At 64.9% G+C, this 56469-nt stretch carries 54 protein-coding genes and 1 pseudogene (2 of these 55 cut by a window edge); 27 read left to right on the top strand and 28 right to left on the bottom strand.

Going from position 1 to position 56469, the window contains the following annotated elements:
* Positions 1–174: the 5' portion of a MerR family transcriptional regulator gene (locus BN60_RS06050; RefSeq protein ID WP_020695110.1), read on the bottom strand. Its footprint begins 270 nt before the window's first position; only the first 174 of its 444 coding nucleotides appear in the window; it begins with the start codon at positions 172–174; its stop codon lies off the left edge, out of view.
* 68 nt (positions 175–242) lie between these two features.
* On the opposite strand from BN60_RS06050, the gene BN60_RS06045 reads away from it, so the two are divergent.
* The 6 genes from BN60_RS06045 to BN60_RS06020 are packed head-to-tail and all read left to right on the top strand — an operon-like array spanning position 243 to position 5967.
* Positions 243–767: a gamma carbonic anhydrase family protein gene (locus tag BN60_RS06045; protein WP_020695109.1), complete on the top strand. Its 525-nt coding sequence runs from the start codon at positions 243–245 to the stop codon at positions 765–767.
* A gap of 4 nt (positions 768–771) precedes the next feature.
* On the top strand, positions 772–1473 hold the full coding sequence (locus BN60_RS28625; protein ID WP_020695108.1) for a VOC family protein: 702 nt from the start codon (positions 772–774) through the stop codon (positions 1471–1473).
* Between the two features lie 8 nt (positions 1474–1481).
* Positions 1482–2234 (top strand): DUF2272 domain-containing protein, encoded by a 753-nt coding sequence (locus BN60_RS06035; protein WP_148283333.1) that lies wholly within the window; start codon positions 1482–1484, stop codon positions 2232–2234.
* An 8-nt stretch (positions 2235–2242) separates the two neighbouring features.
* Positions 2243–3847: a GMC family oxidoreductase gene (locus tag BN60_RS06030; protein WP_020695106.1), complete on the top strand. Its 1605-nt coding sequence runs from the start codon at positions 2243–2245 to the stop codon at positions 3845–3847.
* Between the two features lie 21 nt (positions 3848–3868).
* Entirely contained in the window at positions 3869–4783 is a 915-nt protein-coding gene (locus BN60_RS06025; RefSeq protein ID WP_020695105.1) for a hypothetical protein, read from the top strand.
* Positions 4780–5967: a glycosyltransferase gene (locus tag BN60_RS06020; protein ID WP_020695104.1), complete on the top strand. Its 1188-nt coding sequence runs from the start codon at positions 4780–4782 to the stop codon at positions 5965–5967. Before BN60_RS06025 ends, BN60_RS06020 begins: the two co-directional genes overlap by 4 nt.
* Here BN60_RS06020 and BN60_RS06015 read toward each other — a convergent pair.
* The 3 genes from BN60_RS06015 to BN60_RS06005 all read right to left on the bottom strand — a co-directional run bounded on the left by BN60_RS06015 (position 5930) and on the right by BN60_RS06005 (position 9822).
* Positions 5930–7234 carry an HlyD family type I secretion periplasmic adaptor subunit gene (locus tag BN60_RS06015; protein WP_020695103.1) on the bottom strand — a complete coding sequence of 435 codons (1305 nt, stop codon included), beginning with the start codon at positions 7232–7234 and terminating at the stop codon, positions 5930–5932. The genes BN60_RS06020 and BN60_RS06015 overlap by 38 nt on opposite strands.
* The gene (locus tag BN60_RS06010) at positions 7231–9021 is read right to left on the bottom strand and encodes a type I secretion system permease/ATPase (RefSeq protein WP_051150095.1); all 1791 of its coding nucleotides are present in this window, start codon (positions 9019–9021) and stop codon (positions 7231–7233) included. Before BN60_RS06010 ends, BN60_RS06015 begins: the two co-directional genes overlap by 4 nt.
* A 150-nt stretch (positions 9022–9171) precedes the next feature.
* Entirely contained in the window at positions 9172–9822 is a 651-nt protein-coding gene (locus BN60_RS06005; RefSeq protein WP_020695101.1) for a DUF2272 domain-containing protein, read from the bottom strand.
* A 222-nt stretch (positions 9823–10044) separates the two neighbouring features.
* Between BN60_RS06005 and BN60_RS06000 the strand changes: the two genes are divergently transcribed.
* From BN60_RS06000 to ggt, 4 genes are all read left to right on the top strand, one after another.
* On the top strand, positions 10045–10791 hold the full coding sequence (locus BN60_RS06000) for a GNAT family N-acetyltransferase (protein WP_043283670.1): 747 nt from the start codon (positions 10045–10047) through the stop codon (positions 10789–10791).
* A gap of 63 nt (positions 10792–10854) precedes the next feature.
* Complete coding sequence (locus BN60_RS05995; RefSeq protein ID WP_020695098.1) at positions 10855–12579, top strand: long-chain-fatty-acid--CoA ligase; 1725 nt, start codon at positions 10855–10857, stop codon at positions 12577–12579.
* Positions 12580–12636: 57 nt separating this feature from the next.
* Complete coding sequence (locus BN60_RS05990) at positions 12637–13224, top strand: hypothetical protein (protein WP_020695097.1); 588 nt, start codon at positions 12637–12639, stop codon at positions 13222–13224.
* A gap of 13 nt (positions 13225–13237) precedes the next feature.
* Positions 13238–14836 carry a gamma-glutamyltransferase gene (ggt, locus tag BN60_RS05985; RefSeq protein WP_020695096.1) on the top strand — a complete coding sequence of 533 codons (1599 nt, stop codon included), beginning with the start codon at positions 13238–13240 and terminating at the stop codon, positions 14834–14836.
* Here ggt and BN60_RS31785 read toward each other — a convergent pair.
* From BN60_RS31785 to BN60_RS05970, 3 genes are all read right to left on the bottom strand, one after another.
* Entirely contained in the window at positions 14833–15225 is a 393-nt protein-coding gene (locus BN60_RS31785) for a GFA family protein (protein ID WP_020695095.1), read from the bottom strand. The genes ggt and BN60_RS31785 overlap by 4 nt on opposite strands.
* Complete coding sequence (locus BN60_RS05975; RefSeq protein ID WP_043283668.1) at positions 15225–15818, bottom strand: GNAT family N-acetyltransferase; 594 nt, start codon at positions 15816–15818, stop codon at positions 15225–15227. Before BN60_RS05975 ends, BN60_RS31785 begins: the two co-directional genes overlap by 1 nt.
* 68 nt (positions 15819–15886) lie before the next feature.
* Complete coding sequence (locus BN60_RS05970) at positions 15887–16258, bottom strand: VOC family protein (protein WP_020695093.1); 372 nt, start codon at positions 16256–16258, stop codon at positions 15887–15889.
* A gap of 93 nt (positions 16259–16351) precedes the next feature.
* Here BN60_RS05970 and BN60_RS05965 point away from each other — a divergent pair, with 93 nt between their 5' ends.
* Complete coding sequence (locus BN60_RS05965; protein WP_051150093.1) at positions 16352–16903, top strand: CGNR zinc finger domain-containing protein; 552 nt, start codon at positions 16352–16354, stop codon at positions 16901–16903.
* Between the two features lie 75 nt (positions 16904–16978).
* Here BN60_RS05965 and BN60_RS05960 read toward each other — a convergent pair whose 3' ends face one another.
* Positions 16979–17275 carry an SCP2 sterol-binding domain-containing protein gene (locus tag BN60_RS05960; RefSeq protein ID WP_020695091.1) on the bottom strand — a complete coding sequence of 99 codons (297 nt, stop codon included), beginning with the start codon at positions 17273–17275 and terminating at the stop codon, positions 16979–16981.
* A gap of 161 nt (positions 17276–17436) precedes the next feature.
* Here BN60_RS05960 and BN60_RS05955 point away from each other — a divergent pair, with 161 nt between their 5' ends.
* From BN60_RS05955 to BN60_RS05945, 4 genes and pseudogenes are all read left to right on the top strand, one after another.
* Positions 17437–18300: an SDR family oxidoreductase gene (locus tag BN60_RS05955; protein ID WP_020695090.1), complete on the top strand. Its 864-nt coding sequence runs from the start codon at positions 17437–17439 to the stop codon at positions 18298–18300.
* A 5-nt stretch (positions 18301–18305) separates the two neighbouring features.
* Positions 18306–19916 (top strand): annotated as a pseudogene (locus BN60_RS05950) (acyl-CoA carboxylase subunit beta); the annotation flags it as partial.
* Between the two features lie 90 nt (positions 19917–20006).
* Positions 20007–21875: an acetyl-CoA carboxylase biotin carboxylase subunit gene (locus tag BN60_RS29470; RefSeq protein WP_281015342.1), complete on the top strand. Its 1869-nt coding sequence runs from the start codon at positions 20007–20009 to the stop codon at positions 21873–21875.
* A 76-nt stretch (positions 21876–21951) separates the two neighbouring features.
* Positions 21952–22920 (top strand): Bug family tripartite tricarboxylate transporter substrate binding protein, encoded by a 969-nt coding sequence (locus tag BN60_RS05945; protein WP_043284907.1) that lies wholly within the window; start codon positions 21952–21954, stop codon positions 22918–22920.
* Positions 22921–22922: 2 nt separating this feature from the next.
* Here BN60_RS05945 and BN60_RS05940 read toward each other — a convergent pair whose 3' ends face one another.
* Entirely contained in the window at positions 22923–24311 is a 1389-nt protein-coding gene (locus tag BN60_RS05940; RefSeq protein WP_281015327.1) for an amidase, read from the bottom strand.
* 153 nt (positions 24312–24464) lie between these two features.
* Between BN60_RS05940 and BN60_RS05935 the strand changes: the two genes are divergently transcribed.
* Both BN60_RS05935 and BN60_RS05930 read left to right on the top strand, forming a co-directional pair.
* Complete coding sequence (locus BN60_RS05935) at positions 24465–25319, top strand: SDR family oxidoreductase (RefSeq protein WP_043283665.1); 855 nt, start codon at positions 24465–24467, stop codon at positions 25317–25319.
* Positions 25320–25326: 7 nt separating this feature from the next.
* Positions 25327–26046: an alpha/beta fold hydrolase gene (locus tag BN60_RS05930; RefSeq protein WP_020695085.1), complete on the top strand. Its 720-nt coding sequence runs from the start codon at positions 25327–25329 to the stop codon at positions 26044–26046.
* Positions 26047–26053: 7 nt separating this feature from the next.
* Here the strand turns inward: BN60_RS05930 and BN60_RS05925 are convergent, their stop codons facing one another.
* The 4 genes from BN60_RS05925 to speD all read right to left on the bottom strand — a co-directional run bounded on the left by BN60_RS05925 (position 26054) and on the right by speD (position 29209).
* A complete protein-coding gene (locus BN60_RS05925; protein WP_020695084.1) occupies positions 26054–26911 on the bottom strand; it encodes a CmcJ/NvfI family oxidoreductase in 858 nt (285 codons plus the stop codon).
* A 114-nt stretch (positions 26912–27025) separates the two neighbouring features.
* On the bottom strand, positions 27026–27907 hold the full coding sequence (locus tag BN60_RS05920; protein ID WP_020695083.1) for a universal stress protein: 882 nt from the start codon (positions 27905–27907) through the stop codon (positions 27026–27028).
* 4 nt (positions 27908–27911) lie between these two features.
* A complete protein-coding gene (gene speE / locus BN60_RS05915) occupies positions 27912–28754 on the bottom strand; it encodes a polyamine aminopropyltransferase (protein WP_020695082.1) in 843 nt (280 codons plus the stop codon).
* Positions 28751–29209 carry an adenosylmethionine decarboxylase gene (speD, locus tag BN60_RS05910; RefSeq protein WP_020695081.1) on the bottom strand — a complete coding sequence of 153 codons (459 nt, stop codon included), beginning with the start codon at positions 29207–29209 and terminating at the stop codon, positions 28751–28753. Before speD ends, speE begins: the two co-directional genes overlap by 4 nt.
* Positions 29210–30493: 1284 nt before the next feature.
* Between speD and BN60_RS05905 the strand changes: the two genes are divergently transcribed.
* Together BN60_RS05905 and BN60_RS05900 are read left to right on the top strand one after the other, a co-directional pair.
* Positions 30494–31699 carry a CaiB/BaiF CoA transferase family protein gene (locus tag BN60_RS05905; RefSeq protein WP_020695079.1) on the top strand — a complete coding sequence of 402 codons (1206 nt, stop codon included), beginning with the start codon at positions 30494–30496 and terminating at the stop codon, positions 31697–31699.
* A gap of 10 nt (positions 31700–31709) precedes the next feature.
* Positions 31710–32564: an SDR family oxidoreductase gene (locus BN60_RS05900; RefSeq protein ID WP_020695078.1), complete on the top strand. Its 855-nt coding sequence runs from the start codon at positions 31710–31712 to the stop codon at positions 32562–32564.
* Positions 32565–32804: 240 nt separating this feature from the next.
* Here BN60_RS05900 and BN60_RS05895 read toward each other — a convergent pair whose 3' ends face one another.
* Together BN60_RS05895 and BN60_RS05890 are read right to left on the bottom strand one after the other, a co-directional pair.
* Positions 32805–34421 carry a vWA domain-containing protein gene (locus BN60_RS05895; RefSeq protein ID WP_020695077.1) on the bottom strand — a complete coding sequence of 539 codons (1617 nt, stop codon included), beginning with the start codon at positions 34419–34421 and terminating at the stop codon, positions 32805–32807.
* A 124-nt stretch (positions 34422–34545) separates the two neighbouring features.
* The gene (locus BN60_RS05890) at positions 34546–35664 is read right to left on the bottom strand and encodes an AI-2E family transporter (RefSeq protein ID WP_020695076.1); all 1119 of its coding nucleotides are present in this window, start codon (positions 35662–35664) and stop codon (positions 34546–34548) included.
* Positions 35665–35880: 216 nt separating this feature from the next.
* On the opposite strand from BN60_RS05890, the gene BN60_RS05885 reads away from it, so the two are divergent.
* On the top strand, positions 35881–37476 hold the full coding sequence (locus BN60_RS05885) for a GMC family oxidoreductase (RefSeq protein ID WP_020695075.1): 1596 nt from the start codon (positions 35881–35883) through the stop codon (positions 37474–37476).
* On the opposite strand, the gene BN60_RS05880 is transcribed toward BN60_RS05885, so the two are convergent.
* The 5 genes from BN60_RS05880 to BN60_RS05860 are packed head-to-tail and all read right to left on the bottom strand — an operon-like array spanning position 37473 to position 42562.
* Entirely contained in the window at positions 37473–37892 is a 420-nt protein-coding gene (locus BN60_RS05880; RefSeq protein ID WP_020695074.1) for an acyl-CoA thioesterase, read from the bottom strand. The genes BN60_RS05885 and BN60_RS05880 overlap by 4 nt on opposite strands.
* Positions 37893–37896: 4 nt before the next feature.
* Positions 37897–38298: a PaaI family thioesterase gene (locus BN60_RS05875; protein ID WP_020695073.1), complete on the bottom strand. Its 402-nt coding sequence runs from the start codon at positions 38296–38298 to the stop codon at positions 37897–37899.
* The gene (locus tag BN60_RS05870; RefSeq protein ID WP_020695072.1) at positions 38295–39800 is read right to left on the bottom strand and encodes an indolepyruvate oxidoreductase subunit beta family protein; all 1506 of its coding nucleotides are present in this window, start codon (positions 39798–39800) and stop codon (positions 38295–38297) included. The genes BN60_RS05875 and BN60_RS05870 overlap by 4 nt, the downstream gene beginning before the upstream one ends.
* Entirely contained in the window at positions 39793–41949 is a 2157-nt protein-coding gene (locus BN60_RS05865; RefSeq protein WP_020695071.1) for a thiamine pyrophosphate-dependent enzyme, read from the bottom strand. Before BN60_RS05865 ends, BN60_RS05870 begins: the two co-directional genes overlap by 8 nt.
* A 16-nt stretch (positions 41950–41965) precedes the next feature.
* A complete protein-coding gene (locus tag BN60_RS05860; protein WP_020695070.1) occupies positions 41966–42562 on the bottom strand; it encodes a DTW domain-containing protein in 597 nt (198 codons plus the stop codon).
* A 34-nt stretch (positions 42563–42596) separates the two neighbouring features.
* On the opposite strand from BN60_RS05860, the gene BN60_RS05855 reads away from it, so the two are divergent.
* Genes BN60_RS05855 through BN60_RS05845 form a run of 3 tightly spaced genes read left to right on the top strand, consistent with a single transcriptional unit; the run spans position 42597 to position 44685 of the window.
* Positions 42597–43388, top strand: a complete 792-nt coding sequence (locus tag BN60_RS05855) for a hypothetical protein (RefSeq protein ID WP_020695069.1) — start codon at positions 42597–42599, stop codon at positions 43386–43388.
* Between the two features lie 24 nt (positions 43389–43412).
* Positions 43413–43634: a biotin/lipoyl-binding carrier protein gene (locus tag BN60_RS05850; protein ID WP_020695068.1), complete on the top strand. Its 222-nt coding sequence runs from the start codon at positions 43413–43415 to the stop codon at positions 43632–43634.
* Positions 43627–44685, top strand: a complete 1059-nt coding sequence (locus BN60_RS05845) for a YeiH family protein (protein WP_020695067.1) — start codon at positions 43627–43629, stop codon at positions 44683–44685. The genes BN60_RS05850 and BN60_RS05845 overlap by 8 nt, the downstream gene beginning before the upstream one ends.
* Before the next feature lie 18 nt (positions 44686–44703).
* On the opposite strand, the gene BN60_RS05840 is transcribed toward BN60_RS05845, so the two are convergent.
* The 3 genes from BN60_RS05840 to BN60_RS05830 form a co-directional block, all read right to left on the bottom strand.
* Entirely contained in the window at positions 44704–45951 is a 1248-nt protein-coding gene (locus BN60_RS05840) for an Hsp70 family protein (RefSeq protein ID WP_020695066.1), read from the bottom strand.
* A 144-nt stretch (positions 45952–46095) separates the two neighbouring features.
* Entirely contained in the window at positions 46096–46707 is a 612-nt protein-coding gene (locus BN60_RS05835) for a glutathione S-transferase family protein (RefSeq protein ID WP_020695065.1), read from the bottom strand.
* Between the two features lie 5 nt (positions 46708–46712).
* The gene (locus tag BN60_RS05830; protein ID WP_020695064.1) at positions 46713–47702 is read right to left on the bottom strand and encodes a Bug family tripartite tricarboxylate transporter substrate binding protein; all 990 of its coding nucleotides are present in this window, start codon (positions 47700–47702) and stop codon (positions 46713–46715) included.
* 246 nt (positions 47703–47948) lie between these two features.
* Between BN60_RS05830 and BN60_RS05825 the strand changes: the two genes are divergently transcribed.
* On the top strand, positions 47949–48425 hold the full coding sequence (locus BN60_RS05825; protein WP_020695063.1) for a MaoC family dehydratase: 477 nt from the start codon (positions 47949–47951) through the stop codon (positions 48423–48425).
* Here the strand turns inward: BN60_RS05825 and BN60_RS05820 are convergent.
* From BN60_RS05820 to BN60_RS05810, 3 genes are read right to left on the bottom strand one after another with little or no spacing between them, the layout of a single operon-like run.
* Entirely contained in the window at positions 48422–49027 is a 606-nt protein-coding gene (locus BN60_RS05820; protein WP_020695062.1) for an NUDIX hydrolase, read from the bottom strand. The two genes, BN60_RS05825 and BN60_RS05820, sit on opposite strands and share 4 nt — an antisense overlap.
* A 20-nt stretch (positions 49028–49047) precedes the next feature.
* A complete protein-coding gene (locus BN60_RS05815) occupies positions 49048–49668 on the bottom strand; it encodes a class I SAM-dependent methyltransferase (RefSeq protein WP_148283332.1) in 621 nt (206 codons plus the stop codon).
* Between the two features lie 54 nt (positions 49669–49722).
* The gene (locus tag BN60_RS05810) at positions 49723–52518 is read right to left on the bottom strand and encodes a glycosyltransferase (protein ID WP_020695060.1); all 2796 of its coding nucleotides are present in this window, start codon (positions 52516–52518) and stop codon (positions 49723–49725) included.
* Between the two features lie 329 nt (positions 52519–52847).
* Between BN60_RS05810 and BN60_RS05805 the strand changes: the two genes are divergently transcribed.
* The 3 genes from BN60_RS05805 to BN60_RS05795 are packed head-to-tail and all read left to right on the top strand — an operon-like array spanning position 52848 to position 55126.
* Entirely contained in the window at positions 52848–53822 is a 975-nt protein-coding gene (locus BN60_RS05805) for an alpha/beta fold hydrolase (RefSeq protein ID WP_020695059.1), read from the top strand.
* A 1-nt stretch (position 53823) separates the two neighbouring features.
* Complete coding sequence (locus BN60_RS05800) at positions 53824–54561, top strand: sulfite exporter TauE/SafE family protein (protein WP_020695058.1); 738 nt, start codon at positions 53824–53826, stop codon at positions 54559–54561.
* A 10-nt stretch (positions 54562–54571) separates the two neighbouring features.
* Positions 54572–55126: a tyrosine phosphatase family protein gene (locus tag BN60_RS05795; RefSeq protein WP_020695057.1), complete on the top strand. Its 555-nt coding sequence runs from the start codon at positions 54572–54574 to the stop codon at positions 55124–55126.
* Positions 55127–55169: 43 nt separating this feature from the next.
* Here BN60_RS05795 and BN60_RS05790 read toward each other — a convergent pair whose 3' ends face one another.
* Together BN60_RS05790 and BN60_RS05785 are read right to left on the bottom strand one after the other, a co-directional pair.
* Entirely contained in the window at positions 55170–56018 is an 849-nt protein-coding gene (locus BN60_RS05790; protein ID WP_020695056.1) for a CmcJ/NvfI family oxidoreductase, read from the bottom strand.
* Positions 56019–56158: 140 nt separating this feature from the next.
* A protein-coding gene (locus tag BN60_RS05785) for an aromatic ring-hydroxylating oxygenase subunit alpha (RefSeq protein WP_020695055.1) crosses the window boundary here: on the bottom strand, positions 56159–56469 show its final stretch. It continues 505 nt past the right edge of the window; only the last 311 of its 816 coding nucleotides appear in the window; its start codon lies beyond the right edge, outside the window; the stop codon is at positions 56159–56161.

The raw sequence follows: 56469 nt of genomic DNA, 5'->3' as shown, positions 1-56469 counted from the left end.
GCTGTAAAGGCGCGTCATGCCCTGGCGGCGCGGCTTGATCAGGCCCTCGTCTTCGTAGAAGCGGATCGTGCGGGGCGTGATCGCAAACTCGCGCGACAGTTCGGCGATGCTATAGATGCGCTGTGTGTCACGCGGCACGGCGCTCTTGGCGGAAGATGAGGCGGCGACGGACATGGTGACGAAGTCTTAGTTAACGTTTACGTAAACGTCAATGCAGGTTAACGTAAACGGAAGGGAGAAACATGGCCATCTATCAGTTGAACGACCGCGTGCCGGTGATTCCGAAGTCCTGCTACATCTCCGAGGAAGCCACGATCATCGGCTCGGTGATCCTGGGCGAGAACGTGAACATCTGGTTCGGTGCCGTCCTGCGCGGCGATAACGAGCCGATCGTCATCGGCGACGACAGCAACATCCAGGAACTCTGCGTGCTGCACACCGACCCGGGCGCGCCCCTCACCATCGGCAAGAACGTAACGGTCGGCCATCAGGTGATGCTGCACGGCTGCACGATTGGCGACGGCTCGCTGATCGGCATCCAGTCGGTCGTGCTGAACCGCTCGGTGATCGGCAAGGATTGCCTGGTCGGCGCCGGCGCCGTCGTGACCGAGGGCAAGAGCTTCCCCGACCGCTCCGTAATCTTCGGTTCTCCGGCCAAGGTCGTTCGCGAACTGAACGAGGAGAATGCCACTCGCCTCAAGATGAGCGCCGAGAGCTACGTCGTGCGCGGCCAGAACTACAAGGCGAACCTGAAGCGCATCGGCTGAAGTCGTGATCACCGCGCTCGACCATCTCGCCATCGGCGGCTCCGTTGCGGCCTACGAGACCTTGCTGGGCCGTCGCACGATCGATGGACGGCTGCGCACCGGCAATGTCGGGCTCACTTTCTCGCAAGGCGTGGCCGGGCTTCAGTCGATGACCTTCGCGACAGCCGATCTCGGCAAGGCAGCGACCTTGCTCGAGCGGCGCGCCGTGGCGATCACGAGCGATGGCGATACGCTGGCCTTCACCGGACACGGTGTCCCGCTCAAGCTCGCGGCTGCATCGGCCGATGAGGCCTCGCCCTTCACCGACGATGAGGCGGCCTGTGTTTCCGGCCTCGATCACGTCGTGGTGCGCACGCCCAATCCTGAGCGGGCAATCGCCTTCTATGCGGGGCGGTTGGGGCTCGATCTGCGTCTCGATCGCAGCAATCCGCAATGGGGCGCACGCCTCCTCTTCTTCCGCTGCGGCGACCTCGTCGTCGAGATCGCGCACGATCTGAAGAAGGGTGTCTCCGACGGGCCGGATCATCTCTGGGGTCTGTCCTGGCGCGTGCCCGACATCGCCAAGGCCAATGCCCGCCTGAAGGCCGCCGGCATCGAGGTCTCCGAGCCGCGCGACGGCCGCCGGCCGGGCAGCCAGGTCTTCACCGTCAAAAATCGGACGGAAGGCGTGCCCACCATCGTGATCGGCGGCATCGGTCGTTGGTAGGCCCGACCGTGCGCGCGCTCGCCGCACTCGCCCTTCTGCTCGTCGCGGCCGCCTGTGCCGAAGCGCCGACGGCGCCCAAGCGCGTCGTATCGGCCGCCGACCTGCCGCCGCTCGGCCCCTGCCCGCCCTCGTCCTGGAAGCCGGAAGCGCCGCCACCGACGGCCAGTCGCAAGACGTCGATGATCCTGCTGGCAGTCGGCGAATGGGGCCGCTTCGGCAAGCAGGTCATCACCTACTCCAACGATGCGCCGCCACGCACCGAACAGCTCGGCATCAAGGAGCGCGACGCGCCGGAACGCATCGGCGATTACTGGAATGCCGTCGACAAGCCCGGCCGTACCGGCCTCGACGACATTCCCTGGTCGGCCGCCTTCATTTCGTGGGACATCGAGAGCGCGGGCGTCCCGCGCGATCTCTTTTGCCCGAACTCTACCCACACAATCTACGTCGAGAGGATCGTCGAACGGGCGAAGAAGCCGGGGGCCGCCTTCATTCCGCATGCGCCGACCGCCCGCGCGCCGCAAGTCGGCGATCTCATCTGCGCGTCGCGCAACGGCAGTGGCACGACCTTGCAGAACCTCAATCGCGGTGCCGGCCATTGCGACATCGTCGTCGAGGTCCGCCCCGGCCAGGTCTTCGCCATCGGCGGCAACGTGGGTGACTCCGTTACACGCAGCGTCTTTCCACTGGACGCGAGCGGGTTTTTGTCGCCCTTATCCGGACGACCATTCTTCGCCGTAATTGAAAATCGACTGCCGTAGGAAGGACCATGTCTTCGCTGTACGACTATATCATCGTGGGCGCCGGCTCCGCCGGCTGTGCGCTTGCCGCGCGGTTGGCCTGGGGCCGCCCCAAGCTCAGGATCCTGGTTCTCGAAGCCGGCGGTCCGGACAAGTCGTTCATGCTGAAGATGCCCGCCGGCTTCGCCAGCCTGGGCGAAAACTCCCCCTACAACTGGCACTACGCCACCACCCCCCAGAAGCACTGCAATAACCGGCAGATGTACTGGCCGCGCGGCAAGACCCTGGGCGGTTCCTCGTCGATCAATGCCATGCTCTATATTCGCGGCCATGCCTGGGACTACGACCAATGGCGCCAGCTCGGCAACCAGGGCTGGAGCTACGAAGATGTCCTGCCGTACTTCAAGATGGCGGAGAACAACGAGCGCGGGGCCGACGCCTTCCATGGCAGCGGCGGCCCGCTGAACGTCGCCGACCAGGTCGATCCCAGCCCGATCAACGAAGCCTTCCTGAAGGCGGCCGAACAGGCCGGCCACAAGCGCGTCGCCGACTTCAACGGCGCGGAGCAGGATGGCGTCGGCTTCTATCAGGTGACCCAGAAAAACAAGCAGCGCTGGAGTGCCGCCAGCGCCTATCTTCGTCCGGCGGTCGAGAACAGCGGCGCCCATCTCGAAGTGGTCACCGGCGCTCTCACCGAACGCATCATTTTCGACATGGGCCGCGCCATGGGCGTGCGCTACTCGCTGAACGGCCGCGACGAGGTCGCACGCGTGACGCGCGAAGTGATCCTGTGCGGTGGCGCGGTGAACTCGCCGCAGCTCCTGATGCTGTCGGGCGTCGGCCCGGCCGCACATCTGGAGTCGGTCGGCATCAAGCCGGTCCACGATCTGCCGGGTGTCGGCGGCAACCTGCAGGACCATCTCGATGCCGCGCTGCTGCAGTTCTGCAAGACGCGCGACACCTACGACACCGCCAACAAGCTGGTTTCGCTCTACCAGTATGTGATGAACAAGAAGGGCCCCGGCACGTCGCCGATCGCCGAGTCGGGTGGTTTTGCCCGCACGCGCTCAGGTCTGGCCGCACCCGACATCCAGTTCCATTTCCTGCCGGTGCTGGTGGTCGATCACGGCCGCACCAAGATGAAGAAGAACGGCTACAGCCTGCACATCTGCACTCTGCGGCCCGAGAGCAAGGGCACGATCCGGCTGCGCAGCAAGAACCCCAAGGAACATCCGCTGATCGACGCGAACTATCTCGCCGAGAAGCAGGATCTCGACACGCTGATCGCCGGCGTGAAGATGGGCCGGGAAATCTTCGCCCAGTCGGGCCTCGATCCCTACCGTGCCGACGAATTTCAACCGGGTGCCGCGGCCAAGACGGATGCCGAGATCGAACAATGGATCCGCGCCAAGTGCGAGACGATCTATCACCCGGTCGGCACCTGCAAGATGGGCCCCGCCACCGATCCAATGGCGGTCGTCAACGACAAGCTTCTGGTGCACGGCCTCGAAGGGCTGAGGGTGGTCGATGCCTCGATCATGCCGACCCTGATCGGCGGCAACACCAACGCACCGAGCATGATGATCGCCGAGCGCACGGCAGCGATCATGCACGAGCAGGGCCTGACCAACTAGGAGGCTGCCGGGGGCACCATCATGACCCGCGCCGCCGACGTGGCACGCCCCCGACGAAGGGCTGCCATCGTTGGCGCGGCGCGCGATTGCGCCAGGCATCTACCAAGGGTTCTCGATAATCTCGGGCGAATTGCCCAAATCTACGCGGAGACGTTCTTCGTCTTCGCTGTCAGCGACTCCAGCGACGATACCTTCAACCAGCTCGAAACGTGGGTCGCGAATGGCCGCAACGGCCGTGTCGTCGATCTCGGCACCCTCGAGTCCACCGTTCCTGTGCGGACGGCGCGTATTGCCTGCGCCCGCAACGCCTGCCTGGACGCAGTGCGCGAGTCGATCGCCGCGGAGTACGATCATCTGATCGTCGTCGATCTCGACGACGTTCTCGACGGCGACCTTGCGATCGATGCTGTGGAGCAAGCGGCCGATTGGCTCGACGCCGCACCTGAACGCGCGGGCGTCTTCGCCAATGCCGCGCCGCGCTACTACGACATCTGGGCCTTGCGCCACGAGAGCTGGTGTCCGGGCGACTGCTGGCACGCGATCTGGGGCCGGCCGGCTGATCGGAGCTTCGAGGCCGCGAAGTTCCGCGAATCGCTATTTCGCCAGATCGTCCTGCCCGCAGCGATGCCGCCTATCGCCGTACAATCGGCTTTCGGAGGCCTTGGTCTCTACAAGATGTTCTTTGCCCGTCAGGGCACCTATTACGGCGTCGATCCGCAGGATCGTCCGGTCTCCGAGCACGTCGCCTTCAACGAGGCGATCCGAAAGGCTGGCGGCCTGCTCCACATCTTTCCATCGCTGATCGTGCAGGCGCCACGGCAGCATCTGTACAGCCCCGACGAGTTTTCGCCGCGTTGGCGCCTGCGGATGCAACTGCGACATCTGGCCGAACGCATGCGCCCGCCCTGGCGCGCGCTGGTGCAGGACGAGCGGTGAAGGTCCTCGTCATCGACCCCGCCCTGCATTCGATGGGCGGGCACCACTACAACGCGACGCACGCGCTGCGAGCGAAACTGTCGGCGCTCGGCGTCGAACACGATTGCCTCGGATCAGCCAATGCCGATGCGCAGACGATTCGCGATCTCGGCTGCACGCCCTGCTTCACCCAGGCCGTCTACGGCCGCACCTACGAAGCGCCGGAAGAATTCGAGCAGCGCGTCCAGACGGTTCTGAAGGAGCTGTCGGATGCCCTGAAACAGCGACCGAAGGTCGACCTCATCATTCTGCCATGCTGCGATCAGGTCCTCGCCTTTGCCCTGGCCCGTTACTTTCGCTTCAGGCCGGCGCCCCATCTCCTGCTCTGGGTACTGTACGCTCCGCATCACAACAAACCGTTCGACGATCCAGCGACGCTGCCCCTGCGGCGCGAGACGCGCGAAGCCTTCGCGGCACTCCAGAGGATCGTCGGCCTGCAGCGCATCTCGGCCTTCTGCGAGACGCCGCAGATGGCGGACATCTATCGCGACCTGACAAGCTTCGAGGTCGGCGTTGCCTCGGGGCCCGGTGCGATCAGCGGAACGCGCGCGGAGCGGCAAGGCGCCGCCCCCGTCGTGAGCTGCATCGGCTTCGCCAACGAAGCCAAAGGCTATCGGCTGCTTCCCGAAGCCTTGCGCGAAGTGATCCGACGGAACCATGACGTGCGCTTCATGATCCACGGGGTCTTTCAGGGCTCCGATGCACGGGACCAGGCACCTGTGTTCGAGGCGCTTGCCGAACTGGGGCCGCGCGTAACCGTCAGCACGGAAGTCCTGTCACAATCAGACTATCTAACGTGGCTCGGCCAAGCCAATCTGGTTCTGCTGCCTTACGATCCGGAGGTCTATAAGACGCGAGGCTCGGGGGTATTCTTCGAGGCTCGCCGTCTAGGGATTCCGGTGATTGTCACAAGGGGATGCGGCTTCGCCCAACCTGCCTTCGAGGCAGGCTGGGGTGTCGAAATCCCGCAACATGGTTCATCCGACGTCGCCGCGGCCGTGCTGCAAGCCCTGCAGAATATAGACGAGCTGACGTCGCGTGCCCGCGCGGTGTCGACGCCCCACGACGATGTCGACGATATCCTGAAAGCAGCCGTTACGAGGCTCCTCAGCGGCCGCGGAAGGCGCGGGCGAGCTGGTCCGTGAGCGGCTTCACCAGGAACGAGGCGACGGTGCGCGGCGTCGTCTGGATGAAGACTTCGACCGGCATGCCGGCGAGAAGCTGCAGCCCGCCGAGGCGCGCAAGCTCGCCGTCGCTGACGCGGACGCGCACCGAATAGTAAGGCTCGGTCGCCTTGTCGTCCTGCGCGACGTCGGCGCCGATATGGATCACCTCACCGTTGAGTTCGGGCGTCGTGCGCTGGTTGAAAGCGGCGAAGCGCAGGACGGCATGCTGGCCGATATGGATCTGGTCGATATCGTGCGGCGCCACTTTGGCCTCGACGATCAGCGCTTCCGTCTGCGGCACGATCAGCATGACCGGCTCGCCGGCCTGGATGACGCCGCCGACCGTATGCACATTGCGCTGGAAGACCCTGCCGTCCTGAGGCGCCACGAGGTCGATGCGCTTGAGCTGATCCTCGGCAGACACGCGTCGCTCGGTGAGTTCCGATTTCTTGGCGCGGATCTCGGCCAGTTCCTTGCCGACTTCGGTGCTGAGGTCCTGATCGATCTGATGGATCTTGAGTTCGAGTTCGGCGATACGGCCACGCCCCTGCGCGACCGCGGCGATCAACGATGCCCGTTCGCCTTCGAGGCGCGCCGCGTCACGTTCGAGTGCCGTCACCCTGCTGATCTGCACGAGGTTCTGCTTCCACAGCACGCGCACGCTCTCGAGCTCCTGCATCAGGAGCTTCACTTCCTTGGTTTTGGCGGCCTCCTGAGCCTGCGTGCCTTCGATCTGGAGCTGGAGCTGCTGGATCTGTTCGCGCAACTGGGCCTTCTGCCCGTCGCGCGCGGCCTTGCGCATCTCGAACAGCCGCTGCTCGCCGGACATCAGGCGTGCCACTTCAGGATCGTCCTTGCGTTCGACGAGGTCGGCCGGGAACGTCACCGACTTGTCGCCGTCGCGCTCGGCCTCGTTGCGAGCCTGCCGCGCGACCAGCTCGTCGAGCGCCTTGTTGACCACGGCGAGGCTCGAACGAGCCTGCGTACCGTCGAGCCGGACCACGACATCGCCCTGCTGTACCCGGTCACCTTCCTTGACCAACAGCTCGCCCACGACACCGCCTGTCGGGTGCTGGACCTTCTTGACGTTGCTGTCGACCACCAGCTTGCCCGGCGCGATCACCGCCCCCGAGATCTGCGTCGCGGCGGCCCAGCCACCGATCCCGACCACAAGAAGGGCGACGGCGACCAAACCCAGGATCAAGGGTTTGCGTGTCGAATGCTGAACGCTCGTCGGCACGGTCATGACGGTGTCCTTCCAGGAACACGAAGCGGCTGCGGTGCAGCGCCCTGAGCCATCATCGGCGCCGGTGCCGGCGCAGGGGCAGTCCCTGGCCCTTGCGCGGACTTCATCGCCTCCCGCAGCACGGCGTCCTTCGGCCCGAACGCCTGCTGGCGACCGGCACGCAGCACCAGCAGATTGTCGATCCCCGCCAGAGCACTGGGGCGATGCGCGACCACGATCGCGATACCGCCGCGCGCGCGAACCCCCATGATGGCGCGGGTCAACGCTTCGTCGCCGTCATGGTCGAGGCTGGAATTGGGCTCGTCGAGCACGACCAGGAACGGATCGCCATAGAGCGCGCGCGCCAGCCCGATACGTTGGCGTTGACCGGCGGACAGAGCGGCACCGCCCTCGCCCATCTGCGTTTCGTAGCCATTGGGGAGGCCGAGGATCAACTCATGGACGCCGGCAGCCTGCGCCGCCGCAATGACCTTGTCCGACGGCGGTTCGGGGTCGAGCCGGGCGATGTTCTGCGCGACGGTGCCGGCGAACAATTCCATGTCCTGCGGCAGGTAGCCGATATGGTCGCCCAGCATGTCGGGCGACCATTGGTCGAGCGATGCGCCGTCGATCCGCACCTTGCCGCGCGCGATCATCCAGACGCCGACGATCGACCTCACCAAGGTCGACTTGCCCGATGCGCTCGGACCGATGATGCCGAGCCCCTGCCCGGCCTTGAGGTTGAAGGCGATATCCTGGAGCACCAGCGTATTGGAGCCCGGCGGCGCCACACTGATGCCTTCGACGGCCAGCGTATGGCGCGGCTTGGGCAGTTCCATCATCGCCGTCTCGGCCGGCATGCGGGCCAGCAGGTTGTTGAGGCGACGCCAGCTCTGGCGCGCCGCGACAAAGACCCGCCACTGCGCAATCACCACCTCGACCGGCGCGAGGGCGCGCGCCGACAGGATCGAACCTGCGATGATGATGCCGGCCGACGCCTGCTGGTGAATGACGAGATAGGCGCCCACCGCCAGCACGGCCGACTGCAGCATCATGCGCAGCGCGCGGGAGAGACCGCCCATCCCGCCGGTGATGTCGCCGGCCTGCTGCTGTACGGCGAGATAACGCCGGCCGCTTTCCGCCCACAGAGCAGAGAAACGCCCGACCATGCCCATGGCGTGCAACACCTCGGTATTGCGCCGGCTCGCCTCGGCAAGGCTGTTGCGTTGTGCGGAAAGCGCCGAAACCTCGATCGACGGCTTGCGAACCTTGATCTCGGTCAGCGCCGTGATGATGACCAGGATGACGGCGCCCACCGTCGCGGTGACGCCGATCAGGGGATGGAACAGGTAGCAAATGCCGAGATAGAGCGGCAGCCAGGGCAGGTCGAAGAGCGCCGCCGGTCCACCGCCCGACATGAAGCCGCGAATCTGGTCGAGGTCGCGGGCCGGCTCGAAGTTGCCCAACGTCGGCGCTCGCAGCGGCAGCTTGACGAGGAGGTGGTAGACCCTGGCGTCGAGCTGCTCTGAGAACCCACCGGCGATACGGATCAGCACCCGGTTGCGCAGGATGTCGAGCAGCGCCTGGAAGCCGTAGAGCACACCCGCCAGGACGCAGAGACCAACCAGGGTCGGCACGCTGCGGCTCGGCAGCACCCGGTCGTAGACCTGCAGCATGAAGAACGAGCCGGTCAGGTACAGGACATTCAGGATGGCCGTGAATACCGCGACACCGGCATACGACGACCGGCACGTCGCCAATACCTTCGCCAGTTCAGACCGTGGATCCCCAATAACAGGAGGCCGCATTATCCCCGCCACTTAACGCGCCTTTCTCCGAGCTGGCCCCATCGATGCGCGGGGCCGCCCAGCTTATTACACGGCTCTTCGCCCAGGATATTGCCGGAAGTTCAACTCTAGGAAATGTTTGATTCCGCACAGGAACGTGGGAGACGGCGGCTAGGAGCGTTTCTCGACCACCACGAGCCACGATTTGCCGGCAACCGGCCGCAGCCGGCCCCGCGAATCTACCGGATAGAGGCTCATGGCCACGCTGTCCTTCACGTTGCCGCCAATGGCCTGGACGTAACCGCCGCGGACGTCGGTGACGATGTCGCAATGGTTGGCGGTATTGTCGAGCCGCCGATGAGCCGTCCGGGGATCGCTGAAGCGCCAGGTCGGCCCCGCGCTGCCCGTACAGACGAGATCGCCGGCCTTGGGCGCGTACTCGTTGGGCGCGTGCAGGCGGAAAGGCGCGCTGCGGGAGGCGCGTTCTCGGTCGTAAAGGGCGGAGAGATAAGCACCATGGCGACCGTCGCGCGGGAAAGTCGTGGCGCCGTAGCCGGATCGGGCCATCACCCAGGTGACGAAAGCCCCGGACCAGGGTCGGCTGGAGCTGCGCCCATTCCATTCGGGCCGGCCGCAGGCGCCCCAGTACTCGCCAACCCGGCTGGCCAGAGGTTCGTTGCGCTCGGTAATGCCGGGACGGTTGGTGTAGCCTCCCGCCTGTCCGCCATAGACGACCGTGGCCCGGCCGAACTTGGTCCATTCCTGCCAAGCGGTCAGCGCAACACGGTCGGTCGGCGGCCGGTCCGCATAGCCCGTGCCCATGCGGCTGGAACCTCCGCAGCCGGCGAGCGCCAGGCAGAGCAGAAGGACGACTGGAAGGATCGCTGGCAGCCGGAGACCGATCGCGCGGGAGGAAGGGCGGACGGGCGACTGCCAGCAAACACAAAAGCCGACAAAGGGGCGGTCGAACTTCATGTGTAACTTACAGGATTAAAAATAAACGATTGTTATTATTGGTTATTAATTTATCACAGCGGACGCTCAATGTCACCTCTTCATAAACTGGATGAAGTTCGCCGACTGGAGGAGTTGGCCTTTCGCGGCTGGCCTGCCCTGGAGAGCCAGAACCACAATGGCTGGCATCTGCGCTTCTCAGGCGGATACACAAAAAGATCCAATTCTATCAATGCCATATCGGAAGATGCTTCGACAGATATTGAAGATCTGGAAGCCCCCTACCGAGCCCGCGGACAGCGTCCAGCCTGGCGACTGAGCCCTTTGGCGCCGCCGGCCATGGTCGGGCTGCTGGAAGCACGCGGCTACAGCAATATCGAACGCAGCCTCGTCCAGCGCTGCCCCCTCCACGACGGCTTCACCGCCGATCCTGCCGTCGAAATCGGGCCGCAGCCGACGCCTGCGTGGATCGAGGCCTTCTGCGCCCATAGCCCAGTGCGGCCCGAGCATCGCGAGACGATGGAGAGGATGCTGGCGGCGATCGCCACACCCAAAGGCTTCGCCCTCGTCCAGAGCAATGGCCGCCCGATGGCCATGGCGATCGGCGCCGTCGAAGGCGACCACATGGGCCTGTTCGACGTGTTGGTGATGCCCGAGGCCCGACGCCAGGGCCTGGCCCGTCGTGTCACCGAGAGCCTCTATGCCTGGGCCTGGCAACGCGGTGCCCGCTTCGCCTACCTGCAGGTCGTCGCTGCGAATGCCGCGGCCCTGCCCCTCTACGAAGCGCAGGGTTTCCGCACGGTCTACGCCTACAGCTATTGGCTGCCGCCGGCGTGACATCCTCGCCTTGACCCTGCAGCCACCGCCCTCGCATAGTCGATGCAGGGAGGAACACAAAGAATGGCCAACTATCCTTGGGAAAAGAGCTATCCGCCGGGTGTGAAGTGGGAGCTCGAAGTACCGAACAAGACCATTCACCAGATATTCGACGAATCTTGTGCGCAGTATGGCAGCCGGCCGTTCACCGACTTCCTCGACAAGGTGATGTCCTTCCAGGAATACAAGGATGCCTCCGACAAGGCGGCCGCTGGTTTCCAGAAGCTCGGCGTGAAGCCCGGCGTCAATGTCGGCCTCTACCTTCCCAACACGCCGCATTACCTGATCGCCTTCTTCGGCGTGCTGAAGGCCGGCGGCAAGGTGGTGAACTACTCCCCGCTCGACGCCGCTCGCGAACTGGAATTCAAGATCGGCGATTCCGAGACCGATATCCTCGTGACGCTCGATGTCGCCGCGCTCTATCCGAAGATGGCCGCGATGCGCGGCAAGACCCGGCTGAAGAAGCTGATCGTCGGATCGATCGCCGACTATCTGCCCTGGCCCAAGAGCTGGCTCTACCCCATCGCCAAGAAGAAGGAGCTGTCGGCCTGGCCGCGCGACGACTGGCACATGTCGTTCAAGGACCTCCTCGTCAACGACGGCAAGTACACGCCGCACAAGCCCGCCAACGAAAACCTCTGGGACGAAGTCGCGCTGCTGCAATACACCGGCGGCACGACCGGCCTGCCGAAGGCGGCCATGCTCACCCACGGCTGCATCATGGCGGCGATGAGCCAAGGCCAGGCCTGGACGACGCCCTATACGACGCCGGGCACCGAAAAGGTCGTGTGCGTGCTGCCGCTGTTCCACATCTATGCGCTGTCGGGAATCATGCTGGGCGCCGTGCGCAACGGCAATCAGCTCATTCTCTATCCGCGCCCCGACATCGACATGATCGTGCACGATCTCGGCAAGAAAAATCCGACGTTCCTGCCCGGCGTGCCCACGCTCTACACCGCGATCAACAAGCATCCCAAGGCGCAGGGGCTCGATCTGAAGTCGCTCAAGATCTGCATGTCAGGCGGCGCACCGTTGCCGGTCGAAGTGCAGCAGAGCTTCGAGAAGCTGACCGGCGCCACCCTGATCGAAGGCTACGGCCTCACGGAAACCTCCCCGACCGGCGCGATCTGCCCGGTCGACAAGAGCGTGCGCCGGGTCGGCTCCTGCGGCGTGCCGATGCCGGGCACGATCATCGAGATCCGCGACATGGAGAATCCCGACCGGGTCCTGCCGCCCGGCAAGGAGAATGTCGGCGAGGTCTGCATCGTCGGCCCGCAGGTCATGAAGGGCTATTGGAAGAAGCCCGACGAAAGCGAGAAGGTTCTGTTCCGCCATCCCGCGAGCAACTGGATGGGCCTGCGCACCGGCGACATGGGTTACATGGACGAAGCTGGCTGGCTGTTCCTGGTCGATCGTTCTAAGGACCTGATCATCTCCTCGGGCTACAATGTCTATCCGCGCATGATCGAAGAGGCCATGTACGAACACCCGGCGGTCGACGAGTGCATCGTGATCGGCATTGCCGATCCCTATCGCCAGGAAGCGCCCAAGGTGTTCGTGAAGCTGAAGCCCGGCGCTTCTCTCACTTTCGACGAGATGAAGGCCCACCTCGCAACGCGCGTCGGCAAACACGAGATGCCCGTCGCGCTCGAAATTCGCGCCGAGCTGCCCAAAACGCCGGTCGGCAAGCTCTCCAAGAAGGAACTCAAGGAGGAGGAGCGCGCCAAGGCCCAATCCAAGGCGGCGTAGTCATCTTCTTGCGCCCCGCTCTTCAATCGATGAGGCGGGGAGCGCTAAGATGAGAACGTGAAGCGACGAGCAATCCTCTTTGGCGGCGCCGGCCTCGTCCTGGGTGGCTGTTTCGACCGCCCCTGCCACGAGCGCAATCCTGAGCAGAAGGCCTTCCTCGATGGGCTGCAGGCGCTGGCCAAGCCGGCGCTCGCCTCCAGCAATCCGCTGCAGATCGAGGAAGCGGCCAAGCAGAGCATCGCGCTGGCCGGGAAGACCGGCGTGTTCACCGACTGGTGCGGAACACTCACCAAGATCGAGGGCAACGCCCAGGACGTGGCCTTGACCATCGACATCGGCCGCCAAGTTTCGCTCTACGCATTCAACGACTGGGCCTTGGCTTTCGCCGGCTCTGTCGCCGACCTTTTCACACGATCGCGCGCAACGCCGCCGCCGGGCCTTTCCGAAGCGGCCATTACGGCGCTAAAAACCCTGCGGCTTGGCGAACGCGTGATGCTCTCCGGGCGGATGGGAGAGATCGCAGGTTCCGGCCTGTTCGACCTGTCCCGCCTCCTCGGCAAGAGTGCCGCCGAACACCGGCAGTTTTTGCAGACGCCGCGCTTCGTCGCGCGCATCGAGGCCCTCGCGGCCTCGAAACAGAAGTAGAAAGGATTTCGAGGTGCCGTCTTTCACGTACGATTTTCCCTACAGCACCAAGAAGCTGCCCGTCTTCGCCGACAACGTCGTCGCCTCCTCCCAGCACCTCGCCGCCACCGCCGGCCTGCGCATGATGGCCAAGGGCGGCAATGCCGTCGACGCCGCCATCGCGAGCGCAATCGCCATCACCGTCGTGGAGCCGACGATGAACGGCATCGGCGCCGACGCTTTCTGCATCCTGTGGGACGGCAAGCAGCTCGTCGGCCTCAACGCGTCGGGCCACTCGCCCGCACTGATGACTCCCGACCAGTATGCCGGCCATGACAAGATGCCCCATGTCGGCTGGGGCAGTGTCACGACGCCGGGCGCGGTGTCGCTGTGGATGGAGCTGCACAAGCGCTACGGCAAGCTGCCTTTCGCCGATCTCTTCGAGCCGGCGATCAAGTACGCACACGACGGCTTCCGCGTTTCCTACATGGTCTCCCAACAGTGGGATCGCGCCATCGACCGGCTGAAAGGTCAGGAAAGCTGGGTAAAGGCCTTCCTGCCGAACGGTCGCGCCCCGAAGCCGGGCGAGATCTGGAAGTTCCCAGACCAGGCAAAGACGCTCGCCAAGATTGCCGAGAGCAAAGGCGAGGCCTTCTATCGCGGCGAACTCGCCGAAACGATGGACAAGTATGCCCGCGAGACCGGCGGCGCCCTGCGCAAGGAAGACCTTGCGGCGCACAAGCCCGACTGGGTCGATCCGATCGGCCTCACCTACCGCGGCACGACCCTGCACGAGATCCCGCCATCGGGTCAGGGCATCGCCGCCTGCATGGCGCTGGGCATCCTCGAGAACTTCGAGATTGCGGGCCACGATTGCGACGGCCCGGAAGTCACGCATCTTCGCATCGAGGCGATGAAGCTCGCCTTCGCCGACATCTACCGCTACGTCGCCGACCCGCGCTTCATGGAAGTGACGCCGGCGCAGATGCTCGACAAGCATTACCTCAAGAGCCGCGCCAAGCTGATCGATCCCAAGAAGGCCAAGGACTTCGGCCCGGGTACGCCCAAGGATGGCGGCACGATCTATCTCGGCACGGCCGATCAGTCCGGCATGATGGTGTCGCTGATCCAGTCGAACTACACGGGGTTTGGCTCGGGCGTCGTGGTGCCGGGTACGGGCATTGCGCTGCAGAACCGCGCCACAGGCTTTGTCACGACCAAGGGCCATCCCAACGAAGTCGGACCGAAGAAGCGTCCGTTCCACACGATCATCCCTGCTTTCATCACCAAGAATGGCAAGCCGGTCGCCACCTTCGGGCTGATGGGCGGCGCCATGCAGCCGCAGGGCCATATGCAGGTCTTTTCGCGCATCGTGGACTATGGCCAGAACCCGCAGGCCGCGATCGATGCCCCGCGCTGGCGCGTCCACGAGACCGATGGCACCGTGTGGACCGAAGAGCATATGCCGAAAGGAACGCTCGAGGGGCTGGAGACGCGCGGCCATCGGCTTACGCGCACCAAGATGCCGAGCTTCGACTTCGGTTCCAGCCAGATCATCTGGCGCTATCCCGACGGCGGCCCCTACCTCGGCGCGTCGGAAAGCCGCCGCGACGGTGCGGCCGTCGGCTTCTAGCTGGGGCGAGCCTTCGGAAAGACGGGAAGCTCGTCCGCGAGCTTCACCCAACCTAGTCTTGATTCGCCGAAGGTATGGTCGATTGGCGGCACCTGCTCCGGACTCTCCAGCGAGCAGGTGGTGAGGTCGATCAGATCGGGATGATGCGACGACTGGAACGTGATCTGGGTGCCGCACTTCGGACAGAAGCTGCGCGAAGCGGTGGGCGAGGATTGGAACGTCGTCGTGTCGCCGGAGATCGTCAACGACGAGATCGGTACGGTGAACCAGGCGACGAACGGCGCGCCTGTCGTCCGCCGACAGATCGAGCAATGGCAGGCAGTCTCTTGCGACGGGCTGGCCGCACTCTCGTAGCGAACAGCACCACAGAAGCAGCGGCCTTTCAGCATCACGTCCTCCGTTGTGGCTTGCGCAGCATCGGAAAAAGTTTGGGTGATGAACCAGCCTGTATGGTGCCCAGCAGCTCGAAGCCGAGGTGCTGATAGAGCGGCACGTTCCGCGGATTGCTCGATTCAAGATAAGCGAGACTGCCGTCGCGATCGCACTCTGCCAGCGCATGCCGCATCAAAGCGCCGCCCAGACCCTTGCCCTGATGCACCGGATCGATGCCGATCAACGGCAGATACCAGTGCGGCTCCTTGGGATGGTAGTTTCCCATCTGCTGCATGACCGCGATCCCGTCCTTGCCGATATGCGCCGGCACGGTCTCCTGCATCAGGATTCCCATCGCCTCGTCATCCGGCTCGGCGCCGGGCGGAAGCCAGAGCGCTGCTCCCTTGTTGCCTTCAGTGACATGCGCCGTACCGCGCTGGAAGGCAGCACCGCCGAATGCCCGGACAAAGCGCGGGAAACTGGCGAGGTAGACCCGCGGATCGGCCCAGCTCCACCGCGCCGCCGGATCGGTGCTGAAGGCCAGCGTTAGCAGATCCGCAACATCCGCGATCTCGGCAGGCGTTGCGGACTTGACGGTGTGTGCGGTCATGGCTGCCCTGCTGGATGCGGTCGCCTTCAAGATGGTCCCGAAGGCGCCGCTTGCAAGGCGAAGCCCGCTCACTTTCCGCAGTAGGCTTCGACACGGTAGCCGTCGGGGTCGATCGCGAAGGCCGCGTAGTAGTTCGCGCTGTAGTCAGCTCGGACACCAGGCTTGCCGTTGTCCTTGCCGCCGGCCTTGAGCGCGGCCGCATGGAAAGCGTCGACCGCCTTGCGATCCTTCGCGACGAAGCAGAAGTGCAGGCCCGACTCCATGTCGGCCTTCACGGGCTTGCCTGTCGCACTGATCCAGAGGCCTACCGCCTTGTCGCCGTACCCCAGCGAACTCTCGCCATCGCTCAGCAACGTGTAGCCCAGCGGCTTCAGCGCTGCGTCGTAGAACTTCCGGGTGCGGGCAATGTCTGCAACGCCGATGGAAACATGGTCGAACATGGCATTTGCTCCTGCTTAACTATATAACTGGTTATATGGTTATGTCGAGCCTGCGAGCTTGTCAACCAGTCAACCGGTTAGTAAGTCCCGCTCATGAACCGCCCCGACCTATGCCTGGAATTCGTGAACACGCGCTATTGGCGCGGCCAGGCAACGCCGACGGAAACGCTGAACCAGCCTGAAGACCTCGCGGCCTGGAGCGCCGCCAATGGCGGGCCGAAGGGCGCGAAGCCGCTCGCCCGCAAGGAGTTCGACCAGGCGATCGAACTGCGTGAAATGATCCACCGGCTGTTCGATGCGGAAGCGCAGGACAAGGCCCCGGCGGCGCGCGACCTCGAAGCTCTCAATCACGCATTGGCCGAGGCCCCTGCCCGCACGACCTTGCGGCGCGAGCGCAGCCTCTACGGCTGGGATGTCGATATCCGGTCGGGAACGGCGTTGGCGCTGCTGGCGCCCGTCCTATGGTCGGCAGGCGATTTGCTGGCCGGGTCGCGGCTCGACCGGGTGCGCCGCTGCGCCAATCCCGAATGCGGCTGGCTGTTCTTGGACGACAGCCGCGCCGGCAAACGACGCTGGTGCTCCATGCAAAGCTGCGGCAACCGCGCCAAGGCCAAGCGGCACTATCACAAGAGCCGGGAGAGCTGAGCGGCCCCAACAAAAAGGGCCCCGCGAGGGGCCCTTGATCTGTACCTGACTGCTGTATCGAGCTTGTAGAGCCTGCTAGCGCAGGATGCTCTGCAGCTTCATGGCAACGCCCATGTCGCCTTCGATCTTGAGCTTGCCGGTCATGAACGCGGTCATGCCATCGAGCTTGCCGCCGATCAGGTCGGCGAAGTCGCTGAAGTCCATCTTGATGGTGCAATCGGCAGCCTTGTCCTCGTTGCTCACCGACGGCGGGTTCTGGTTGCCGTCGATGTGCACGACGCCTTGATCCGTAGCGAACTTGACGGAGTTGCCGAAGGCCGACTTCTTGGAAGCCCCTTCCTGCATTTTCGCGGTGATTTCCTGCAACGTCATGGCTTGCTCCCAGGTCGAATTGCCCAATGAAATGACCTGGCCCGGCTTACTTGACCTTTACGTAAACGTCAAATACAGCCCGAGTAACGAACCGCACATCACAAGATGCTTGGATGCATCGGCGGACGGCCGATAACTGCCGGGTCAAAGGCGGAGGAAACATGTCGTATCGCTCGGTCTTCACGCCGGGACTGTTCAATGGCCGAACCGTTATCGTAACCGGCGGCGGCAGCGGAATCGGCCGCTGCACGGCCCACGAAATCGCCGCCCTCGGTGCCCATGTCGCCATCTGTGGCCGCAAGCAGGAAAAACTCGACACTGTCCGCGGCGAGATCGAGGTGGCCGGCGGCTCGTGCGAGACGCATGTCTTCGATATCCGCGAGGAAGCCCAGGTCAAGGACGCGGTGGCGGCGATCGTCGCCAGGAACGGCCGCATCCACGGCCTGTTCAACAATGCCGGCGGCCAGTTCCCCTCACCAGCCGCTTCGCTCAGCGCCAAGGGCTTCGACGTGGTGGTGCGCAACAACCTGACCGGCGGCTTTCTGGTCAGCCGCGAGGTCTTCACCCAGTCGATGCAGAACCACGGCGGTTCGATCGTCAACATGACGGCCGACTATCGCAACGGCTTTCCCAACATGGTCCATACCGGCGCCGCCCGCGCCGGCATGGCGAACCTTACCATGACGCTTGCCTATGAATGGGCGGTGGCCGGTGTGCGCGTGAATTCCGTCGCACCGGGCTGGATCGCCTCCTCCGGCATGGACACCTACACGGGCGAGTTCAAGGAACAGATCCCCAAGCTCAAGGGCTACTGCCCGCTCGGCCGTCTCGGCACGGAGAGCGAAGTGTCGGCAGCCGTCTGCTTCCTGCTGAGCGATGCCTCGGCCTACATCACCGGCACGGAAATCCGCATCGACGGCGGTGTGCCGCTCGCCAATCGGTCCGTCGACCTGCCCGCCACCGACAAGTCCCAGGCCTTCAACGGCTTCCACCTCGCCAAGACGCCCAAAGTGTTGGGCGGCTGAGATCCATGCCCATCATCGAAAGCCAGGTCGACCGCAACGGCGACGAGTTCAGGAAGAACCGCGAGCGCATGCTGGCGGCCATCCAGGAGTTTCGCGACGCCGAAGCGAGCGTGCAGGCGGCGTCCGAAAAGTCGCGTGAGCGTTTTCGTAAGCGCAAGCAACTGATGCCGCGCGAGCGCATCGCCTTGCTGCTCGATCGTGGGGCACCCTTTCTCGAATTGATGCCGCTGGCCGGCTACCGCATGCATGACGACAAGGATGGCTCGAGTGCGGGCGGCGGCTCCGTCGCGGGCATCGGCTATGTCGAGGGCGTGCGCTGCATCGTGACGGCGTCGAACTCGGCGATCAAAGGCGGCACCGTCGCGCCCTCCGGGCAGCGCAAGGGCCAGCGCGTCCAGCAGATCGTGATGGAGAACAAGCTGCCGGTGGTGAACCTGGTCGAATCCGGTGGCGCCAACCTCCTCTATCAAGCGGAGATCTTCATTCCCGGCGGCCGCGGCTTCGCCAACCAAGCGCGCATGTCGGCGCGCGGCATCCCGCAGGTCACGGTGGTGCACGGCTCGTCGACGGCCGGCGGTGCCTACCTGCCGGGCCTTTCCGACTACGTCATCATGGTGCGCAATCAGGCCAAGGTCTTCCTGGCCGGCCCGCCCCTGCTGAAGGCCGCGACCGGCGAGATTGCGACCGACGAAGACCTGGGCGGCGCAGAGATGCACGCCACCGTCTCCGGCGTCGCCGAATGGATGGCCGAGAACGACGCGGACGGCATCCGCATGGCGCGCGACGTGATCGCCAAGTGGCACTGGAACGACAAGCTGCCGCCGTACCAGGCAAAGCCGTTCAAGGAGCCGCTTTACGACATCGACGAACTGTGCGGCGTCGTCCCGCCCTCGCACAAGGATCCCTACGACGTGCGTGAGGTCATCGCGCGGCTGGTCGACGGCTCGGATTTCTTGGAGTTCAAGGGCCTGTTCGACCAGCAGACGATCTGCGGCTGGGCCGAGATCGAGGGCGAGCCGGTGGCGCTGATCGGCAACAACGGCCCGATCACCACCAAGGGTGCCGTGAAGGCGGCGCAGTTCATCCAGCTCTGCTGCCAGCAGGGCACACCGATCGTCTACCTGCAGAACACCACCGGCTACATGGTGGGCACCGAGGCCGAGCGCGGCGGCATCGTCAAGCACGGCTCCAAGATGATCCAGGCCGTGGCCAACGCCACCGTCCCGCAGATCACCATCGTGATCGGCGGCAGCTTCGGCGCCGGCAACTACGGCATGTGCGGCCGCGCCTACGATCCGCGTTTCATCTTCGCCTGGCCCAACAGCCGCACGGCGGTGATGGGCGGCGAACAGGCGGCCGGCGTCATGAAGACCGTGACGGAACAGAAGTTCCAGCGCGAGGGCAAGGAGCCGCCGCGCGAGCAGATCGACAAGATGTTCAAGAGCATCGTCGACCAGTTCGAGCGCGAATCGACGGCGCTCTACGGCACGGCGCATCTCTGGGACGACGGAATCATCGATCCGCGCGACACGCGCCGCGTGCTCGCCTTCACCCTGTCGATCGCCCGCGAGTCGATCGTGCGGCCCTCGACTTCGCTGCCGACAAGTTCGCCGAGGCTCGCCGCGGTCCTGAGGCCGCCGAAGGATTGCGTGCCTTTGCCGAGAAGCGGCCGCCGCGCTGGGCGGTGGAGTGAGAGCGGTCGCGTGATGGGCTTCACCAAGGTTCTGGTCGCCAATCGTGGCGAGATCGCCTGGCGCGTGATGCGCACGGCCAAGGCGATGGGCTATCGCACCGTTGCCGTTTACTCCGACGCCGATAAGGATGCGCCGCACGTCGCGTTTGCCGACGAAGCGGTCCGCATCGGCCCGCCGCCTGTCGGTGAAAGCTATCTCAGTGCCGATCGCATCCTCGAAGCTGCCCGCAAGAGCGGCGCCGACGCCATCCACCCGGGATACGGCTTCCTCTCCGAGAACGACGCGTTCGCCGCGGCGTGCGAGAAGGCAGGCATCGTCTTCATCGGCCCACCGGCCTCGGCCATCGCCGCCATGGGCAACAAGGCCGCCGCCAAGCGGCGCATGATCGAAGCCAAGGTCCCCTGCGTGCCGGGCTATCAGGGCAACGACCAGAGCGATGGCAACCTCGAAAAAGAAGCACGTAAGATTGGCCTGCCGGTCATGGTGAAGGCAGCCGCAGGCGGCGGTGGCCGTGGCATGCGGCTGGTCGAGCGTGAAAGCGATCTCCTCGAAGCGATCCGCACGGCACGTGCCGAGGCCGAGAGCGCTTTCGGGTCCGGCGAACTGATCCTCGAAAAGGCCGTGGTCGACGCCCGGCATGTCGAAATCCAGGTCTTCGCCGACGCGCACGGCAATGTCGTCCATCTCGGCGAACGCGACTGCTCGGTGCAGCGCCGCCATCAGAAGGTGATCGAGGAAGCGCCCTCGCCCGCCGTCGATGCCGATCTGCGCCGCCGTATGGGCGCAGCGGCCGTGGCGGCCGCACAGGCAATCGGCTACCGCGGGGCTGGCACCGTCGAGTTCCTGCTGGGCCGCGACGGTGCCTTCTATTTTCTGGAGATGAACACCCGCCTGCAGGTCGAACATCCAGTGACGGAGGCGATCACCGGGCTCGATCTCGTCGAATGGCAACTCCGCGTTGCCCGCGGCGAGAAGCTGCCGCTGACGCAGGATCACGTCACCTTCTCCGGACACGCCATCGAAGTGCGCCTCTATGCCGAGGATGCCTATGCCGGCTTCCTGCCCCAGACCGGCCGCATCGATGTGTGGCGGCCGGCAACCGGCCCCGGTGTGCGAATCGATCACGGCATGAAGGAAGGGGTCGCGATCTCACCCTTCTACGATCCGATGATCGCAAAGGTGATCGCGCATGGTGCCACGCGCGAGGAAGCCCGCACCCGCCTGATTCGTGCACTGCGCGAGACCATCGTGCTGGGGCCGACGACCAACCGGCATTTCCTGATCCGCCTGCTGGAGCATCCCGAATTCGCGGCCGGCAAGGCGACGACGGCGTTCCTCACAAACCACGAGTTCCCGGCTCCTGCGATTAGCGATGCGCATTGGACGACGGCGGCCGATCTTCTGTGGCGGGCTTCGGCCGAACGTTATCCGGCGCCGCTGCGCGGCTGGCGCAACTCCAATCCCGAGCCGACGCCGATCCGGCTGGCGGCGGGCGGAGCGGAGCGCCTGCTTCTCGTCGACGGAGATCGGCCCCCTCACGATGCGCCTTTCCACATCGACGGCGACGATATCGTCGTCGACCTCGATGCCCTTACGGTGCGCTTCACCGACAAGACCTATGCCCCGCCCGAAACCGCCGCGGCGGGAAGCGACGGCAAGCTACGCGCCCCGATGGATGGCCGCATCGTCTCGATCAAGGTTGCGCCCGGCGAACAGGTGAGCCGCGGCCAAACCCTGGTCGTGCTCGAAGCCATGAAGATCCAGCACCAGCTCAAGGCAGCCCTTGACGCCAAGGTCGAGGCGATCTCCGTGCACGAGGGCCAGCAGGTCTCCAACCGCACGGTGCTGGTCACCATGGCGCTCGACACCCCTGCACCTTGATATCGCCACGATGGCGTTGAGGGCATCGGCCCGCTAGTCTCCCCGACAACGAGAGAACCAGGGAGGATGTGCGATGTTGCGTAGAAGTGCGCTCGCCATGCTGGCGGTGGCGGCAGCGAGCCCGGCCTTCGGTCAAGCCTATCCGAACAAGCCGATCAATCTCATCGTTCCATTCTCGGCCGGCGGGCCGACCGACGTGATGGCCCGCATCGTGGGCGAGCGCATGTCCAAGGAACTCGGCCAGCAGCTCATCATCGACAATGTGACGGGGGCCGCCGGATCGATCGCCATGGGCAAGCTCGCCCGCTCCGCCCCCGATGGCTATACGATCGGTATCGGCCATCTCGGCACGAATGTAGTGAACGGCGCGGTCTACAAGAACCTGAACTACGACCTTCTGAACGACCTGGTACCAATCGCCCTGTTGCCATCCAATCCGTTGCTGGTCGTCACCTCGAACCAGGTTCCGGCCAAGGATCTGAAGGAGCTCGTCGCCTATCTGAACGCGAACGCCAGCAAGATCTCCGGCGGCACGGCGGGCATGGGCTCGGGCTCCCATATCGGTGCGCTGGCCTTCTTTGCGGTCACCGGCACCAATTACCAGCTCGTGCCCTATCGCGGCACCGGCCCGGCGGTGCAGGACCTGATCGCCAACCAGATCCAGATCATGATCGACCAGTCCTCGAACTCGCTACCGCACGTGCGCGCGGGCAAGCTCAAGGTCTATGCCGTGACCGCCAAGCAGCGGACGGCGGCGGCGCCCGATATCCCGACCACGGCCGAGGCCGGCTTCCCCGGCATCGAGGTCGCGATCTGGCACGGCCTCTGGGCGCCCAAAGGCACGCCGCGCGACATCATAGACAAGCTCAACGCGGCGGCGGTCGCGACCCTCAAGGACCCGGAGATTCGACGCAAGCTCGAGGATCTCGGCCAGGACATCCCGACGCCCGCGCAGATGCAACCCGATGCCTTCGCGGCCTTTCAAAAGGCGGAGTTCGCCAAATGGAAGCCGATCATCGACAAGGCGGGCGTCAAGATAGAGTGATCTCAGCTTTTGTAGTCTGGCGGCACCGGACAGGGCGGTAGGAGCTTCTCCAGCGCCTTGGCGACACCGAGAATCTTCGCCTCGCCCCAGCGCTTGCCGACGAGCTGCAAGCCGATGGGCAGGCCCTCCTGGGAGAAGCCACAGGGCAGGACGACCGCCGGCTGGCCGGTGAAGTTAGCGAGGAAATTGTAGGACGTGCCGGCGAAGAAATAGGGATGGTCGACACCGTCGACGTTGAGCGGCTGGCTCTGCCGCTGGCGGATGAAGGCGGCGCCGGGCATCACCGGCATCAGCCAGGCATCGTAGTCGTCGAGGAAGGCCTCGCAGCGGCGGATGAGCTGGTCGCGCCGGTCGAGGACGGCGAAGAACTGGCCGAGGTCGAGGCGGGCGGCCCGCGCCACCGATCGGGTCGATGGGTCCGTCGACTGCTCCCGGCCGAAGAAGCGCTCGCGCTCGCCGAGCGGCTGCAGGGCGCGGATCAGGTACTGGAAGAGATCCGACCAGTCGTCCCAGGCCTGTTGCCAGTCGAGCCCTGCCGGCGAAACGTGCTTCACCTTGGCCCCGGCCTTGGCGAGCAGCCGGGTCGTCGCCTGCACGACGGTGGCGGTATCGGCCGAGACTTCGACCAAGGGATTGCTGGTGAGCACGGCAACCTGCAGCCCCTTGGCCGACAGTTTGGGCGTCGGCCCGAGCGGCACGGGCGGCGCTTCGGCTTCGTAGCCGTCGGGACCGGCAATGACCCGCAGTGCCGTTTCGAGATCGTCCACCGAACGGGCCAGCGGTCCGAAGCAGCCCATGTAACGCACGGTACGCGTCATGCCCGGCAGGTCCGGGACATGGCCGTGCGAGGGCACGCGCCACTCCGTGGGCTTCAGCGAGAAGATACCGTTGAAGTGTGCCGGATTGCGCACAGAGCCGCCGATATCGCTGCCGAGTTCCAGCGGCGACAGTCGTGCGGCCACAGCCACGGCGCCGCCGCCGGTGGAGCCCCCCGCCGTCCGGCGCGCATCCCAGGCATTCTTGGTGGTGCCGAACAGGGGGCTGTCGGTCTGAAAGTCGGCGCAGAGTTCGGGCACGTTGGTCTTGCCCAGGATCACCGCACCCGCCGCGCGCAGGCGCGCCACGATGCTGGCGTCGGCCGTGGCGATATTGTCCTTGAGCGGCCGATGGCTGGACGTCGTCGGCAGGCCGGCGATATCGAAGGCCTCCTTGATCGTGATCGGCACGCCATGCAGCGGTCCGAGTGGGGCGCCCTTCTTGCCCGTCTTGGAGGCCTTCAGCGCCCGATCGGCCGCCCGCGCCGCTTTCATCGCGCCGTCGCGATCGACCAGGACGATGGCATTGATGGGACCGTTCACCCGCGCGATCCGCTGCAAGTGCGCCTCAGTCACCTCGGCGGAACTCAATCGCCCACTGCGAATAGCGCGGGCGAGCCGCGTGGCGGATTCAAAGCACGGATTCAATGCATGCCTCCCTTGAGTGAGGGAACACTAGCGGCCTCAATTGGGGCCGGCTATAGAGCCCAAAGATTTCTTGGGGGCGCCATGAGTTTGGGTAGCAAGACCCTGTTCGTGACCGGCGGCAGCCGGGGCATCGGACTGGCGATCGCGCTGCGTGCGGCGCGCGACGGCGCCAACATCGCGATCGCAGCGAAAACCGTGAAACCCGATCCGCGCCTGCCCGGCACGATCTTCTCGGCCGCGGAGGAGATCGAGAAGGCGGGCGGCAAGGCCCTCCCCCTCGCCTGCGATATCCGCGACGAGCAGGGCGTCGAGAAGGCCGTCGCGGAGACCGTCGCGAAGTTCGGCGGTATCGACATCCTGGTGAACAATGCCAGCGCCATCAGCCTGACGGGCACGCTCGCGACGCCGATGAAGCGCTACGACCTGATGCACCAGATCAACGCACGCGGCACCTTCCTGGTCTCGCAGAAGTGCATCCCGCATCTCGAGAAGGCGGCCAATCCGCACGTCCTCAACCTGTCGCCGCCGCTCGACTTCGACGTGAAGTGGTTCGCCAACCACGCGGCCTATACGCTCGCCAAGTACGGCATGTCGGTCTTCGCCTGGGCGATGGCCGAAGAGTTCAAGGACAAGGGCATCGCCTTCAACTGCCTGTGGCCCAGAACGGGCATCGCAACGGCCGCCATCCAGAACATTCTGGGCGGAGAGGAAGGCATGAAACGTTGCCGCAAGCCCGAGATCATGGCCGACGCAGCGCATGCCATCTTCAGCCGGCCGGCGCGGCAATGCACCGGCAATTTCTTCATCGACGACGAGGTGCTGGCGGCCGAAGGCGTAACGAACTTCGACCAGTATGCAGTCTCGCCAGGCACGCCGCTGATGCCCGACTTCTTCGTGCCCGCGCCCGGCGCGACCACCGTCGTCGGTCGGGGCTAGGCGGATCATGGCAACGTTTCTGCTTGTACACGGCGCCTGCGCGGGAGGCTGGTGCTGGGAAAAGGTCGTTCCCCTCCTTGAAGCCAAAGGCCACAAGGTCTGCGCCCCCGATCTCCCCGGCCTCGGCAACGACCAAACCCCGCCCGCCGTCGTCACGCTGGCCGACAATGTCGAAAAGCTCGCCCGCCTTCTCGACAAGATGGACGATCAGGTCATTCTGGTTGGGCATTCGTTGGGGGGCGTCACGATCAGCCAGCTCGCCGAAGCGCGGCGGCGCAAGCTCAAGGCACTCGTCTATGTCTGCGCCCTGCTGCCGACCTCGGGCAAGTGCGGTCGGGACATGACAAACCAGGAACCCGACGCGATGTTCCGGTTGTCCCGCCAGGTCAGCCCCGATGGCAAGACCTATACTTTTGCGCGCGACAAGCTGCCTGCCCTCTTCTACTCCGATGTCTCGCCGGAAGACCGCTACAAGGCAATGGAGCGCCTCAGGCCCCAGCCGCTTTCGATCTCGACCACGCCCGTGACGCTCACGGAGGATCGTTTCGGCTCGGTGCCGCGCTGGTACATCGAGTGCACCTTCGACTATGCCATCCGCATCCGGCTGCAGCGCGAGATGGTCAAGATGACGCCGTGCAAGGTGATCACGATGGAATGCGGACACTCGCCATTCTTCAGCAATCCCGAGGAGCTGGTCGAGCACCTCGAAATGATCGCGAACGCCTAGCCTTCGTTCAGTCGAAGAAGGCGAAGGCCCGGGCTTCGATGCTCTGGCGCGGCCGCGCGTTCGCAGGCGACGTCGGATCGTCGAATGCCGAATGCAGCGAGAAGCGCGCCCGGCCATCCTTCAGAGAATCGTAGCATTTGATCAGGATCGCCTCGTCGCGCGTCATCGCCGGGAAATAGCACCAGCGGTGATCGGCATTGTAGACGCCCTGGTATATCTCGCCGGTGCGGTCGGCATAGACCAGGTCGCAGATCGCGAGATCGCGCGGCACGATGCTTTCGGAATCGACGAAGCCCAGTGGCGCCATCTCGATCGGCGCGTGGTCGATGTTGCGCCACACATTGTACTCGGCGAAGCGCTTCTTGAGCCGTGCGTCGGCTTCGTCGGCAGGCAGCAGATCGCGCGCCCTCTGAGGGCCTGATTTCTCGGTGTAATCGTTGTGCACGCTGCGCACCGGTGTACGCAGCCCGCGCTCCACCGCGCGGTCGGCCGTGCGCACCGTATGATCGAAGACCACGACCTTGGCCGCACCGGTTTCTCGCTTGATCAACGCTTCGACCTCGGCGTGATACTTGGTCCGGACCTCTTCTTCATCGAGGAAGTCGCGGACCTCGGTGTTGTGTGGTGTCAGGATAAACGCTTGGCGATCCAGCGAAAGATCCCGAGCGCCTGGCCGCATGTCGTGAATGCGCACCATGAAGTCACGGTAGTTTCCGTCGCGTCGCGGCAAGCTCGTACCGGGCGGAGGATTGTAGGTGACCGGCTTGATACTGAGGTCAGCTAGGTAGTTCACCGGCGCCTCGACCCAACCGGCCGCCGGCGGGCGGACGAGATTGGCGGCATTGGTGGCTCGAACGTCAGGCATGATCGCACCCGTGGCTGTTTTTGCTCCTCTCAACTCGTCAGGGAATTACAGCGTTCAAGGGCCGGACTCTCATGAGAAGACCTCATGAGGGTACAATGGAATTGGCCCCTGCCTTCAGTCCGCGTGCGTACGCGGCTTCCCGACGAGCAGCGCGTCGCAGGGCACGTCGTATATGATCGACTTTGCCGCGCAGCCGACAAGGGCTTCCACGAACGCGCTGCGTCCGCTTGCCCCGAGAACGACGAGATCGACGTCCATGTCGACTGCATAGTCGCGCAGCAAGGGGCCTGGGGCACCGTCCTCGACAAAAACGCGAGGCTCCCACCAGCCGGTCTCCGGCCTGGCGACCATTGCCAGGAACGTATCGCACTCCTGCATGGCCACTCTCCTGTACTCTCTCCGATAGGAAGCCGCGTTTGCCATCAACCCCGACATGGGAGCGCTATAGGCGTGGAACACGGTCAGCGTCTGCTCCGGAAAAAGCCGGGCCGCCAGTTCGACGGCGTGACGCGACGTCGCCGAGAAATCCGTGGCGGCGAGAATATGACGATAGGGTCCTCGCGGGCGCTCCCTGACAACGAGGACCGGCAGTCGCGAGCGGCGCAGCAAACGGTCCATTGTTTTCCCGAGACCGAACCGCCCGAACGCCCCTTCCCGCCCGAGGCCTATCACAATCAGCTTGCAACGTTCCGCATCAGCGGCGCGCAGGATCTCCTCTGCCGGATCGCCCTCGGCAATCAGCATCGTTGCCCTTCCCCCGACGTCCCCGATGTCCGCACATAGCTGCTTCCGCGCGATGCCGCGTGGATCGGACTGATTCCGCCACGAAGGCGCCAGCCCCGTTTCCGGAGGCCTGCGGTCGAGGCCTTCGAGCACGTGCAGCACGACGAGGTCCGACCGCCACTGCTCAGCGAGCCGAGCAGCCCTGGCCAGGGCGCGATCACAGCGAGGGCCGAGGTCCGTCGCCAGAAGTATCCTCTTCGGCGGCGCCTCCATCCAGCTAGGTGTGCCCATGCCCGAATACCGGCACCATGGTGAAGGCAGCTCGGTGCACTTCCGGTCGATAGTAACGGGTCCTGCCCTCCAGAGGACGAAACCGTTCCTTCAGGATCTTCCTCGGAGCTCGCAACGCCTTGCCGGACGAGCCGGCGACGACGAGCGCCAGCGCGCCCGCCGCGTAGGTCGGCACCGGCGCGAGGAAAGGCTTTGCCGTGCCGAAGACGCCCCCCAGACGATCACAGACCTTGGCCAATAGCTCCGGCTGATGGAAACCGGCACCGCTTTGCACGGCAACGATCCCACCGGGAAGGAGCCGGGTTCGGCAGTGACGATAGAAAGCCTCCGAGAAAAGCTGCTCGCCGGGGCCAACAGGGTCGGTCGAATCGATTATGATGACATCGAATTGCGAATCCGTATCGGCGATGTACTCGGTACCGTCGCCCACGATTACCGTGGAACGTGGATCGGAGAAGGCACCGGCCGACACGCCCGGCAGAAACCGCTGCGAAAGCTCGATAACCTCGCGATCGATCTCGATCAGGACGACCTCCTCGACCGGGTGCTTGAGCACTTCTTTGAGCGTACCGCCGTCCCCGCCGCCGATAACGAGCACCCGCTTCGCCAGGCCATGCGCCATCAGCGGCACATGCGCGATCATCTCGTGATAGATGTGGTTGTCCCATTCCGTCAGCTGGATGACGCCATCAAGCACGAGAACTCTGCCGAAGAGCCGGTTTTCGAAGATGAGGACATCTTGAAAGGCGGTCCGGCCCTGGTGCAGAAGCCGATCGACCGACAGCACCTGCGAATGGTGATCGGACGACTTCTCCAGGAACGACCTCACGGCATCACTCCCCGTCTATGCTCGGAAATGGTCAGCATGCCCGGCAAGAAGGCGCGCTTGAGCATCTCGACTGCCTTGTGAGGTTGCGCATCCCCGCACATGAAGACGTCAACCGCCGCATAGGCACGCTCCGGCCATGTGTGGATGGAGATATGACTTTCCGCGAGCACGGCCACGCCCGTGATGCCGCCGTTCGGCGAGAAGGAATGCAGGTCGATGTTGAGGACGGTGGCACCTGCAGCGTCTGCCGCCTTGCGCAAGGCCGCATCTACCGCGTCGATATCGTCGAGGTTGGATGCCTGCCAGAGATCGGCGATGAGATGGGTTCCGGCAAATCGCACGCCGTCCCGCTCGATGAAGTGGTCCTGGTCGAGCGCCGGTTCAGGCGAAGCGACGTGGCCGTTGGCGCGTCCATTCCGAAGCGCCGCCATGTCGACGCGAACGACTTTCTCCATTCAGTTTTCCCTCCTATGCAGGAACCCTGCCGTTGAACGTGGACAAGAGAGATGCATCGGCCGCGTCGCCGATGCCGAGTACAGCGTCAGCTCAGGCTGCGCTCGGTCCAGGATCGTCGTCGCCGTCATGACCTGGTGGGGCGGCCTTCTGATCACGCACAGGAGGCTTGGTGACGCTCTTTTTCCTGACCATCTCGATTCTGGCTTTGGGGGTGAGCATTACGACGTTGCCCCGAGGTCCCGTCGTCTCGGACCCGCCTTGCGCCCGCAACCCCTTGTCGTCGGTTCCGGATGTCATGTGCCGTCTCCTCTGCGATGGACGTTCCTGCCCCTAGCCTGCGCGAGCCTGCACGCACGCGACGAGCCATTGGCGAGCGCAACTCGCGAGCGCGAAATTCACTATGTGTCGGAAAGCGTCGTTACGGCCGCCGCGGCGTGCCCGTCACGCCAAGATCACCCCATTCGGTTGTCTTGGCGTATGTTCCCCGAGCCCGGGATGCGACGACGCGCGATGAGCTCGGGGCTAGATGCCCGCGATCAGATTCCCCGTACGGCGAAGAAAGCGACGGTAAGTCATGAACCTAAGCATGATGCCGACATACGTGGGATATTTCGCATCGGAAGTCAAACACGGCGGGCCACCGATGAAGTGGCAGCATCGATGGCCGGCCGGGTGCTTTCGAGATCGCCCCGCGCTGGAAGAATGGCGCCTCTACCATCGTCTCCACGACCGTCTCCCCGAAAGAACTCAACCCGGCCAAAGCACCAGACGCACCGAATGGCTGCACGCGGCACGTCGCGATTGCAGTCGTAGCAGTACAAGCCCGCAAGTCGAGCGACCACGCTCCCCCTCCCTCACGGCGCCGAAAGCTCAGGCGCCGACACAACGATCGTATTGTTGCGAGAAAGCCCGGGATGGAGCGGACGTCAGAAGGTCGCGAACCCCTCCCGGGAGAAGGCATGCGCCTTCTTGGGAAGCCTCATTCTACGAGAACTGGTTCGCGCGTACATGCATCGCAATGTGGTGGCGTGCTCATCGATTTCAAGATGGTTGAGGCGCGCAGTTCGTCGCGTCGACTTGATCAGGACCACTCTCGATGGTGCACATCCACGAGCCTGAGGAAAGAAGCGGCCCACCGTCGTCGGCGCCGCACCGTATCGATGTCATGGCGCTATGTTGCGTGGCGATATCGAACCCGCCGTCGATCATGACCGGGCGGTACCGGCCTGCACGGGCATGGTCTATAACCCCGCCTCCCATGAGAACCTGAGGAGTGGAACGAGATGCCCGAGGCCAGTCGTGGCGCCCTGGAAGGCCTGAAAGTCATCGACCTGTCGCGCGTTCTGGGCGGCCCCTATTGCGGCCAGATGCTGGCCGACCATGGCGCCGACGTGATCAAGATCGAACCGCCGCAGGGTGACGAGACCCGGCTCTGGGGCCCTCCGTTCGACAAAGAAGGCATCTCCGCCTACTTCGCCGGCATCAACCGTAACAAGCGCACCATCGCCCTCGACCTGTCCAAGCCCGAGGGCCGCGACGTGCTGATGAAACTGCTCGAGACGGCCGACGTGCTGATCGACAACTTCAAGACTGGCACGATGGAGAAGTGGGGCATCGGCTACCACGACACCCTTTCCAAGAAGTTCCCGCGCCTCGTCCATGCCCGCGTCTCGGGCTTCGGCGCCGACGGCCCTCTGGGGGGCTTCCCGGGCTACGACGCAATGGTCCAGGCCTCAGCCGGCCTCGTCTCGGTCAACGGTTCGCCCGAAGGCGGGCAGGTTCGCATCGGTGTGCCTGTAGTCGATCTCTCGACCGGCATGAATGCCACCATCGGCATCATGATGGCGCTCTACGAACGCAACCGCTCGGGCAAGGGCCAGTTCGTCGACGCGACGCTGTACGACAGCGCCATCGCGCTCCATCAGCCGCACGCGCCGAATTATTTCATGGCCGGTCTCACGCCGAAGCTGGTCGGCAACAGCCATGCGAGCCTCGTCCCCTACTCCAACTTCCCCACCAGGACGCGCAACATCGTCGTCGGTGCCGGCAACGACGGGCAGTTCCGCAAGCTGACGCAAATGCTGGGCAAGCCGGAGCTGGCCGACGATCCACGTTTCAAGACCAACAAGGAACGCGTGGCCCATCGCGCCGAACTGGAGGCCGAGCTGCGGGAACTCCTGAAGGACCGCGATGCCAACGAGTTCTCTCAGGAGCTGATGAAGGGAGGCGTGCCATCGGCCGCCGTCCTCGAAGTTCCCGATGTCATGGAGCATCCGCACACCAAGCACCGCGGCATGGTCTGGGAGAAGGATGGCTGGCGGAACGTCGGCAATCCCGTGAAGCTCTCGCGCACCCCACCCAAGGTACGCACCAAGCCCAAGAAGTTCGGCACCGACACCAAGGCCGTACTGGCCGAGGCGGGCTACTCGCCGGCCGAAGTCGATAAGCTCGTCGCTTCCGGCATCGCTTTCATCGAAATCAAGAAGTAGAGGGTCCGAAATGTTTCAACCCGACCTGCTGAAGGGCAAGCGCATCCTCGTCACCGGCGGCGGCACGGGCCTCGGCCGCTCGATGACGCAGCGCTATCTCGAACTGGGCGCCAACGTCGTGATCTGCGGCCGACGCGAGGACGTGCTGAAGGAAACCGCCGCCGAACTCGCCAAGGAGACCGGCGGCGAGATCGAGACCGTGGCCTGCGACGTGCGCGTGCCGGACGCGGTCGAGGCCATGATGGACAAGATCTGGGCCAAGCGCCCGCTCGACATCCTGGTGAATAATGCGGCGGGCCAGATCCTGGCGCAGACCCACAAGATGTCTTCGCGGGCGATCGACGCCGTCCTGGGCATCGTGCTGCACGGTTCGGCCTATTGCACCGTCGCAGCCGGCCGTCGCTGGATCGACGCCGGCGAACGCAACAAGGTGGTGATGTCGATCCTCACGGTCTCCTCGCTCACCGGCGCGCCGTTCACCGTGCCGTCGGCCATGGCCAAGGCCGGCGTGCTGGCGATGACCAAGAGCCTGGCCGTCGAATGGGGGCCCAAGGGCATTCGCACCTGCGCCATCGTCCCCGGCCCCTTCCCGACGGAGGGCGCGTGGAGCCGGCTCATGCCCAAGGAACGTGGCAGCAACGAAGACATGCTCAAGGCGATCCCGTCGCGCCGCGTCGGCGAACATCTCGAACTCGCCAATCTCGCGGCATTCCTGGTGAGCGATGGCGCGGCCTATATCAACGGCGATGCCATCGTGATCGATGGCGGCAAGATGCTGCAATCGGGCGGTGGCGGCGCCAATACCGCCGCCATGCTCGACTGGACAGACGAGCAATGGGACGCCATTCGCCCGAAAAAGAAATAGGTCAGTCCCGCTGTCTTGATTGTCCACCGGCGCGGGACCTACCTTTCTCTCTAGGATAGGGAGATGGGTATCGCCTATGGATCCACCCAACCGGAACAGGTGACGCGGCACCGGAAGTCCGCGAACCGTTTATCCCGTCAGCCGCGAAGAATGCAGGCAGGCCGAACTTCCTGATTTCGGAGGGGATCATGTCCCGAACGAACCCCGCCCGCCGCAAGCGGGCGGGGTTCTGTTTTGCGGTCAAGGCAGCGTCATCCTGGTCACCGTGCGCTGGCCGGCAACGATCTCGAATTCCGCCTCTTTCCTGGCATCGCCCTTGATCGCGACCACGACATACTTGCCAGCCGGCAATTCGAAGTTCTTGAACGGTTCATAGAGCGTGGTGACATTCGTGCGCTCGCCGTAGATGTCGCGGCCGGCTCCCTTGATCTCGATCGTGTCGACGCCGGGTGCCTCGAAGGCAGCAATGCCAGCATCGAGTGCGAACTCGATATCGAGCCGCTGGCCTGCCTTGATCTCGAACTTGAACGTACGATCGATGGCATCCGACGTAATGCGTGCCCGGTAGGCACCGGCTGCGAGATCGAACTTGGGGGCACTGCCGTAGGCGTTGGTGACGGAAGTTTCGTTCTCGACCGGCTCGGCCCCGGCAAAGATCTCGATGAATGGATCGCGCAGTGCCGGCCCACCCTTGGCGAAGACGATCGAACCCTGCATGCGGCCGACGCCCGCCACAATCTCGACCGCAGTCGTATCGCCCGCAATGACTTCGACCTCGCGCTCGACCTTGGCTCCACCGAGAGTCATCGTCACAGTGTACTTGTCCGCCGCGACGATGGTCGACGTTTCCGGATCGAAAGAGTTGAAGACTGTCGACCCGTTGCTCTTCGACACGACCTCCCAGAACACGTCGCCCTTCTGGTTCTCGTCGGCCGTTCGCTTGGCGCGAAGCGCGAGGCGGCCTGCGTTCAGAACCACGTCGAGGCGATTCATCTTGGCCGGTTCCACCTTCACGGATGCCCGGCGCTTGACGGAACCGATGCTGACTTCGACCAGATAGTCGCCAGGTGCGATCTCGGTTTCGATCAGGCTGTTGTTGGACGTCTGGACATATTCGGGCTCAACACCCGCCGGCATCGGCTTGTAGAAAACCCAGACGATGAAATCCTTGCCGACCAGCGGATCGTCGCCTTCGGCAAGCCGGGCCGAGCCTTCGAGATTCCATTCCGGCTTGAGCTCGGCCTTTGGCGGTGGCGGCGGCGTGGCGGATGCCTTCTGACGTGCCGCTTCGACTGCCTGACCGATTGCCTTGCTGAGTTCGCCGGCATTACCGGCCGATAGAGCAAGGCCGCCGGTGGCCGCCGCCATGCACTCGAGCTGCTTCGCGGCCTGCCGATCCTGGATATCGAAGCCCACCGTATGCACGACGAGCTTCACATCGGCCTTCTTCAGCTCCGCCGCCACCGAGCAGGGATCGGCCTTGCAGGTTTCGACGCCATCGGACACAAGGATGACGCTGGTCAGCCCTTCGGTCGACTTGAGCTGCTCCGCCGCCATTTTCACGGAGGCGGTCATGGGCGTCATCCCCTTGGGCGAGATGCCGTTCACCTGCGCCATCAGTGCATCGGCATCGACCGGACCAACCTGCCTCAGAACCTCGATGTCGCCGCAGTCACCCTTGCGGCGATGGCCATAGGTCACGAGCCCGAGCTGGTCCTGCGGCCGCCAGTCCTTCAGGAGGGAACGGATGGTTTCGCGCGCCACCTCGATCTTCGTCTGATTGCCCACTCTGCCCCACATCGACCCCGAGGCGTCGAGGACAAGGAAGACGCGGGCACCATCCGGCGCTTGGGCCATGGCCGGACCGCCGCTCCAGAACGCAAATGCCAGAACACTGCACAAAACGGCGAAGCAACGATGGACCATGCAACTCCCCTGAAGAGGTGCGCGACTATACACGGACCATGCCGAATGCAGGTGCCTAGCTGCGCTGATCGACGGCCTCGACCTTCTGGGAAGCGGCCTCGCCACCGATGCGATGACCGCCGGCGATCCAGGCCGTCACCAGATCGTAGAACACCGCCAACACGACCGGGCCAACGAAGAGTCCGATCAATCCGCCGGCCAAGGTGCCGCAAATCACACCGGCCAGGATGACGGCCATGGGCGTCTGCAGGCCGCGCGCCATGAGGATGGGACGCAACACGTTGTCGAGGAGAAGTAGCGGCACCGTGTAGGCGGTGAACAGCGCTGCGGCCAGCGCCGGCTGTTCGAACCACACCCAGACGATTACCGGCAACATGACAATGTTGGGACCGACCTGCACGATTGCCAGCACGAGGCAGACGAAGGTGATGGCGCCGGCAAACGGAACGCCGATCACCAGCATGCCGACACCCAGCAAAGCCGACTGCAGCAGCGCGACGCCGATCACCCCTTGGGAAACGTTACGGATGGTCGAGCCGGTGATTTCAACAAAGTGCCGCCCCCGAGTATCGGCGATACGGCCGGCCAGCCCGCTTACCGTTTCGCCGAGCCTCTCCGCATAGGCGAGCAGGATCCCCGCCACAATGATGGCCCCGGCGAACTGCAGGACCTCGAAGACGACGCCCGCGGCGATCCGGCCGATCCAACGGCCAAGCGAGGCGATCTGGCCGACATGCGACGCCACCAGAGCACGGATGTCCTCCGAGCCGTGCATCCAGAATTCGTAGATCCGCTCTCCGACCAAAGGCCAGGCGCGAACCGATTCCGGCGGAGGCGGCACGACGTGATCGCCCCGCAGCAGCATTTGTGCGTAGGCATTGAGCGTCTCGATGGCAGAACCTGCGAGAACGACGACCGGCGTGAGCAGCAGCACCAGCAGAAGGAGCGACAGCACTGCCGCGGTCAGGCCGCTGCGCAGGTGGAGGCGCCGGCGCATCACCTTGAACAGGGGATAGACGGCCACCGACAGGATGATGGCCCACAGGATCAAAGGCGCCACCGGCCGCAGGAGCAGCAGACTCACATAGACCACGCCGGCAATCAGGGCGATGCGGATCGCGAGGTCGATCGTGAATCTCGATACCTCTGCCCTGCCCTTTTCCGTCTCGAGCATCGCCCTCTCTCCCCGCCGTTCTGACGAGGAGCTTATCGCACGGGTCGCGCCTTGGCGGTATTCACGACGCGCAGGAGGTCGCCATCGACCGGAATGCACGTATCAGCCCGCCGAAACATGCCCCTCCAATCCCGGCGAGGCGAGATTGCTCCTGCCAATCGCATGGCAGTGCGCTAGGCTCACAATCACGAGACAAAGACACGGGAATCGGGGGAAATGGCCGAATACGACTACATCATCGTTGGCGCAGGGTCGGCGGGCGGCGCGCTTGCTGCCCGTCTGTCGGAAACGGCGAGCAACAAGGTCCTCCTGCTGGAGGCAGGCGCAGCCAGTCATCCCTATTCTCGGATGCCTCTGTCTTTCGGACTGCTGATCGACAATCCGGCGGCCAACTGGCTCTACCAGTCCGAGCCGGAAGCCAACACCGCCAACCGGACCATTCCGGTGCCGCGCGGAAAACTCCTGGGCGGCTCCAGCTCGATCAACGGCTTGGTCTGGGTGCGTGGCCAGCCGCTCGACTTCGACACCTGGGCCCAGATGGGGTGCCGCGGCTGGAGCTGGCGCGACGTGGCGCCGGTCTTCACACGCATCGAGAATTTCGTCGACGGCAACGGCTCCAACGGCCGTGGCACTGAGGGCCCGCTCAAGGTCTCGACCGTGCCCGACCAGAACCCGCTCTATGACGCCCTGTTCGCGGCCTCCAAGGCTGCCGGCTTCAAGACCAACCCGGACTACAACAGCGAAGACCAGGAAGGCGTCGTGAAGACGCAGACCTCGATCTACAAGGGCCGACGCATGAGCGTCGCCCATTGTTACATCGAACCGGCGATGAAGCGGCCGAACCTGCACGTCGTCACCAACGCCCACACCTTGCGCGTCCTGCTAGACGGCAAACGCTGCGTCGGCGTCGAGTATGAGAAGGACGGTAAGATCGTCCAGGCGCGCGCTCGTGAAACGATCCTTTCAGCCGGAGGCGTCGCCAGTCCGCAAATCCTCGAACTCTCCGGCATCGGCCAGCCCGAACTGCTGAGGAACCATGGCATCGAGGTGAAGCACGAACTCAGGGCCGTGGGCGAGAACTTCCGTGACCACATCAACGCCCGCATCATCTGGCGCCTGAAGGTCGCCAACGTCTCTTACAACCACATGGCGCGTGGCCTCGGCGCCGTCACACAGATGATGAAGTACCTCGCCACCGGCGGCGGCTTCATGAGCCTGCCGTCGGCGCCCCTGCTCGCCTTCCTCAAGACGCGGCCGGAACTCGAGACGCCCGACGTGCAGATGCACCTCGTGCCCTACGCCATCAAGGACCCGAAGACCCGCAAGCTGCAGGACTTCCCCTCGATGACCATCGCCTGCTACCAGCTCCGGCCCGAGAGCCTGGGCTCGATCCACATCAAGTCGCCCGATCCCAAGGCGCATCCGGCGATCCGCTTCAACTTCCTGGCCGACAAGATCGATCAGGATGCGATGGTCGCGGGCTTCCGCATGATGCGGAAGATCGTCGATGCGGCACCAATGGACGCCTATCGCGACGAGGAGTTCTCGCCAGGTGCCTCGGTGAAGAGCGACGATGAAATCCTGACCTGGATCCGCAACAACTCGCAGACGGCCTATCACCCGATCGGCACTTGCCGCATGGGCCCGCAAGGCCCCGGCACCGTCGTCGACGACAAACTCAAGGTGCATGGCCTCGAAGGGCTGCGCGTGGCCGACGCCTCGATCTTCCCGACCATGCCCTCCGGCAACACCAATGCGCCTTCGATCATGGTCGGCGAGAAGATGGCCGATATCCTGAAGGCGGCGGCCTAACCGCCGAGCTTCTTCCGGACGTCGTCGGGGATCGGCACCGAGGTCAACGAGCGCGCATCGCCGTCCTTGCGCGCCCAGATGCGCGTCTCGGTGCCTTCGGCCGCGACGGCACCCGAGGCGTCGCGGAACACGTGGCTGATGGTGAAGGAGCTGTTGCCGAAGCGCGAGACATGGCTCTCCATGACGAGTTTCTCGCCATGCTGCGAGGGCCGGCGGAAGGAGCATTCCGCTTTGACGAGCGGCGTTCCCTCTTTCCATTGGCCGCTGGTGATGTCGTCTCTCTTGAGCCCGGCCGCGAGGAACAGCCGGTAGGTCGCCTGATCGCACCAGCGGAAATACGACGGGTAGTAGACGATGCCGGCGGGGTCGCAGTCGCCCCATTCGACGGTGATCTCGTGTCGGCTGGTGAGCGGCATGGCGTCAGACCACCACCGGCTTGCCGCTGATCAGGGCCGTGCCGGTCATGGCCGCGACCAGCTTGCCGTCGGCGCGCACGACGTCGATGCGGTAGTTCGAGGCCTTGCTGGAGCGCGAAATCTCGACGGCCGTCGCCGTCAGCACATCGCCCGAACGCGCGGCCATGCTGTAGATCATGTGGGCGTCGATGCTGCCCGAGATCACGCCCTGCGAATTGCAGGCATAGCCGAAGGCGGCATCCGCCAAGGTGAAGGTCAAGCCGCCATGGCCGACGCCGTTGAAGTTCAGGTGTCGCTCTTCGAGGGTGACGCGCGTCACGGCCCGGCCGAGCGAGGCTTCGACCAGCTCGATGCCGAGGCCGCGGGCGAACGTGTCGCGCCGCGCGAGAGCCGCAATGTCGATCACTCGGCGGCCTGCCGGAGCGACGGACTGGCCGATGCGATGGCCGCCAGGGTTTTCGACAAGGTCTCTCCCTCGGGATCGGCAAGCGCTGCCACCCTAGCATTGGCGACGGCATCGGCTGCGGTTCTCGGCGCCATGCGGCCGGCCAGCGCCGGAGCGATCACCTCGTCGGAGATGCGGCGATAGTTGCCCAGCCCGCGCTTGTAGGTGTCGCCATAGCCCTTGATGAGCCGCGCCAGCTCTGCAATTTCGCGCGCCAGATCGACGCTGAGCCGCGCGGCGGCACGAATCTGTTCCAGCCACCGCTCGATCTCGGCCTGCTCCTCGACATAGCGGAAGGTGCGCGGGCGCCACCAACGCAGACCAGCGACCAGACGCAGGCGTGCAAAGCCCAGAATGGTCGTCGTGCGCACATGCATGGAGAAATAGCTCTTGCCCAGGCGGCCGGTGCGTTCGCCCCAGGCGAGCAAACGACGTGCTAGGCCCGATGGCAGCACCGCGGCGATCTCCTCGATGCCCGGCTTGAAGTGCTCGGTGATCGTGAGCGGCTCATTGGCTTTTGCGCGCACTTCAGACCGAACCCGCGCCACCCGCTCCGCCGACGTCTTGGCTTGGGCAACCCGAATCACATCCTCGAACGACATGCGTACGGCCAGGTGCCGAGCCGTCTCGCGCAGGAGATCGGTCGAGGCCAAGGCGTGGATCGTGTCCAGTCGGTCGAGATAGAGCGTCGCGTACTTCCGATCCTGATAGCCCGTGAGGCGGCGAATCCCCTCCTCCACGATGTCGAGGCTCGATGCCGGATAGGTCCGCCGCGCCCGCTCGATCAGGTCTTCGACGCCCTGCGCCGCAGCCTGCCGCTTGCGGTGCTCCCGCACCGCCTGCTCCAACTCGCCGCGCGCATGGCCCCGCCCGAAGGCAAAGGCCGCGAGATTGGTGTCGACCGACTTGCCGGCATGCCGGATCGCCGCCTCGAAGGCGCTGTCGGCAATCGGCAGCTTGCCCGATCCGGCCAGTGCCCCCAACAGCACGGCGTTGATCACGCCGCCCGATTCCTCGGCCGCCTGATCCATGTCGAAGAGAATCTGTTCCTTGCTGCGTTCCTTTACGGCACGCAGCAGGCGGCCGACATCGAAGCTGCCATCGCCCATCGCCATGCGCTCGCCGATGGCCAGCACGCGGTGGGTCGAGGCAATCAGCGTCGTGCGATCCGGCGTCGCGAAGCCGTTGAAGATCATGCGGCCGGCTTCCAGAAGCTCGGTCGCCAGCGCCACGTCGACCTCGCCGATCGCCGGATTGAGCGCCAGCACCGACGCGGGCGGCGCGGTCCCGGGCATCACTTCGAGATAGTAGGTCGTGGCGCCGGTACGTTGCGCAACGCCGGGAATCTGCGTCGCTTGCACGCCCAGGCCCTGGCTTTGCGCCGCCGTCACGATCCAGTCGCACAGCACGCCGCCGCCATCGCCGCCCAGGGCGCCGATCAGGATCGTAACGGGTTTAGGCACTTGCCATCGCTCCGATGACAGCCGACCGCACGCGCCATTTCAGGCGGTCCCACCAGGTGGCGTTCTGCACGATCTCCGCCTTGTAGAAGGACGGGCAGAGGACGGCTGCATCCGCCACTTCACCGCAGAGTCCGCACCCCACGCAGCCGTTGTTCACACTGGCCACGGGGTCCGTGCGCAGCGGATCGGGACTGGGCTTCACGACCAGCGACGGGCAGCCCGAGAGCCGGATGCAGGAGTGATCGCCGGTGCAGACCTCGTCGTCGACGCCATAGCGCGTCCGCACGACCCGCTCGCCGCGCTTGAGCTGGGCGGCAATCTGCGGACGGATGCGACGCTGGCGGGCGAGCTGGCATTCGCCGTCGGCGACGATGACCTTGAGGCCTTTGTCGTCCGTGCTCATCGCCTCGCGCAAGGTCTTGAGCATGGTGCCGACGTTGTAGGTCCGGATGGTGCGCAGCCAGCCGACACCCATCGCCTTCAAGGTGGCCGCGATGTCCGAGGTCGTTTCGCCGTCGCGGCGGTTGCCCGAGGTGTTGGGAATGAACTGCGCGCCGGTCGCCGAGGTGTAGCCGTTCTGCATGATGACCAGCACGCGGTCGCCGCGGTTGAACATCGACGAGGCCACGCCGCTCAGCAGGCCGTTGTGCCAGAAGCCGCCATCGCCCATCACCGAGATGGTGCGCTTCTGCATCACCGGCGCCACCGCACCTGCAGCGGCCAGCGACATGCCGAAACCCAGGATCGAGTTGCCGAGGTTGAACGGCGCCAGGGTCGCGAAGGAATGGCAACCGATGTCGCTGGAGATATGGACCTTGCCGACTTCGCGTTCGAGCAGCTTGATCGCCGAAAAGACCGGCCGTTCGGGGCAGCCGACACAGAAGCCCGGCGGCCGGAGCGGCAGCAGCCCACCCAGCAGGCGTTGCGCCTCGGCTCGGCCCGCACGCGCCGCCTCGAAACGCTCGCGCGGCTTGCTGAGGTCGATATCGTTGGCCGATTGCGCGAAGAACTTCAGCAGGCCGTCCGTCACCACCTCGGCCGTGTATTCGCCGGCCATCGGCAGCACGTCCTTGCCGTAGATCTTGGTATCGATGTCGCGTTTGCGCAGGAGGGCATGGATGGCCTGCTCGATATAGTCGGGCGCCCCCTCCTCGACGATCAGCACGGCGCGCTTGCCCTTGCAGAAGTCGGCGATCTGGTCGGGCACCAACGGATGGGTGACGTTCAGCACCAGGGTCGGGATCTTGCCCTCGACTTCCAGGCGGTCGAGGCCGCGCACCAGTACATTGGTGATGCCGCCCTGGACGATGATGCCGAGATCCGAGCGCTCGCCCGGCAGGAACTCGTTCAACCCATGCTCGACGATAAAGCGCTCGGCGGCCGGCTGGCGCACCTCGACCTTCACCTTCTCGTGCACATAGGTCGAGGGCGGATGGGAAATGCGGTCGTAATTGTGCAGCGCCGGGCTGGCGAGACGATGGTTTCGCGAGATCGCCGGCGGCTTGTTGTCCTTGGCGACGAACTCGCCGGTGACGTGACAGGCGCGGATGCGCAGTTCCATCATCACCGGCGTGTTGGTGGCTTCCGAAAGCTCGAAGGCCTTCTCCGTGCAGCGCACGATGGTCGGCAGCGTGGGCCGCGGGTCCATAAGCCAGACCGACGACTTCAGCGCATAGGCCTGCGTGCGCTCCTGGATGACCGAGGCGCCCTCGCCATAGTCCTCGCCGACCACGATCAATGCGCCGCCGATCACGCCGGGCGAAGCAAGGTTGGAGAGCGCATCGGCCGCCACATTCGTGCCGACGATAGATTTCCAGGTGACGCAACCGCGGATCGGATAGTTGATCGAGGCGCCGAGCAGCGCTGCCGCCGAGGATTCGTTGGTGCAGGTTTCGAGATGGACGCCGAGTTCGTCGAGCAAGTCCTGCGATTCCACCAGCACGTCGACGAGATGCGAGACCGGCGCGCCCTGATAGCCGCCGACATAGGCAACGCCAGACTGAAGGATCGCCTTGGTGACGGCCAGGATGCCCTCGCCGCGGAAGACTTCGCCCTCGCCCAGTCGAAGCGCCCGGACTTCCTCGGTAAAGGAGCGCTCCGGATTGGTGCGCTGGGAAACGGGAAGCTGGGCTGCCGGCTGGTCGAGCATGGGCGGAGTATAGGGGCTAACGCCGGGACCGACGATCCCGTTTGGAATCACGGACACCGGCGGCGCGGGCCTTGGCCAGCAGCTCGCGGAAGGGAACGAGCAAGCGCTCCCGCACTGCAGCATCGCCTTCGAGTACCTGAAGCGCCAACGCGACGGCCTCCAGGGTCGACACCGCATCCGGCCGCGCTTCGCGCCGCAGGTCGCCGTAGAGCGAGGGGCCATCGGGCACGACCACGAAGCGGCGCAGCTTGGTCAGCCACGGATTGCGCCACCACAAGGCCTTGGCCTGCGCCCAGTTGCCGTCGAGCGCGATCAACCCTTTGAGGCCCGCCAGCCCAGCGGCTTGATCGGCCAGCGGCTCGCCCTTGCGATCGACGGCGACCAGTGGCGCCTGCCCTTTCGCGTGCGTCGAGCCAAGATAGAGTACGCCCCAGTCCTTGGCCTCGGCCGGTTCCTTGACGGCATGCGCGAGGTTGCGCCACGACAGGCCGACCACGACCTTCGCATTGGCAAGCGTCGCGGCGATCAGCCGTGCCGTACCCAGGACGCGGTCCTGCTCCTGCGGATGTTGCAGGATCAGGATGCTCACTTTGTTGTCCACCTTTTCGGACATGGCCGAGGTATAGCGTCCCCGCTAGGTTCGCGCGATGTCCGTTGCCGTCCTGATTTTCGACAGTGTTACCAAGCTGCCCCCCGAAGCGGACGGCGCCGTTGTCATCACCGGCTCTCACGGTGCGGTCTACGCGGCCTACATGTCGGCCAAATACGGCTGCCGCGCCGCCATTCACCACGATGCCGGCATCGGCAAGGACGAAGCCGGCGTCAGCGGCCTCGCCTATGCCGACAAGCTCGGCATGGCGATGGCGGCGGTGGCGACCGCCAGCGCGCGCATCGGCGATGCGGCCGACTTGCAAAGACGCGGCACCATCAGCCGCGCCAACGCGCTCGCGACAAAATGCGGTGTCGTGCCCGGCATGCCGGTGCGAGAGGCCGCCGAGCTTCTCAAGCAGGCACCCTGGCCCCATACGATGCCATCGGCCAAGGGCGAGAGCCGGTATTTGGTCGAAGGGGTGATTTGCGCCGATTCGGCGAGCCTGCTGATACCCGAGGATCGCGGCCGCATCGTCGCCACGGGCAGCCACGGCGCCCTGAATGCCGCAACAGCAACAGCGCCTTTCCAGCCACTCCTGCTGATGTTCAACGATGCGGGCTTTGGCGCCGACCGTGGCGGCGTCCTGGCGCTGGCCGAGCTCGACAAGCACGGGATCGCCGCCGTCGCCGTCGCCGCGCAGTCAGCGTGCATCGGCGATGGCCGCTCCACTCTGCAGGACGGAATAGTCTCCACTACCAATGCAGCGGCATATCGACTAGGCGCCCATGTGGGCGGCTCCGCCCTTGCACTGGCGCGCGTGGTGTCCGAAAAGCTTAGGCAGCGCTAGCGCAGAGCGGGAGAAGCTACGGGAATGGCCGTCGTCAATGTGAAGTCCGAGATTGCGGGCAATGTCTGGAAGATCCAGGTCAAAGCCGGCGATCGCGTCGACGTCGAAGGGGAAATCATGATCCTCGAGTCGATGAAGATGGAAATCCCGGTGCTGTCCCCCAAGGCGGGCGTCATCAAGGAAATCAAGGTCAGCGAAGGCGAGGCAATCGGCGAAGGCCAGCTCGTCGCCATCCTCGATGCGTAGTAGTACAGTCGCCGTCGAGCTGGCGCGGCTCTGGGCGCCCGACAACCTCCGCCGCTCTGCCCCCGGCATCGCCCTCTGCGCCGCCATCGCCGCGGTAGCGTTCTATCTCGACACCCATAGCCTGCTGCGCTTCGGTGCCGTCTGGGTGCCGCCGCTGATCCTCACCCTGGTGATCGGCATGGCGTTGCAGCCCCTGTCGACCAAGGCTGTGCTGAAGCCCGGACTGGAATTCGCCGGACGGACGCTGCTGCGCGTTGGCGTTGCCCTGCTGGGCGCACGGCTAACGCTCGGCCAGCTTGTCGAAGGCGGGGCGCTCCCGGTCGTCATCGCCGTATCAGCCGTCGCTTGTACCATCGTCTTCGGCGCCTGGGCGGCGCGTTTCTTTGGCCTCAGCCGCGATTTCGGTCTGCTGACCGGCTGCGCCACCGGCGTCTGCGGTGCGGCAGCGGCAATGGCCGCCTCGGCCGTGCTGCCGAAGCACGAGAATTCCGACCGCGACCTCGCCTTCACGGTCATGGGCGTCAACTTCCTCAGTACCGTGGTGATGGTGATTTACCCCACCCTGCACGATGTGCTGCGCTTCTCGCTGTTCGAGATGGGCGTGTTCCTGGGCGGCGCCATCCACGACGTGGCGCAGGTCGCCGGCGCCGGCCAGACGATGGGTCCGCAGGTTCTGAGCGACTCCATCATCACCAAGCTCCTGCGCGTGGCGGCCCTCCTGCCGGCCATCGCCGGGATCGCCTGGTGGGTGGCCAGGAGCGGCGGCCCGCAGAGCGATGCCCGCCCCACGCCGCCGGTCTTCCTGTTCGGGTTCCTGGCACTGGCCGCGCTCAATTCGATGGGTGTCGTGCCGGCCGGCGTGCGCGATGCGGTGGGCCAGATTTCGTCGTTCCTGATCATCACCGCCATCGCGGCCCTCGGCATGAAGACGTCGTTGCTGGCGCTGGCACGTATCGGCATGGGTCCAGTGATGCTGCTGATCACCCAGACGATCTTCATTGGCCTGCTGGTGATCAGCCTGATTTACGGCATGCGCGCCCTCGGCCTCTGAGGGCGCGCGCGGCCGCCGTCAGAAGGCGCCGGCCATCTGCGTCAACCCCGACGCGACAGACAAAAGATCCGAACCGCTGGCGAGACGGGCGGACGGCGCTGCCCGTCCGATCGCGGCGCGTACGGCGGGGACACGGCTCGATCCACCCGTGAGGAAGATCGTATCGATGGCGGCGGGCTTCAGGCCTGCCGCTGCAATGCACTCGCTTGCGGATCTGTAAAGCCGTTCCGTCCTCGTCTCGATGGCGCGGTCGAACTCGGCGCGCGTCGCAGCGACCGATAGGCCCGCCTCGAGAAACGTCAGAGACACGTCCGCACATTCCTCTGCGCTCAGCGAGATCTTGACGTCTTCCACGGCGAAGGCGACGCGATGACCGAGCCTGTCACGCACGACCGTCAGCAACCGCTCCACTTTCTCGGGCTCGCGCGCGAGCGAGACCAGCTCGGAAAGCTCGCGTTCGTTTTTGTAGGTGTAGGCAAAGTTGATCGTCGGCCAGGCGGCAAGCTCGTGATAGAGCGCATTCGGCATCGGCAGGTTCTTTTTCACGAGCTGCGTGCCCAGCCCCAGGAGCGGCATCACCGCGGCGAGGTTGAGTGCGGTGTCGAAGTCGGTACCGCCCACGCGAATGCCGGCCGTTGCGAGCACGTCTCCGGTGCGATCGGCACGGTCCCGGTGCTGCGGTCCGACGCGGATGATGGAAAAGTCGCTCGTGCCGCCGCCGATATCGGCGATGAGGGCCAGTTCCTCGCCCTGTACCGTCTGTTCGTAGTGATGGGCGGCAGCAATCGGCTCGTACACGAACGCAACGTCGCGAAACCCGACCTGCTTCGCAATTCCCTCGAGTACGGCCTGCGCACGCGCATCTGCCGCGTCGTCATCGTCCACGAAACGCACCGGCCGGCCATGCACGACGGTCGTGATCTCCTGGCCGGCAAAGGCTTCGGCCTTCTGCTTGAGATGTCGAACGAAGATCTCGACGACCTGCTTCAGTGGCACCTTGCGGCCTGCCAGGAGGGTCTCCTCCTCGATCAGGGGAGAGCCCAGGATCGATTTCAACGCCCGCATCAGCCGGCCTTCGGTCTGGCCGACATAGGCCGAGATGGCTTCCTCGCCGAACAGCATCCGGCCTTTGGTTTCGTAGTCGAAGAACACCGCGCTCGGTATCAGCGTGCTGTCTGCTTCGACGGGCACCAGTGCCGCGGTCTTGTTGCGTGCGACGCCGATCGCCGAGTTCGACGTCCCGAAATCCAATCCGCAGGCAATCATCTCTGTCCCCAACTGGTGCGAAGGGGTTCTCATTTATTGAGATGTGCCGCGCGTTGCTAGTCTGTTTCTTTTCGCCTAGACTCGCCTTGATAAAGGGATGTCCGAGATTTCGGGCGTCCCTTTTTTCGTTACCGCTGCGAAGGGCTAGGCTCGTGCCGTCGGGCGCGACGAGACGGCGTTCCACCAGCGTGTCAGGTTTGCGTGATCCTCGGGGATCGCGAGCTTCAGCGCCCCCCGCGCCGTCAGGAGGGCTACCTGAGCGGTAATGTCGGCGATGTTGTAGCGGTCGATGCCGATAAACTCGCGGCCTGCAAGTTCCCGGTCGAGCCAGCCCATGCGTTCCACCAGCACTTTGCGGCGCTGCTCGCCCCATGCCGCGATCTGCGTGCGCTTGCCGATCCAGAACGGATTGGTGTGGATGAAGACGTCGATGGTCGGCAGCAGGAGTTCGAGCTCCATACGGCGGTTCCACATCTCTACCTGCGCCCGCTCCAACGAGGATCGGCCGAACAAGGGCGGCTCGGGGATCATCTCCTCGAAGTAACGGCAGATTGCGACCGATTCGGAGATCAGCGTGCCGTCGTCGAGTTCGAGCACAGGCAAGGTGCCGAGCGGATTCTTCGCCAGGAAGGCGGGCTGCTTGTGGCCCGCACTCTCCATGTCGAATTCCTCGACGGGGATCGAGATCCGCTTTTCGGCGAGAAAGATACGGACGCGACGCGGATTGACGCCGTTCTTGAGGCTGTAGAGTTTCATCGCATTCAGGTTCCCGGCTTGGTCCCGGTTGCCTTTACCACCTCGCCCCAGGTGTCGATTTCCTTCTTGATGAAGTCGGCGAACTGGATCGGCGACCCCGGCGCCGGGATGGCGGCGCGCTGCTCGATCTGCTTGATCACCGCATCGTCATTCAACAGCGCCGTCACGTCCTTGTTGACCCGAGCCACGATCTCGAGCGGCGTCCGCGCCGGCGCCGCGAGGCCCGACCAGCCGGCAGCATCGAAGCCCGGCAGCGTCTTGGCGATGGGCGGGATATTGTCGAGCGGCGGCGGCGCCGTCCGGGCCGTCGTCACCGCCAGAGCCTTGATGCGACCGTCACGGATGTGGTTCAGCGCCGAGGCGGTGCTGTCCATCATGAGCTTCACGTGGCCGCCCAGCAGATCGGCCATGGCCGGCCCGCTGCCCTTGTAGGGCACGTGTACGATGTCGAGGCCGGCCTTCAGCTTGAACAGTTCCATGCTGAGATGCTGCGACGTCCCCGGCCCTGCCGAGGCATAGGAAAGCTTGCCGGGTTCCTTCTTGGCGGCCGCGATCAGCTCGGCCAGCGTGTTCACCGGCAGGCTGGGATGGGCCACGATCACCAGCGGGACGAGGAAGATGTTGGAGATCGGCAGAAAGTCGCTCAGCGGCTTGTAAGGCAGATCGGGATAGAGGCTGGGATTGACGCCGAACGTGCCGCTCGACACGACCATCAGGGTATAACCGTCGGGCGCAGCGGCCTTGCCGTATTCCGTGGCGGGGATGCCGCTGCCACCGCCCTTGTTCTCGACAATCACCTGCTGCTTCCAGACGTCGGTCAGCTTCTCGGCCATCAGGCGCGCGAAGATGTCGGCGGCCTGTCCCGGCGGGAAGGGCACGACAAACCTTACCGGCTTGTTCGGCCACGGCGTTTGCGCGATTGCCGGCGCCGCCAGCGCCGCACTTGCCGCCCCTGCCAGTACCAATGCACGACGCCGCGTCGGATTAGTCCGCATCCCAAGTCTCCAAGTTCATTTCGACTGACAGGCTAGCACATGGCCCGAGGAATGGCCGCATCCTACCCGCCCCCCGTCGGCCCCCTTGCTATGCGACCAGCCTCGCGGGCACCAACGTCTCAGACTCGACATAATCGGCGCCAAAATAGAGAAAGTGACGAAGGCCCATCACCCGATGAACCGCGTCGCGATTACATCCTGTTTCCGGAACCCGATGCCAGACACCGTCTACAGGGAGCTGGTCCTTTGACGGATCGCTACTACGAGGATTTCAAGGTCGGCGAACGCTTCACGAGCGGCGGCCTGACGATGACCGAAGCCGGCATCGTCGAGTTTGCGCGCCAGTGGGATCCGCAACCCTTCCATATCGACGCCGAGTTCGCCAAGAAATGGGCCTATGGTGGCCTGATCGCGTCGGGCCTGCACACGATGAGCGTGACCTTGCGGCTCTGGCTCGACCTCGGCATCTTCCGGGCCTGCAGCCTGGGCTCGCCGGGCATCGGCGACGTTCAGTTCGCCCGCCCCGTGCGTCCCGGCGACACGCTGCGCGTCATCACGGACATCGTCGAGCTGCGCGTCTCGGCGTCCAAGTCCGACCGCGGCATCGCGCGCGTGCGGCAGGTCACGATCAATCAGCGCGGCGAGGCCGTGCTGGAACAGGAGACCACCGTCTTCCTGAAGCGGCGGCCGATCCTCGCCGCAAATCTCAGCGTGAGATCCTAGCGCCAGGCGAAGACAGGCTGCTCGTAATGGTCGACGCGCGTGTCGCGGCCGGCCAGCGCCACTTCCCGGAACTGAAACAGCAGAGCGGCAGTCGGCGCGTTCACCGTCGCGACCGGCAACGGCAGGCGGATGATCGGCCGGTCGGATTCCTCGATGGCCACGATCTCGGGCGAACCATCGCGAAACAGCTCGCCGCAGCCAATGCGATAGGCGCCGGCAACTTCGGCGGGATTGGGCGTCATCGTGATGCCCGGCGCCCACACCACGACGGGCGCGATCAGATAGCCCGAGCGCGTTGGATAGTCGTCGAGCGTGCCAAGGACGTCGTCGGTCGAGGCCAGTATGCCCAGCTCCTCGTGCAGTTCGCGCAATGCCGTCTGCTCGATCGTCTCGCCGGGATCGACCCGGCCACCCGGCAGCGCCCACTGCCCGCCATGGGCGCGCAGCTTGGGGGTCCGCTTGGTCAGCAGGAACGCCGCTTCTCCCGGCTGGTCGGCCTCGACAAGGACGACCGCGACGGCCGCGCGCTTCAGCCCCCCGGCATCGAGCTGGCGACGAAGGTCGAAGCGGTTGAGACGGGCAGTGACCTCGTCCCGCAGCATCTGATCAAAACGAAACGATCTCACGCGCCTTCGGGCCTCCGAAATGTCCAGACCACGGCCGGTGGCATGTTGCGCCAGATCCGATGGCCCCGCGTGGCGACCAGCCTCAGGCTTTCACGCAGGCTGCGCGGTACGGGCGGCTTGGGGCCGTAGGTGAACTGGATGAGGGCAGCCCCTCGAGGCAGAGCCTCGAAGACGCCGCGGACAATGCCGTCCACGACATCCGCCGGCAGCGACAGCAGCGGCAGGCTCGACACAATGGCGGCGGGCGTTCCAAGTCCCCGTTCCTGCAGGAGCTGCGGCAGGCGGGCAGCGTCTCCCTCGACGATGTACGGTTCCGGGAAATGGCGGTGCAGGAAGGCCGCGAGCTCGGGTTCGCGTTCGATCAGCACCAGCCGGTCGGCGGGAATGCCCGCCTCCAGCAACGCCCGGGTGACCTGGCCGGTGCCGGCGCCGAGTTCCACGATAGGCCCCTGGCGTCCTTCGATGGCTGCCAGCGTCGCCCCTGCCATTGCCTGCCCCAACAGGCGTCCACTGGGGACAGCCGACCCCATGGTAAAGGGCCGCCGCAGCCAGCGCTTCAGGAACAGGACCGTGCCTGCGCGCGCGCCGCGGCCATCGTGTGACTCAGTCGAGGGCATGATCAAACGCTAACAGACGCTTTCACCGAGTCGACAGGGAAAAGCGCCCTCCCCTTACTGTGCGGCCTGCAGGGCGGGCGCCGACGCGGCCGGAGCCGCGGGGGCGGCGTCGAACACCGTCCGGGCGTGCCGCATCTGCTCCAGGGCGTTCACCATGGAGACGTAGACGGCCGCCGCGAAAGGCAGCGACTGGACGACCATGAATATCGCCCAGAGCCGCGCCTCCGGGTTGACCACGCCGTTGGTGGTCCACAGCACGATTGCGGCCAGCCATAGCAATACGGCCAGCACGGCTTCGCCACGGGCCATGCCCAGCGCCATGCCGAGCGTCGCGCGCTCGTCCATCTTGGGCGTGCGCATGAACGGCAGCCGGCTGGTCGCCAGGCCGTAGATCACCGCGCGCCCCACCGTATAGGTGAGCGCCAGACCCGCCAGCGACGCGCCTATGCTCTGCCGGAAAGTGCAGCGTACGCGATCGAAGTAGAGGCCGAACGAGTAGACCAGCTTGAAGACGAAGATGCCGATGGTCGGCACGATGAACTCGGCCGGCGGCAGGCCGACCGGCTTGATGCCGAACAGCGGCGGCAGCAAGACGGCCAGGACCCAGGCGAGGCCCGCCCAGGTGAAGATCAGGTTCAGCGCATCGGCGAACCACGGCAGCCAGCCGGCGACGAAGTGGAACTTCTGCCAGAAGGTGAGCTTGGTCTGGTTGCCCAGCATCTTGCCGGCATGCGCCTTCATGATCTGCATGGCGCCGTAGGCCCAGCGGAAGCGCTGCTTCTTGTAGCCGGCAAAATGATCCGGAGTCAGGCCATGGCCGAAGCGCTCGCGGCTGTACATGGCGCCGTAGCCGTTCTCCATCAGCCGCAGGCCGAGCTCGGTGTCCTCGGTGATGCACCAGGTCGCCCAGCCGCCCATTTCCTCCATGCAGGAGCGGCGCACGAGGGTCATCGTGCCGTGCTGGATGATGGCATCGTATTCGTTGCGCAGGCACATGCCGATGTCGAAGAAGCCGGCATATTCCCAGTTCAGCATCTCCTTGAACCGATCACCTTTCCAGTCGCGGTGATCCTGCGGCGCCTGCACGTAGCTGATCTTGGCGTCGTCGAAGTACGGCACCAGCGCCTTCAGCCAATCCGGGCGCACCATGTAGTCGCTGTCGATGACGCCGATCACCTCGGCATCAGGCGCGGTCTGGCTCAACACGTAGTTCAACGCGCCGGCCTTGAAGCCTTTCATCACGTCGAAGTGGAAGAACTTGAAGCGCTCGCCGAGCTGGGCGCAGTAGTCCTGCACCGGACGCCACACCGCGGGATCCTTGGTGTTGTTGTCGATGACAATGACTTCGAAGTTCGGATAGTCGAGCTGCTGCAGCGAATCGAGCGTCTGGATCACCATCGCCGGCGGCTCGTTGCAGATCGCCAGATGGAGCGAGACCTTGGGCCAATGGCGATCGGCCGGCTGGCGGGCAATCATCTCGGCAGCCGGCAGGGCCTCGCGCGTCCAACGACCGCGCCAGATCGTTTCCGCCATTTCCAGCGCCTGGATCAGGGCCATGCCCAGGCTGATCACCAGGAAGAAGGCGAGTACGCCCCAGCTCACCATCTCCGAGGCAAGCATGTAGGTCCCGGCGGCAACCGACGCGCCATAGACGACGGCACTCACCGACAGGGCCACGAGGCTGCAGAAGCCCAGCTGGCCTATTGCGCCTAGGCGCGGCCAACGCCACAGGAAGAGCAGCATCAGCGGCAGCGACGCCGCAAGCGACCAGGCAGCGCACGCGGTCCATTGCGGGAAGCGTTCGACAGGGCCGGTCCAGGCGAATTTCTGCTGCCGGTCGGCGTTCCACAGGCCCCAGTAGCCACCCGCCTTGCCTTCGAGGTCGTAGGACTTCCAGGGCTGGTCGACGGCTTCGACGACGAAGGTGTCGATGTTCTGCGAACGCAGCCACGCCACCATGTCGCGCACATTCTTGGCCTGTTCGGCCGGCGTCGCGTACTTGACCAGGCCCGTCGCCGGGCTGCGCCGCGCCGCGCCGTTCGACGGCCAACCGACCTCGGTCACGACGATGTTCTTGTTGGGATAGAGCTTGCGCAGCAGCGCGATCTTTTCCTTCACGTACTCGAGCGGCGTCGCGCTCGACTGCTCGTCCCAGTAGGGCAGGATGTGCACGGCGAGATAGTCGACCTCGCGCACCAGCTCGGGATAGCGCTCCCAGATGTGCCACGGCTCGGCCGTGCTGACGGGCACCTTGACGTTGCGCTTGACGTTCCTGATCTCGCGGATGAGCTGCGCCGGGCTGACGGCATTGGGGTCGCGCCGGTCGCGCTCGCCGTCCCAGCGCAGGATGTTCTCGTTGCCGACCAGCACGCGCTCGACGCTGGGGTTCTGGTTGGCGATGCGGATCAGCGCGCCGGTCTCCTCGCCGTTCACCTCGCCGGCCTCGCGGCCGAACTGCTGCTTGGCTTCGTTAGCGCTGTAAATCCAGGCGCCGGGGACGAGCTTCAGCCCGTACTTCGTGGCAAGGGCCGGCATCACGTCGCCGCCGTCGGTCGTGCGGTAGGTACGGACGTAGTTGACCTTGCCGGAGAGCATCGCGAAGTCGCGCTCCATCTGCTCCTTGCGCGGCTTGATCTGCGGCGTCGGCGCGTCGGTCACGGCGGTGCGCAGGAAGCTCCATACGCCGCTCGACTTGCCTTCGAGCGGATCCTGATCCTTCGCCCACGGCGCGTAAGTCACGCCATGCAACGGACCTTCGACATTGGCGGCCTGGAGATAGCCATCGAGCAAGCGCCAGCCGACAACCGTGGCCAACGCCGCAATCAGAAGAACGAGACCCCGACGCATCATGAAAGGTTTGACAGCTCCGGCTTCCGCCGATGGCGCATGCTCGCTTCGGGGATCGCGGTCGCATGTCTCCTGCGGACGACTGGCGTCGGCGCAAGGACCGTGCCGGATCGACTCACCAAACGAGCCGACTACCACGCAGTGCGGCAGACCTCTTGGAGGTTTCCTTGCGCCAGATTTCCTCGTCTACGACCCTTCGCAGGCGATCAGGCGACGCCGCGATCTATAGCCCGCGTCTCCCCCAACGGTAAAGAGACCGACAGGGATGATGGCCAAAATGCCTAATTCTCCGCTGGCTTTGGCCCGAGACCTTCGCCAAAACGCCACAAAGAATGACCGATCAAGATCCGACGGCAGCACCGGCCGGCGTGCCGCCATCCCTTCATGCAACCTATCGGGCTGCGGACCGTTACGGTTTTCTTGAGCGCGCCGCCGCGCGCATTCGGTACGCCTGGTGGAACAGCCCGGGACCAGGTCCGGCCCGGGGCACCGTCGTCGTCCTGACCGGCCGGGCCGAGTTCATCGAGAAATATTCGACCGAGGTCGTGGGCGAACTCCTGGCGCGGGGCTACGCCGTCGCGGCCATGGACTGGCGCGGCCAGGGCCTGTCCGACCGCCCCCTGGCCGACCGCGGCAAAGGCCATATCGACAATTTCACCACCTACATGGCCGATGTCCGGCTGTTCCTCGACAGCGTCATAGGGCCTATCGCGCCGCGGCCCGTCCTGGCGCTCTGCCATTCCATGGGCGGCCACATCCTGATGCGCGATCTCGCGGAGAACGGACCGGGGCCGCTGTCCGCCGCCTTGTTCGTCTCGCCGATGACCGGCCTCTATCGCGAAGCCATGTTGCGGTCGGTCCTGATGCTGATGCCGGAGGTGCCCATCGTCGAGGAGCGCTACCTCTTCGGCACCGGACCATTCGTGCTGCTGGCCCGCGAATTCAACTCCAATATCGTCACCCACGACGAGCGGCGTTACCGCTTCACCGACGACTGGTTCACGGCCGATCCCCGACTTGCCCTCGGCGGACCGACCCTGGGCTGGGGCCGCCAGGCGGTCCGCTCGATGGCCACCGCCCTGCAGCCCGGATATCTCGAACGCATAGAGCTGCCATTGCTGCTCATCACAGCGGATGAAGACCGGCTGATCGATCCCAAGAGCCATGCCGTGGTTGCAGCCCGGCTCCGGCACGGCGAGCACTTCACAATCGCCCATGCCCGCCATGAGATCATGATGGAAACCGACGACATCCGGGCCTTGTTCTGGGAGGCCTTCGATCGGTTGGCGAAAGGCGTACTGAGCTGAAATGACCGAAGTGCAGATGCTGGTGATTGCCGGCGCGTTCATCGTCGCCGGGATCGCCAAGGGCGCCATCGGCATCGGCCTCCCGCCCATCGCCATCGGGCTCATGACACTCGCAATCCCGCTCGAGGATTCGCTGGCGATCATGACCATCCCGACACTGATCACGAACGTCTGGCAGGCGATCTATGGTGGCGGCTTCTGGCGCCTGTTCCGCCGTTTCTGGACCCTCGCCGCTCCCGGTGTCGCCGCTCTGCTCTTCGTCGCCGCTACGCTGGGGCAATTGGGGTCGGCTCGTGCCACGGCCTGGCTCGGCGTGATGCTGGCGGCCTACTCGGTGGTTGCCCTGCTCGCCTGGCGGCCGAAAGTGTCTATCGAGACCGAGCGCTGGGCCAATCCATTGATCGGCATTTCCAGCGGCGCCATTGCCGGCGTCACCGGCATCTCCGCCGTTCCCTTCCTGCCCTACATGCAGTCGCTCGACATCAACAAGAACGATCTCGTTCAGGCATTGGGCATCATGTTCATCTTCCTGATCGGTGCGCTCAGCCTGGCACTTTTCCGGCAGGGCGCCTTCGACGCGACCAATACCATCGGCGGCTTTGCGGCGGTGATACCGACGTCGATTGGCGTCTGGATCGGCCAGAAGTCGCGCGAAGCGCTGTCGCCCGAGATGTTCCGTCGCATCTTCCTGGTCGGCTTGCTGGGCATCGGCCTGCACATGACCCGCGGCTTACTATAGAGTGGATCCCATGTCCCTTCCCCCGTTCAAGGTCACGATCTGCGGCATCCCCGAGTTGTCGCAGCATTGCTCGGTCGGCGTCAGCCACGTCTTGTCGATCATCGACACCCACGAGCCACGCCCGCTGGCGCTCGACGACTACTTCGAGATCGACCACGAGCTGATCCGCTTCGACGACGTGGTGGCGGAGTATCCAGGCTTCGAGGCCTGCACGCCGGCGCATATCGAGAAGGTTCTGGCGTTCGGCGAACGCGTCCATGCGCGGCCCGACGGTCATGTGCTGGTGCATTGCCACGCCGGCGTGTCGCGCTCGACCGCGGCGGCCGCCATCCTCATGGCGCAGAACGCACCGGGCTACGAAGAACAAGCCTTCCTGAAGCTGCTTGAACTGCGCAAGCACGGCTGGCCCAACACGCGCATGGTCGAGTTTGCCGACACGCTCCTGAAGCGCGACGGCGCGATGCTGCGGGGGCTTGTCGCCTATCGCAAGGCACTGCTTGAGGTGAAGCCGCACCTCACCGAGATCATCCGCAACATCGGCCGCGGCCACGAAATCCCGGTGTAGGGACTGAGGACGTGCCGGTCGTCCAGCACGCCCTCGCCCTGCCCTAGCTGCGGTGAAAGACCAGCGTCCGCACCTCGATGCTCTCGCGCGGCGGCGCGTCGGCGGCCGCGGTCGGATCGGTGAAGGCGCTGTGCGGCGTGAAGCGCGCCGGAACGCCGGTCGACGTATCGGAGCACTTCAGGAGAAGCGCCTCGTCTGTCTGCATCTGCGGCACGTAGTACCAGCGATGCGTCGGATTGTACTTCACCGAATAGGTCTCGCCGACGCGATGCGGATAGACGAGATCGGACGGCACCAGGTCGTCGGAATGGATGGTCGTCGCGTCGCACACGGCGAGCGGTGAATCCTGCAACGGTCCCTTGATCGGCCGCCACAGGTTGATGACCTGTACACGGTCCTTCAGCAGTTCCTCCGCCTCGTCCGGCAGCAGGTCGCGCACGCGCTGTGGCCCGGACCGCGCGGTATGGTCGATATGGACACGGCGCACCGGCTGACGCGGCGCATCAGCCTGCGTCTCGGCGTCGGGCACGCGGCGGCGAGTCGTATGATCGAAGATGTGGACGCGATAGGCACCCGTCGCCTGCTTCACGAGGCGCTCGACCTCGGGATAGTAGACACGGCGCACTTCTTCATCGTCGAAGAAGTCCTTTACGGCGCTGCGATGCTGCAGCAGCGCGAATCCGTTGGCGTCGAGCGACACGTGCCCGGCGATGGGCCGCGCGTCGCGGATCTTCACCGCATGCGCCTCGTGTTCAGCATTGGTGCGCGGCACGCCGGCCGGCGGCTCGAACGTATAGTTGCGCGGCCGCTCCGCCATCGGAACGAGATAGTTCATGTCAGCGGTGACGTGGGACAGGTTGGAAAGGATGTCGAGATTCTCTTGCAGCGTCATAGGGGCAAAACCTCCGAATGTGTTCGGATGATTTTGGGCCTGCCGCCTTTGCGCGCCATGGAGAAGAGTTGCGGCGCTTCATGAGGGGAGATTATCCGAAAAGAAAACCCCTTCTCCCGTCGAGCCTCGCCGCAGCACGTTCAGGTTGCCGCCGGCTCCTGCGCATAGGCCGATGCTAGACGACGGTGGAAATCGACGACCAACGTGCTTTCCTTCGCGCACATCACGCCGCCCGCACGATCCGCCTGCAACTGCTCGCAGGCTTGCTTGATGAGATCGGCGGCCTGAGCGTGCGCTTCGACAGCGCCGCCGAAGACATGGGTGAAGAGTCGTGTGCGCAGGAAAGTGTGCGGCACGACCTGCTCGACGATCGCCAGCGCTCCCGCCCGCCGCATCACCAGTAACGGCCAGCGCCACACGAAGTCAGGCGACGGTTCATGCTCGGCGAGCA

Origin of the sequence: Reyranella massiliensis 521 (genome assembly GCF_000312425.1) — a bacterium.
In the GTDB taxonomy this organism is placed as follows: domain Bacteria; phylum Pseudomonadota; class Alphaproteobacteria; order Reyranellales; family Reyranellaceae; genus Reyranella; species Reyranella massiliensis.
Note: the sequence above shows the minus strand (reverse complement) of the source record. Positions and strands in the feature narration are given on the sequence as shown.

Excerpts from the sequence above, each read along its gene's own strand:
- BN60_RS06045 (WP_020695109.1), top strand. The coding sequence starts at position 243 with ATGGCCATCTATCAGTTGAACGACCGCGTGCCGGTGATTCCGAAGTCC.
- BN60_RS06030 (WP_020695106.1), top strand. The coding sequence starts at position 2,243 with ATGTCTTCGCTGTACGACTATATCATCGTGGGCGCCGGCTCCGCCGGC.
- BN60_RS06025 (WP_020695105.1), top strand. The coding sequence starts at position 3,869 with ATGACCCGCGCCGCCGACGTGGCACGCCCCCGACGAAGGGCTGCCATC.
- BN60_RS06015 (WP_020695103.1), bottom strand. The coding sequence starts at position 7,234 with ATGACCGTGCCGACGAGCGTTCAGCATTCGACACGCAAACCCTTGATC.
- BN60_RS06010 (WP_051150095.1), bottom strand. The coding sequence starts at position 9,021 with ATGCGGCCTCCTGTTATTGGGGATCCACGGTCTGAACTGGCGAAGGTA.
- BN60_RS06005 (WP_020695101.1), bottom strand. The coding sequence starts at position 9,822 with ATGGGCACGGGCTATGCGGACCGGCCGCCGACCGACCGTGTTGCGCTG.
- BN60_RS06000 (WP_043283670.1), top strand. The coding sequence starts at position 10,045 with ATGTCACCTCTTCATAAACTGGATGAAGTTCGCCGACTGGAGGAGTTG.
- BN60_RS05995 (WP_020695098.1), top strand. The coding sequence starts at position 10,855 with ATGGCCAACTATCCTTGGGAAAAGAGCTATCCGCCGGGTGTGAAGTGG.
- BN60_RS31785 (WP_020695095.1), bottom strand. The coding sequence starts at position 15,225 with ATGCTGAAAGGCCGCTGCTTCTGTGGTGCTGTTCGCTACGAGAGTGCG.
- BN60_RS05975 (WP_043283668.1), bottom strand. The coding sequence starts at position 15,818 with ATGACCGCACACACCGTCAAGTCCGCAACGCCTGCCGAGATCGCGGAT.
- BN60_RS05970 (WP_020695093.1), bottom strand. The coding sequence starts at position 16,258 with ATGTTCGACCATGTTTCCATCGGCGTTGCAGACATTGCCCGCACCCGG.
- BN60_RS05965 (WP_051150093.1), top strand. The coding sequence starts at position 16,352 with ATGAACCGCCCCGACCTATGCCTGGAATTCGTGAACACGCGCTATTGG.
- BN60_RS05960 (WP_020695091.1), bottom strand. The coding sequence starts at position 17,275 with ATGACGTTGCAGGAAATCACCGCGAAAATGCAGGAAGGGGCTTCCAAG.
- BN60_RS05955 (WP_020695090.1), top strand. The coding sequence starts at position 17,437 with ATGTCGTATCGCTCGGTCTTCACGCCGGGACTGTTCAATGGCCGAACC.
- BN60_RS29470 (WP_281015342.1), top strand. The coding sequence starts at position 20,007 with ATGGGCTTCACCAAGGTTCTGGTCGCCAATCGTGGCGAGATCGCCTGG.
- BN60_RS05935 (WP_043283665.1), top strand. The coding sequence starts at position 24,465 with ATGAGTTTGGGTAGCAAGACCCTGTTCGTGACCGGCGGCAGCCGGGGC.
- BN60_RS05930 (WP_020695085.1), top strand. The coding sequence starts at position 25,327 with ATGGCAACGTTTCTGCTTGTACACGGCGCCTGCGCGGGAGGCTGGTGC.
- BN60_RS05925 (WP_020695084.1), bottom strand. The coding sequence starts at position 26,911 with ATGCCTGACGTTCGAGCCACCAATGCCGCCAATCTCGTCCGCCCGCCG.
- BN60_RS05920 (WP_020695083.1), bottom strand. The coding sequence starts at position 27,907 with ATGGAGGCGCCGCCGAAGAGGATACTTCTGGCGACGGACCTCGGCCCT.
- speD (WP_020695081.1), bottom strand. The coding sequence starts at position 29,209 with ATGGAGAAAGTCGTTCGCGTCGACATGGCGGCGCTTCGGAATGGACGC.
- BN60_RS05905 (WP_020695079.1), top strand. The coding sequence starts at position 30,494 with ATGCCCGAGGCCAGTCGTGGCGCCCTGGAAGGCCTGAAAGTCATCGAC.
- BN60_RS05900 (WP_020695078.1), top strand. The coding sequence starts at position 31,710 with ATGTTTCAACCCGACCTGCTGAAGGGCAAGCGCATCCTCGTCACCGGC.
- BN60_RS05895 (WP_020695077.1), bottom strand. The coding sequence starts at position 34,421 with ATGGCCCAAGCGCCGGATGGTGCCCGCGTCTTCCTTGTCCTCGACGCC.
- BN60_RS05890 (WP_020695076.1), bottom strand. The coding sequence starts at position 35,664 with ATGCTCGAGACGGAAAAGGGCAGGGCAGAGGTATCGAGATTCACGATC.
- BN60_RS05885 (WP_020695075.1), top strand. The coding sequence starts at position 35,881 with ATGGCCGAATACGACTACATCATCGTTGGCGCAGGGTCGGCGGGCGGC.
- BN60_RS05880 (WP_020695074.1), bottom strand. The coding sequence starts at position 37,892 with ATGCCGCTCACCAGCCGACACGAGATCACCGTCGAATGGGGCGACTGC.
- BN60_RS05865 (WP_020695071.1), bottom strand. The coding sequence starts at position 41,949 with ATGCTCGACCAGCCGGCAGCCCAGCTTCCCGTTTCCCAGCGCACCAAT.
- BN60_RS05860 (WP_020695070.1), bottom strand. The coding sequence starts at position 42,562 with ATGTCCGAAAAGGTGGACAACAAAGTGAGCATCCTGATCCTGCAACAT.
- BN60_RS05855 (WP_020695069.1), top strand. The coding sequence starts at position 42,597 with ATGTCCGTTGCCGTCCTGATTTTCGACAGTGTTACCAAGCTGCCCCCC.
- BN60_RS05850 (WP_020695068.1), top strand. The coding sequence starts at position 43,413 with ATGGCCGTCGTCAATGTGAAGTCCGAGATTGCGGGCAATGTCTGGAAG.
- BN60_RS05845 (WP_020695067.1), top strand. The coding sequence starts at position 43,627 with ATGCGTAGTAGTACAGTCGCCGTCGAGCTGGCGCGGCTCTGGGCGCCC.
- BN60_RS05840 (WP_020695066.1), bottom strand. The coding sequence starts at position 45,951 with ATGATTGCCTGCGGATTGGATTTCGGGACGTCGAACTCGGCGATCGGC.
- BN60_RS05835 (WP_020695065.1), bottom strand. The coding sequence starts at position 46,707 with ATGAAACTCTACAGCCTCAAGAACGGCGTCAATCCGCGTCGCGTCCGT.
- BN60_RS05830 (WP_020695064.1), bottom strand. The coding sequence starts at position 47,702 with ATGCGGACTAATCCGACGCGGCGTCGTGCATTGGTACTGGCAGGGGCG.
- BN60_RS05820 (WP_020695062.1), bottom strand. The coding sequence starts at position 49,027 with ATGCTGCGGGACGAGGTCACTGCCCGTCTCAACCGCTTCGACCTTCGT.
- BN60_RS05815 (WP_148283332.1), bottom strand. The coding sequence starts at position 49,668 with ATGCCCTCGACTGAGTCACACGATGGCCGCGGCGCGCGCGCAGGCACG.
- BN60_RS05810 (WP_020695060.1), bottom strand. The coding sequence starts at position 52,518 with ATGATGCGTCGGGGTCTCGTTCTTCTGATTGCGGCGTTGGCCACGGTT.
- BN60_RS05805 (WP_020695059.1), top strand. The coding sequence starts at position 52,848 with ATGACCGATCAAGATCCGACGGCAGCACCGGCCGGCGTGCCGCCATCC.
- BN60_RS05800 (WP_020695058.1), top strand. The coding sequence starts at position 53,824 with ATGACCGAAGTGCAGATGCTGGTGATTGCCGGCGCGTTCATCGTCGCC.
- BN60_RS05795 (WP_020695057.1), top strand. The coding sequence starts at position 54,572 with ATGTCCCTTCCCCCGTTCAAGGTCACGATCTGCGGCATCCCCGAGTTG.
- BN60_RS05790 (WP_020695056.1), bottom strand. The coding sequence starts at position 56,018 with ATGACGCTGCAAGAGAATCTCGACATCCTTTCCAACCTGTCCCACGTC.